The sequence below is a fragment of the Kribbella sp. NPDC005582 genome, from assembly GCF_040605415.1.
Taxonomy (GTDB): Bacteria; Actinomycetota; Actinomycetes; order Propionibacteriales; family Kribbellaceae; genus Kribbella.
Window position 1 is genome coordinate 566399 of record NZ_JBEXCU010000005.1, and the last position, 53694, is coordinate 620092.

A 53694-nucleotide genomic window follows, 5' to 3' on the forward strand; every position below is an offset into this window, starting at 1 on the left:
GCGCGCCTGCGCCGAGCTCAGGCGAAGCGGAACCGCCCGCCCGACTAGCACGCCCCTGACAGCTTGCTGATGCTCACAGTCCCGTGGCCGGAATGAGCGCGCCGCGGAGCCAGTGCTCCAGCTGATCATGGTGATGCGGGTGACCTTGGATGCCGGAGGCACCTAACGGGACGACCCACGCGCTGGCGGAGCGGTCGGCGAGGTCCCAGGCGTAGCGGGCTGCGGAGGCTCGGAGGCAGAGGTCGGTGACGCCGGGGAGGCTGGAGGTGGACCAGACGCAGTGGTGGTCGCCGGAGAGGGCCAGGTCGATGGGGTCCTCGGCGGGGGTGAAGAGCGGGGTGCGGAGGGGGTGGAGAGGGGAGAGTTGGTGGGTTTCGCCCCAGGGTGGGCGGGGTTTGGCGGTCGCTACGTCTTCCAGGGCGGCGTGGAGGATGGGGGCGACATCGAGGTCGGCGGACTCGAGGAGGTTCTCGAGGGCGAAGGAGACGTGGGCGACGACGTCCAGGTACGGCGCGAAGATCGCGGGACAGTCGGGGTTCTCGAGGATGGAGAAGCGGTCGGCGAGGCGGGCGATGGCGGCCTTGCGGAGGGCGGCGTACGTCGACGCGGTGGTGCTGGTGGCGTCCATCCGGCGGTCCCAGGCCAGGAGTTCGGTGCGGACGGCAACGGCTTCGGCGGAGAGACCTGTTGAGGGGAGCCGGTCGAGGATGCCGGCGGCGGAACCGAGGTAGGTGTCGGTGTGGATGGTCGGCATGTCGTCGACCGACCAGTCGGAGCGCTCGGCCAATAGGTCGTGGATGCGCACCGACCGGTGTGGTGCGGCGAACTCGATGCCGAGCGGCGCGGCGATCTCGCGCGCGTTCGCCATCGCGACCGGGCCGGTGACGGCTTCTCGTGGCATCGGATGCCAGCCGTCCCAGGCGAAGGCGGCGTCCCAGGCCGGTACGACGCGCCACGAGTTCGCCTTGTGGCGTTGCGGGACCACGCCCGCGACCCGGTGCAGCAAGCCGCCGGCAACATCCGCGGCGAAGACGACGTTGACGGGTTCGACCCAGTCTTCCAATGCGGCGTCGACCTCTGCGACGGTAGTTGCCTGGAGCAACCGAGGCATCGCCTCGAAGCCGAGGCGTTTGAGGACACGCGGCGGGTAGCGCAGGCTGAGGGTCTGGCCGGCGTGGTCGACGATGATCGGGCCGCGCTCGGTCTCGATCACCTCGATCGACACCGGGTCCGCGCCGGCCACCTCGACGACCTCGGTGTGCCGCGAGGCCGGCGCCCAGCCCGACGGGCCGAGCGCTTCGACCGACGATTCGGTGCGTCGGAGCTGCTCGGCGTACAGGTCCTGGTAGTCGGCCATGGCGTTGGTGATCGCCCACGCGACCTTGCCGGTGTGACCGAAGTGCGCGAGGCCGGGGATGCCGGGCACGGCCAGCCCGAGGACGTCGTACGACGGGCACTCGAGCCGGATCTGCTGGTAGACCCCGGGGTGCTCGATATAGCGGTGCGGATCACCGGCGATGATCGCCTGGCCTGTCGAGGTGGCCGAGCCTGGGATCAGCCAGCCGTTGCTGCCTGCGGTGTTGGGGCCTTCGGAGGTGAACAGTCCGATGTATTCGTCACCGAGCCGCTGTGCGACGTGCGTGCGCCACAGCTTGCTCGGGAAGCCAGCGAACAGCAGGTGGACCGCGAGCCACACCCCGAGCGGCGTCCATGGTTCCCACGCGCCAGGCGTCAGCCCGGTTTGTGTGAACTCCGGCGCCTTGGCTGACGGCAGCACGGAGTTCACCCCGTCGACGTACGCCGTCACCCAGGCGCGGGTGTCGTCGTCGAGCGCGTCGAAGCACTGCTGAGCGGTGTCGGCGAGCCGGGCCTGACGCGCGAGAACGTCCCACGGCAGCGCGTCCGGACCGAGGAAGGAGGCGGTCGTGCCGTTCAGCCGATGCCGCGCGAATTCGAGCTGCCAGGCGCGGTCGTGCGCGGCGTTCGCGCCCTGGAGGTGAACGAGGGTGAGCGGATCACCGGCCTGCAGGTGGGGAACGCCGTACGCGTCGCGGAAAACCTGAGGATTCACCAGCCCAACCTAAACTAACGTGCCCTGGGTGATCACCCGCCTTAATCTGACCGATCCTGCCCTCGCCGAACGGGTACTGGAGATTCAGCACGCCGCGTACGCCGTCGAGGCCGCGTTGATCGGGTTCGACGGGATCCCGCCGTTGCAGGAGGATCTGGCCGGGCTGATGGCGTCGACCGAGCACTGGCTCGGCCGGTACGACGGCGAAACCCTCGTCGGCGCGGTCGCCTACGAAATCGAACCGGGTGTGGTCGAGATCAGCCGGTTGATCGTGGACCCGGCCTATGCGCGCCGCGGTCACGGCCGGGCTCTGCTCGACCACCTGGAGGAGCTCGAGCCGCGGCCGATCAGCCGCGTCTCGACCGGCAGTCTCAACACGCCTGCCGTCAACCTCTACACCTCGCGCGGCTATCGAGTGCGGTCCCGGATCGAGGTGGCTCCCGGTGTCGAGATCACCCAGTTCGAACGGCCTTAGTAGCTCTGCAGTTCGAGCAGTGTGCCGTTGGGTGCGCGCAGGTGCGCGGTGCGCAGGTTCGGCCCCCACTGTGGGCGGTCCTGCGGTGGCGTGAGGACGGTCGCGCCGAGCTTCTCCAGAACGGCGGTCGCGTCGTCGACGGAGTCCACCTTGAAGACCAGCATCGAGCCGTCCTGGGCGTCCGCCTCGGCCGGGAGCGTCGCCGTACCGATGGTTTGGGCGATGTTGTCGCGGCCGAACAGGACCAGCCCGGTCTGTCCTTCGAGGTCCCAGTTCGCGTACTGCGCCTCGGGGATCACCTTGACCGGCTCGACGGCGAAGAGCTCCCGCAGCGCGGCCGTGTAGAAGTCGGCGGCCGCCGCGAAGTCACGGACCAGCAGCCGGGGGTAGAGCGCGTCCATCCGACATCCTCAATTAGTTGGGAACTACCAACGATTGGGTCAAGCCTACAATAGCCCGATGGAGACACTGGCCGGGACGACCACCTTCGTGCTGCACAAGGTCGCGGTGGCGAGCCGCCGTGCGATCGCCGCCCGGCTGGCCGAGCGGCCGGGTCTGACGTTGTGGGAGTACGCCGCGCTGGCCGAACTGACGGATCAGGGCGCGGTGGCGCAGAACGTGCTGGCGGCCGGGCTCGGAATCGACACCAGCGACATGGTCCGCCTGATGGACGAACTGATCGCCAAGGAGTTGGTGGCTCGGGATCGCGACCCGGCCGACCGTCGCCGCTATCGGATCGGTCTGACCGCGAAGGGGCGCCGGGCGGTGGTGACCGCGCGGAAGGTGATCGCCGAAGTCGAGCAGGTCACGCTGCAGCCGCTGTCGGCGACCGAGCGGGCCACACTTCTGGCGCTGGCGGCGAAAGTCCACTCTGTTAATAACTAACCACTGTCTGTATCGTCCTCGGTGAAAACCTACATTTCCCCTGGTTCGCCCCACTGGAGGATGAGATGGTCCGACGCGTTGTCGTTGGTTTCCTGGCCGTGGCAGTCGCCGGTCTGGCGCTGCTGGCCCCGACCACTGAATCGCGAGCCGACGAGCTCGTCGGCCCGACCGCGGCCCAGCTGAAGGCGCGCGCCGGCGGCTGTGAGACCCAGCTGTCGAACGGTAAGTACGCGCACGATTCCGGCGGGACGCGGTCGGTCGCGGTCTGCCGCTCCGGCGATGCCGTGCACTGGACCGCCGACTTCGACGTCGACTGCGACGGCCAACGCACCGCGCAGTGCAACGAGAACACCGATCCTTCGTTCCAGCCGAACACCTCGTGGAACCAGTCCGACGGCCGGCCGCTCAATTCGGCCGGGTTGCCGTTCATCGTCGTACCGTTGTCGAGCTCGATCTGGAACTACGCCTCGGCCGGGATCGGTGGTGCGACCGTGGCCGCGGTCGTCTACGGGGACAAGGTCGCGTACGCCGTCGTCGGCGACCAGGGTCCGACCGGGATCATCGGCGAAGGCTCGTACAAGCTCGCGCAGCAGTTGGGCATCAACCCGAACCCGTCGTCAGGTGGCGTCTCGGGCGCGGTGGTCACGTACATCCTGTTCCCCGGTGTCACCTCCGTGCCGATCGAGAACCAGACCGATGCCATCACAAAGGGTGAAGCGGCGGCGACGTCGTTCGTGAACAGCACTCAGACCTGCGCGTCCACCAATCTGGACTTCACGGCGTACCCGGCGTTGCAAGAAGGCGCGACCGGCGGTGCGGTGCGCGCGGCCCAGTGCCTGCTGGGTGGGACGAACGAACCCAGCGGAACCTTCGACGCCGCCACAACCACCGCGGTCAAAGCCTTCCAGACCCGAGTCGGTCTTTCAGCGGACGGCCTGATCGGTGCCAAGACCTGGACCGCCCTGCTGTCCGCCGGCGACCAAGCAACGATCCGCAACGGCTCCACCGGTACGTCGGTCCGCCGACTCCAGCGTTCCTTGACCGCGGCCCTCGGCCGCACGGTGATCATCGACGGTCAATTCGGCCCAGCCACCGAAACCGCCGCCGAGGACTACCAGCGCACCAGGTCCCTGATCGTCGACGGAGTAGTAGGCCCAGTCACCTGGACCGCCCTCCAAGCCGGCAAATAACCCACCCCCGCACCCGCCCCTGCTCCGGCAATTTGAACGGATAACCCCGCAAGTTGCCCCTTCTCCCCCCTGTATATGAGGGGAGAAGGGGCAACACCAACGGATATCCGTTCAAATGCCCCGCGCGGCGGGCGGCGGGGCGGCTAGCGGTCGGTGAGGGGGCGGCGGAGGGCGGTGGGGGTGAGGGCGGGGGACTGCCAGGCGCCGTTGGAGTCGTAGATGTCGGTACCGGGCGGGACGATCTCGTCGATGCGGTCGAGGGTGCTGTCGTCGAGGGTGAGGTCGGCGGCCTTGAGGAGGCCGTCGAGCTGCTCCATGGTGCGCGGACCGTTGATGACCGCGGTGACCGCCGGGTGGGTGGTGACGAAGGCGAGAGCGAGCTCGGGCAGGGACAGGCCGTTGTCCGAGGCAACTTCGATCAGCTGCTCGACCGCGTCGTACTTGGCGGCGTTGACCGGCAGGGACGGGTCGAAGCGGTGCGGCGCGAGGGCGGCACGACCGGTGGTGAGGTCGATCGGCTGGTCCTTGCGGAGCTTGCCGGTCAGGAAGCCCCAGGCCAGCGGGCTCCAGGTCAGCACACCCATGTTGAGGCGGCGAGCGGTCGGCAGGACCGAGCGCTCGATGCCCCGGCTCAGCATCGAGTACGGCGGCTGCTCGGTGCGGAACTTGCCGTACCCACGCCGCTCGGAGACGTGGTACGCCTCGACGATCTCCTCGGCCGGGAAGGTCGACGTACCGAAGGCGCGGATCTTGCCCTGGCTGACCAGGTCGGTGAGCGCCCAGAGCGTCTCCTCGATCTCGGTCGTGTGGTCCGGGCGGTGGATCTGGTAGAGGTCGATCCAGTCGGTGTCGAGCCTTCGCAGGCTGTTCTCGACCTCCTGGACGATCCAGCGGCGCGAGTTGCCGCGCCGGTTGCGGGTGTTCTCGTCGTCCAGCGGGAAGTGCACCTTGGTGGCCAGGACGACGTCGTCGCGGCGGCCCTTCAGTGCCTTGCCGACGATCACCTCGGACTCACCGGCGGAGTACATGTCCGCGGTGTCGACGAAGTTGATGCCCTGGTCCAGGGCGGCGTGGACGATCCGGACGCAGTCGTCGTGGTCGGGGTTGCCGACCGCGCCGAACATCATCGTGCCAAGAGCTTGGGTGCTGACTTCGATGCCGGTAGCACCGAGGGTTCGATAGCGCATGGAACGGAGGCTAGGAGCTAGAGCGTTGTCTAGGTCAAGTCGTCCGTAAAGTGGGGAAGTGGATTATTCAGAGCTGTGGGACCCGAAGCCCGGATGGCTGAACACCGCTTCGTACGGACTGCCGCCGCGACCGGGGTGGGAGGCGTTGCAGGCCGCGCTCGCGGACTGGCGGGTCGGCGCGACCACCTGGGAGCCGTGGGACGAGTCGACCACCCGTTCCCGGGAGGCGTTCGCGCGACTGCTGGGCGCTGACTCGACGGACGTGTTCGTCGGCAGCACTGTTTCCGCCGCCCTCGCGCCGGTCGCTGCCGCCTTGCCGGACGGCGCTCGGGTGCTGACCGATGAGGTCGAGTTCACCTCGAACGTCTTCCCGTGGAAGGTGCACGAGGATCGTGGGGTCGAGGTGATCGCGGTCCCGGGGTCGGAGTTGGTTGCTGCGATCCGGCCGGGGATCGACGTCGTCGCGGTCAGCGCGGTCCAGTCGTCGACTGGCGCCGTACTGGATCTTGCCGCAGTAGTTGCTGCCAGCAAGGAGATTGACGCGTTGGTGGTGATCGACGCCAGCCAGGGCATGGGCTGGTTGCCGCTCAGCATCGAAGGTGTCGACGTGCTCGTGGCGCACACCTACAAGTGGCTGATGTCGCCACGCGGCGCCACGCTCGGCTACATGTCGCGACGGTTGCAAGAGCGCTGCCGCCCATCCGCCGCCGGCTGGTACGCCGGTGCCGACGTGCACTCGTCGTACTACGGGAACCGGATGGCGCTGGCCGAGGGGGCGCGCAAGTTCGACCAGTCGCCGGCGTGGTTCTGCTTCGTCGGGGCCGCCCCGGCGCTCGAGCTGGTCGAGCAGATCGGCGTCGAGACGATCAACCGGCACAACCTCGAGCTCGCCAACGAGTTCCGCGACGGCCTCGGGTTGCCGCCGTCGAACTCGGCGATCGTGAGCACGAATCTGCCCGGCGCCGATGCGGCCTTCGCCGCCGCCGGGATCCGGGCAGCGGTCCGCGACGGCAAACTGCGGGCGTCGTTCCACATCTACTCGACCCGAGACGACGTCCAGCAGGCGCTCGCCGCTCTCAAGCCATTGACCTAGAGCCGGGTCTAGGCTGGGCATCATGGGGCTGAGTATCGGACAGGTGGCGGAGCGGACCGGGCTGAGCGTGCACGCGCTGCGGTTCTACGAGCGAGAAGGACTGCTGGCCGACCCGGTACGCCGGGAGTCGAACGGTCGGCGCGTCTACAGCGAGGACGACGTCGACTGGCTGGCGATGTGCATCAAGTTCCGCTCGTCGGGGATGCCGCTGGACACCATTCGCCGCTACACCGACCTGGTTCGCCAAGGCCCCGGTAACGAGCAGGACCGCCTCGACCTGCTCCGCGGTCACCAGGAGTACGTCGCCGCTCAGATCGAAGAGCTGCAGGAGTCGCTGCGGGTCATCACGCACAAGGTGTCGATCTACGAGGAGCATGTGGCCGCAGGCACCGCCAGCTGCCTGTGGGCGCCTCCCGAGGAGCAGTCGGACAGCGCCGCGTCCTAGCGGCTGATAGCCGATGGCTATCAGGTCATAGGCAGCATTGCTTTGACCCCGCTCCCGGGACACGGGATGTTGTATACATGACCAGTGAGGTAGTGGCCGCCGCCTCCGTCCCGGCTCCCGGGCGCGCTCAGCGCGTGCGGGCGATTGCGACCGAGCTGCGCGGGCTCCGGGGCGCCCTGATGCCGATCCTGCACGCCGTCTGCGAAGAACTCGGGTACGTCGACCAGCCCGACGTACCCGTGATCGCCGACGTACTGAATCTGTCGGTGGCCGAGGTGCACGGCGTGGTCACCTTCTACAAGGACTTCCGGCGGGCTCCAGCCGGGCGGACCGTGGTGGCGATCTGTCAGGCCGAGGCCTGCCGGTCGGTCGGTGCCGTCGGGTTGGCCGAGCATGCGAAGCGCACCATCGGCTGCGGGTTCGGGGAGACCACGTACGACGGGCGGATCACGCTCGACGAGGTGTTCTGCTTCGGCAACTGTGCGCTCGGGCCGGCGGTCCAGGTCGGTGAGCGGCTGCATGGTCGAGTGACGCCGGCGCGGCTCGACGCCTTGCTCGGAGACGCGCGATGAGCGGCGACGCGGGAGCCGAGGCGCCCCCCGTCCGCGACTCGGCGGATGCGACGCGCGTTCGGGTGTTTGTGTCGCGGGATTCGGCGGCGCGGTCGGTTGGTGCGGATGAGGTCGCGGAGCGGCTCGCGGCCAGTGGCCGACCCATCGAAATCGTGCGGAACGGGTCGCGCGGAATGTTGTGGCTGGAGCCGCTGGTCGAGGTCGAGACCGCGGCCGGGCGGATCGGCTACGGGCCGGTCGCTCCGGAGGACGTCGACGGGCTGGTTGCGGGCGGCATGCTCGACGGCTCGCGTGAGCTCGAGGCCTGTCTGGGCGCCGTCGAGGCCTTGCCGTGGATGCGGCAGCAGCAGCGACTCACCTTCGCCCGGGTTGGTGTGACCGATCCGCTCTCCGTCGGCGACTACACGTCGTACGGCGGTCTCCGGGGGCTGCGCCAAGCCTTGGCGATGACCCCGGCCGAGGTCGTGGAGACCGTGGTCGAGTCCGGTCTCCGCGGCCGCGGGGGTGCCGGCTTCCCGACCGGCATCAAGTGGCGGACGGTGCTTGGTGCCGAGTCCGATCTCAAGTTCGTCTGTTGCAACGCGGACGAAGGTGACTCGGGGACGTTCGCGGACCGGATGCTGATCGAGGGCGATCCGTTCACGCTGATCGAGGGAATGACGATCGCGGCGTACGCCGTGGGGGCGTCGGAAGGGTATGTCTACCTGCGCTCCGAATACCCGGACGCGATTGCGACGCTCAGGGCCGCGATCGAGCTCGCCCGGACCGAGGGGTGGCTGGGGGCCGATGTCCTCGGCTCCGGGTTCGAGTTCGATCTGCACGTCCGGGTCGGCGCGGGTGCGTACATCTGCGGTGAGGAGACCTCGATGCTGGAAAGCCTCGAGGGCAAGCGTGGGATGGTCCGCGCCAAGCCGCCGATCCCTGCCCTGGAAGGGCTTTTCGGTCTGCCGACCGTGGTCAACAACGTGTTGTCACTGGCAACGGTTCCGACGATTCTGGCCGACGGCGCGGCAGCCTACGCGGCGTACGGGACTGGTCGATCGCTGGGGACTTCGGTCTTCCAGCTGGGTGGGAATATCGCTCGCGGCGGGATTGTCGAGACGGCCTTCGGGATCACGCTCGGCGAGCTGGTCAACGAGTTCGGCGGCGGTACGGCGTCCGGTCGGCCGATCCGCGCCGTACAGGTCGGTGGGCCGCTGGGTGCGTATCTGCCGGTCGAGCAGTTCGACCTGCCGATGGACTACGAAGCGTTCGCGGCCGCCGGGGCGATGGTCGGGCACGGCGGGATCGTGGTCTTCGACGACACCGTGGACATGGCCGCGATGGCCCGGTTCGCCTTCGAGTTCTGCGCGGCCGAGTCGTGCGGCAAGTGCACGCCGTGCCGGGTCGGCGCGGTCCGCGGCGTCGAGACGATCGACCGGATCGTTGCCGGAGACAACCGTGAGAAGAACCTCGTCGTCCTCGACGACCTGTGCGACCTGATGACCGACGGCTCGCTCTGCGCGATGGGTGGGCTCACGCCGCTGCCGGTACGCAGCGCCGTCCGCCACTTCGGAAAGGACTTCGGCTCATGAGTTTGCTCAAGGAACCTGACTTCGGTACGCCGGCCCGCGCGGGCGAGGCGACCGTGGAGCTGCTGGTGGACGGAGTTGCCGTCCAGGTCCCGCCCGGTACGTCGGTGATGCGGGCGGCCAAGCACGCGGGGATCGACGTACCGAAGCTGTGTGCGACGGACAACCTGGAGGCGTTCGGGTCGTGCCGGCTGTGTGTGGTCGAGATCGATGGGGTGCGCGGTACGCCGGCCTCCTGTACGACGCCCGTCGCGCCAGGGATGGTCGTCCGGACGCAGAACGAGAAGCTCGGGAAGCTCCGGCGCGGGGTGATGGAGCTCTACATCTCCGATCACCCGCTGGACTGTCTGACCTGCTCGGCCAACGGCGACTGCGAGCTGCAGGACATGGCCGGCGTCACTGGTCTGCGCGAAGTGCGCTATGGATCCGGGGTCGATGTGGGTGCGAATCACATGGACGCGCCGACCGATTCCTCCAACCCGTACTTCGATTTCGAGGCGTCCAAGTGCATCGCCTGCTCGCGGTGTGTGCGCGCGTGTGACGAGGTGCAGGGCACCTTCGCGTTGACGATCGAGGGCCGCGGGTTCGACTCGAAGGTCGCGGCCGGCGCTGGTGGGTCGTTCTTCGAATCCGATTGTGTGTCGTGTGGTGCGTGCGTGCAGGCGTGCCCGACGGCGACGCTGCAGGAGAAGTCGGTGATCGAGCTGGGGATGCCGACGCGTTCGGTGATCACCACGTGCGCGTACTGCGGGGTCGGGTGCTCGTTCAAGGCCGAGTTGCGGGGTGACGAGCTGGTCCGGATGGTGCCGTACAAGAACGGTGGCGCCAACGAGGGGCACTCGTGTGTGAAGGGCCGGTTCGCCTTCGGGTATGCGAGTCATCCGGATCGCGTGCTGGAGCCGATGGTTCGGGACTCGATCGCTGATGAGTGGCGGAAGGTCTCATGGGACGAGGCGATCTCCTTCACCGCAAGGCGGTTGCGGGAGATTCAGACGCAGTACGGGCAGGGCTCGATCGGTGCGATCACGTCGTCGCGGACGACGAACGAAGAGGTGTACACCGTTCAGAAGCTGGTGCGAGCGGTCTTCGGGAACAACAACGTCGACACGTGTGCTCGCGTTTGTCACTCACCAACGGGGTACGGGCTGAAGCAGACCTTCGGCGAATCGGCCGGTACGCAGGACTTCAAGTCGGTCGACGAGGCCGATGTGATCCTGGTGATCGGAGCGAACCCGACGGACGCGCACCCGGTCTTCGGGTCGCGGATGAAGCAGCGGATCCGGCAGGGCGCTCGGTTGATCGTGATCGATCCGCGGAAGACCGATCTGGTGCGGTCGCCGCATATCGAGGCTGCGCATCATCTTGCGCTTGCCCCGGGCACCAATGTCGCGATGATCAATGCGCTGGCGCACGTGGTGGTGACGGAGGGGCTGGTCGATCGGGAGTTCGTCGCAGCTCGCTGCGAGGACTTCGAGGCGTGGGAAGCCTTCATCGCGGATCCTGTGCACAGTCCGGAGGCGGTCGCTGAGATCACCGGCGTACGGGCGTCTGAGGTGCGGGCGGCGGCTCGGCTGTATGCGACGGGCGGGAACGGCGCGATCTACTACGGACTCGGCGTCACCGAGCACAGCCAGGGCTCCACGATGGTGATGGGCATGGCCAATCTCGCGATGGCGACCGGCAACATCGGTCGGCGCGGGGTCGGCGTGAATCCGCTGCGTGGGCAGAACAACGTGCAGGGGTCGTGCGACATGGGGTCGTTCCCGCACGAGTTGCCGGGCTATCGGCACGTGTCGGACGACGGCGTACGCGAGGTGTACGAGAAGCTCTGGGGTACGCCGCTGCTGAACGAACCGGGACTGCGGATCCCGAACATGTTCGACTCGGCGATCGACGGATCGTTCAAGGCGTTGTTCGTGCAGGGTGAGGACATCGCGCAGTCGGATCCGAACACACAACATGTCTTTGCAGCGCTGGGTGCGTTGGAGTTGCTGGTCGTACAGGACCTGTTCGTCAACGAGACGGCGAAGTTCGCGCACGTTTTGTTGCCCGGGACATCGTTCCTGGAGAAGGACGGGACGTTCACGAACGCCGAGCGGCGGATCAACCGGGTGCGGCCGGTGATGGCGCCGCAGACCGGCAAGCAGGAGTGGGAGATCGTCTGCGAGATCGCACAGGCGATGGGCTACCCGATGCACTACAACTCGGCGGCCGAGATCATGGCCGAGATCGCGTTGACGACACCGACGTTCATGGGGGTGTCGTTCGAGCGGCTGGACCGGGTCGGGTCGATCCAGTGGCCGTGCAATGTCGAGCACCCGGACGGTACGCCGATCATGCACGAATCGGAGTTCACGCGCGGCAAGGGGCGGTTCATGGAGACCGTTTATGTGCCGACGTCCGAGCGGTCGACGCGGAAATATCCGTTGATTCTGACGACCGGGCGGATCTTGTCGCAGTACAACGTCGGTGCGCAGACCCGGCGTACGGCGAATGTCGCGTGGCACCCGGAGGACATTCTGGACCTGCATCCGCATGACGCCGAGGTGCGGGGGATCGAGGACGGCGACACGGTCGCGTTGTCGAGCCGGGTCGGCCGGACCACCTTGCGGGCGAGGCTTTCCGACCGGATGCCGGTGGGGGTTTGCTACACGACGTTCCATCATCCGGTGACCGGGGCGAACGTGATCACGACCGACAACTCGGACTGGGCGACGAACTGTCCGGAGTACAAGGTGACCGCGGTGCAGGTTGATCTGCTGCCTACTTCGGTCGCCGAGGCTCGGGAACCGGTAGCTGCCGGTGATGCGCGATGAGCCGCGCCACCGTGCCGCCGTACGTGCGACTGGCGAACGAGATCGCTGCACAGTTCGCGCATCGGCCTCCCGCTGACGCGGCTGTTGCCATTGCCAATCATTTGAGGGTGACGTGGGATCCGCGGATGAAGCGAGCGTTGATCGATCACGTCGAGGCCGGCGCTGAGGATCTGGACCCCGCGGCGGCGCTGGCCGCCCGGCAATTGAAACCATGAGCCAGCCGAACGACCTCCCTCGACGCGACCACGCGACCTGGGACACGGCGCGCCGCCTCGCGCACCTGGTGGGCCGACCTCGGTCCGCCGTCTCCCGCGCGCTCGCCGACGCGGTCGGCTGCATGCTCGCCAGCCCGCTGGTGGCTCCCACCGCGGTGCCGCCGGTGGACCGCTCAGCCATGGACGGGTACGCCGTCCGCGGGGCTGGGCCGTGGCGCGTCGTCGGTCACATCGCGGTCGACTGTGCTGCCGCGGTTGAGCTTGCCGACGGTCACGCCTGCAGCATCACCACGGGTGCCGCGGTGCCCGCCGGCGCGACAAGCGTCGTACGAGACGAAGACATCGAGTTGGATGGCTCGTGGGTCCGCGGACCGGCCGAGCCTGGCCGGCACATCCGTCGAGCAGGCGAAGAATGCCAAGCAGGCGAGACAGTCCTTCCAGCCGGCATCGTCGTAAACGCTCCCGTCCTAGGCCTCGCCGCCTCCCTAGGCCTCAATCGCCTCACCGTCATCCCGCAACCAGTAGTGGCCGCCCTCATCACCGGCGACGAGTTGGTCCACCAAGGCCCCTCCACCCCCGGCCGAGTCCGAGACGCCATCGGCCCCATGCTCCCCACCCCCATCACCCAAGCCGGCGCAACCCCCGGCCCCATCCTCCACCTCCCCGACACCCGAACAGCCCTCCTAGAAGCCCTCAGCACACCCCAACACCAGCCCCCCACCCCTCGAGACGAGCACTCCCCACCCGCACCCCGGGACCAGCACTCCACACCTCCCCACCCCGCCTCCAACTCAGCTGACCTGATCTTGGTGTCGGGTTCCTCGGCGGCTGGGCCGGCTGATCATCTGCGGGCCGTGTTGCGGGAGGTTGGCGCCGAGCTCGTGGTGGATGGAGTGGAGTGCCGGCCAGGCCATCCGCAGGCGGTGGCTCGGTTGGGAGATGGCCGCGTGGTGGTGGGGTTGCCGGGCAACCCGTTGGCGGCGTTGAGTGCGTTCTTGACGGTGGGGGTGGCTGCGATCCTTGGGCTTAGGGGGCTGCCGTTGCCCGCGCTGCCGATCGCGTCGATTCCGGGTGGGGTGGCGTGCCATCCGCACAGCACGCGGCTGGTGCCGGTGCGCGTGACGCCGCAGGGCGCCGTACCGGTGGGGCATGGAGGATCGGCAATGTTGCGGGGTGCCGCTGGGGCGGATGCGTTGGCGGTGGTGGATCCGGGGCCGGCTGAGGCGATTGCGGCGCGGTTGTTGCCGCTGGATCCGGGGGTGCGGCCGTGGGGCGGCTGATCGCGCGACGGCCGGTGGTTCGGTTCGGGCCGAACGGCGAACGCAGCCGCCCGGACTCACTCGCCGTCGAGGAACCGCTCGAACTGCGCGTCGACGGCAAAGCGCTTGCCGTCACGATGCGCACGCCCGGCCACGATGTCGAGCTCGCACACGGCTTCTTGCACACCGAGGGCGTGATCGGCAGCGTCGAGGACATCCGAGATGCCCGGTACTGCGATTCGCGCGACGACGAAGGCCGCAACACGTACAACGTGCTCGATGTCGGCCTGGCCCCCGGCGTACCGGCTCCCGTCACCGGGGTCGAGCGCAACTTCTACACGACGTCGTCCTGCGGGGTCTGCGGCAAGGCATCCCTCGATGCAGTTCGCTTGAAAACAAGGCATTCCCCGGCCGACGACGACGTCCAGATCCGGTACGACGTACTGGCGAAGCTCCCCGACGTACTCCGCACGAGGCAGCAGGTCTTCGACCGCACCGGCGGCCTCCACGCCGCCGGCCTCTTCACCCCGACCGGCGAACTGCTCGTCGTACGCGAGGACGTCGGCCGCCACAACGCCGTCGACAAAGTCGTCGGCTGGGCCGTACTCAACAACAGGATCCCGGCGCGCGGCCTGATCCTGATCGTCTCCGGCCGAGCCTCCTTCGAGCTCGCCCAGAAAGCCGTCATGGCCGGCATCCCCGTCCTGGGCGCCGTCTCCGCCCCCAGCTCCCTAGCGGTCGACCTGGCGCACGAATCCGGCCTCACCCTCGCCGGATTCATCCGCAACAACTCCCTCAACGCCTACACCCACCCCACCCGCATCACCCCGTAGCCGCCTTAGAACACACAACGGGAACGGATATCCGGTCGCGTGGCTACGAGCTAGCGGCGAGGGAGCCGCCCCAGTTGTCGGTGGCTTGGCGGGCTTCGGCGTCGACGAAGAAGCGGTGTTCGAGGGAACCGTCGGCGATCCGGTAGAACGCGTGGTGGGCGTCGGCGGTGGACAGGCCGATCGGGTCGTCGGTGACCACGCCGAGGGCGCCCCAGTTGTCGGCCTCGGGCGGGTCGATGGTGGGGGACCAGTAGAAGTGGACGAGGTCGCCGTTCTCCTTGCGGGCAAGGACATGCTGCTGATTCTTGTGCGCGAACGCATGTGGGTTGCCGACGAACGGTCCACCGGTCCAGATGTCGCCGAGCACCGAGGTACCGTCGAGGAAGCGGTGCTGCAGCTGCCCCTCAGCGTTCCGGAAGAACACATGCGCCTGTACGCCGGTACTGAACCCAGTCACGTCCGAGGTCACACCCGCAGTGACGCCCCAGTTGTCAAAACCCGGATTGCCACCGGGAACCCAGTACCAGTGCTTGAGCTCCCCGTTCGGTCCACGACCGAAGATGTGCTGTTCGTCCTTGTGCACAAAGGCATGAGGGTTCCCGACGAACGGTCCACCGGCCCACACGCCGGTCGTGATCTGATCGGTGCCCTGGTCCCAGAACTTGTGCTCCAGATTCCCGTCGGGGTTGCGGTAGAACAGGTGCTGCTGGTTCTTGTAGGCGAACCCGGTCGGGTTCGACAGCACGCGCCCCTCGGTGCCCCAGGTGTCGAGCACCGGCGCGCCGGTGCCGGCCTGCCACCAGTGCCGCATGGTGTTGTCCTTGCCGCGGGCAAACACATGCTGCTGGCCGTTGTGGACATAGCCGATCGGCTTCCCGGCGAGGTTACTCGAACCCCAGTCCTGCACGACCTTGTCCGTCCCCGGCGACCACATCAGGTTCACCAACGTGCCGCCGGTACCGACCGCCGTCACGTGCTGCTGGTCGAGATACCGGTACGCCTGGCCACCCGCGCCGCCACCACCGGCAAGCCGCTGGGCGATCTCCGCGCGCAACGCGTCCAGGTCGATGAACGACGGGTCGATCTTGCCCGTCGTACTCGTCTCCCGGTGCCCGCGGACGTAGCTGGCGTCCCGCCCGAGTTGCCGCAGTACGGCGACAGTCGCCGTCACCGAGGCGTCGTACTGAGCAGGGGTCATGTGCTGGTTGACGCCGTCGTAGTCGATCTCCCAGCCGACCAGCATGGTGTTGCCGTCTCCGGCCGGGATCGGACCGCTGGCCCTGGCCGCGCCCGCGTGGTTCGCGCGGTTGGCGGAGATGATGTGGAACACGCCGTTGTAGTCGACCAGCGCGTGGCACAGCGGCCCTTGCAGGTCGGAGCGCCCGTTGATGCAGATGTTCAATGCCGGCGCCGGGTTGCTGGCACTGGATCGAGCCGCGGTGTGGTGCCAGAGCACGCCGATCGGGTTGAACGACCCGGAGACTCCCCGAGCCTTCCAGTTGCCCTCCTCGACGACCTGTACGCCGGCCGCCCGCAGCACGTCCGCGAGCCAGGTGATGCTCGCCATCAGCGGAGCACCATCGGGTCGGCCGCGATCAGATCGGCCAGGCACTCAGGCTTCTTCTTCAGCGCCTGAGCGGGAGCGGCCGAGAGCCCTACCTGCGCGGCCAGCGCCACGGCCGGGATACTCAGCAGAATTCTGCGGCGGGACAACCTGGGCGGGGTCATGATGCCTCCAACGATGAAGATCGGTGCAGACATGGGACCAGCCGCGGCTACCCCGCAGCAATCAATGCAATGTGGGTGGAATGGCCTTCACCGAGCGTCAGGCCAGGCGACGGGACCGTAGATGGCGTGCGGCTGATCCTCGGCGTAGGCCCAGTAGCGGTCACCGTACGACCAGTGCCACCACTCGGTCGGGTAGTTGACGAAGCCGGCCGAGGTCAGGACGTCGGCGAGGAGTTCACGGTTGGTGCGGGCTTCGCGGCTGATATTCGCCGCGGCGAAGAAGCACGCTCCGTCACTCTGCTCGGGTGTCGCATCGATCGGCGTACCGAGATCGAGTGGACCACTCGCTCCCACCAGAGTCAGGTCGACGGCGGCACCGGCCACATGCGGCGCGACCTCGACCGGCGAGACGAACCGGCTCGCCAAGACGTGGATCTCAGCCTCGGAAAGGTCCGGATTGAGCGTGCGCAGCTCCGCGGAGTAGCCGTCGAAATACTTGCGCTGCAAGTCGAGCGGCCGCAGCCCCTCGACCACGTGCAGCCGGATCCCGGTAGGAAGAAAGGTGTTCGCGAGCACGAGCCGGTCCGCGACACCCTCGCGCGAATAGGCCAGACCAGGCGTGTCGATCCCCCGCGTGGCGAGCTCGATGAGCGGCTCTCCGTTGTCGACGGCCTCGATCCGGGTGATCCGCTCGTCGCTCAGCAGCACCGTCACGACTTGGCCACCGCGGTCTCGATCAGCACCCCGACGACATCGGCGTACGAGTAGCCGGCCGCTGCCCACATCCGCGGGAACTGCGAGGCCGGGGTGAAGCCGGGGAGCGTGTTGATCTCGTTGACGACGGGCTTGCCGTCCGCGGGGACGAAGAAGTCGACCCGGGCCAGGCCCTGGCAGCCGAGCACCTCGAAGACCTCGAGCGCGGTCCGGTTCAGCAGCTCGGCGAGCTCCGGGTCCAGCGGCGCCGGTACGACGAACTGGGTCGCGCTCTCGGCGTCGTACTTGGCGGTCGCGTTGAAGAACGGCTGCGCGGGGTCGCTGTGGATCTCCAGCGGCGGGCCGACCTCGACCCGGCCGTCGGGGAACTGCAGCACGGCGAGGTCGATCTCGCGGCCGACCATCTCCTTCTCGACCAGGACCTGCGGGTCGAGCTCGGCCGCGGCGGCGATCGCGTCGGCCAGCGAGGCCAGATCGGTCGCCCGGCCGACGCCGAAGCTGGAGCCGCCGTTGGCGGGCTTCACGAAGACCGGGAACTCGACATCGGCCTCCTTCAACTTCTGTACGGCGGCCTCGGTGTCGCTGGTCTCCGCACCGAACAGCCGGACGCCCGGGGTGACCGGGATGCCGTGCGCGCGCAGCACCGCCTTGGTCAGGTGCTTGTCGAGGCCGACCGCGCTGGCGGTGACGCCACTGCCGACGTACGGGACCTTCAGTTGGTCGAGGAAGCCCTGCAGGCGGCCGTCCTCGCCGTACTCACCGTGCAAACCGATCAGTACGACGTCGACGGAGCGGAGCAGGTCGATCGACTCATGGAGACCGTCGGCCCAGTCGCCCTGCTGGTCGATGACGAGCGGAACCGCGGTGTGACCGAGCTCGGTCACCGCGTCGGCGATTCCCTTGCCGCTGGCCAGGGACACGTGGTGTTCGGGGCTGGCGCCGCCCATCACGACCGCGACCTTCATCGAGTTGCCTCCTCGTAACGACGGGGCACCCGAACTCCGATGCCACAGTAGATTTCGTGCGGGATGGTTCCGGCCCAGTCCGCCCAGTCCTTGGCGGTCGGTTCACCGTGTGAGCCGTCTCCGAAGATCGTCACCGGCTCGCCCGGGTCGACCGCCAGGTCACCGGCGTCGACGACGAACTGGTCCATCGCGATCCGCCCGACGATCGGCATCCGGAGCCCGCGGCACAGCACACTAGCCTGCCCGGCCGCGACCCGCGGAATCCCGTCGGCGTAGCCCAGCGGCACCAGTAGCACGGTGCTGGACCGCTCGGCGACGAATTCATGTCCGTACGAAACGCCCTCGCCGGCGCCGATCCGGCGGACCTGGGCGGCCTTGCTCATCAGCCGCATCGCCGGGCGCAGGCCGATCCCGGTCTCGTCGATGCCGTACAGCCCGGCGCCGATCCGGATCACGTCGCAGTCGGGCGCGTCGAGGGTGATCGCACCGGCCGAATTGGCCAGGTGCAGCACGCTCGGGTTCAGTCCTGCGCGCCGGGCCAGCACCACCCCGGTCCGGAGCAGCTGCAACTGCTTCCGGCTCTGGACGGCGTCGGGATCGTCGCCGTGCGACAGATGCGACCAGATTCCCCGGACGGCGAGCGTCCCGAGCGCCTCATGGTGCGCCGCGGCCCGGGTCAGTTCGATCCACTGGTCGGGGGTGCTGCCGGCCCGGTGCAGACCGGTATCGAGCTTCAGATGCACGTTCTTGACGGCCGGGATCGAGGCGACCCGCTGCAACTCGGCGACCGTGGAGATGCTGACATCGACATCCATGTCACCGAGCAGCATCAGCTCGGCGGCGTCGTACAGCCAGGTCAGGATCGGGGCGGTCAGGCCGGCCGCCCGCAGCTGCAGCGCCTCGTCAGCGCGCGCGACTCCCAGCCAGGTGGCGCCCGCCTCCAGCGCGGCCCGCGCCACCGGTACGGCGCCGTGCCCGAACGCGTCGGCCTTGACCACGGCCATCACGTCCTGCGGGGTCAGCCGCCGGAACGTCCGCACGTTGTCCCGGATCGCCGAGAGGTCGACGACGGCCTCGGACAGGCCGGCCAAACCGGTAGGCGCCGGACGCTGCCGGGTCTGGACCAAGTTCATGTTCCTCATTGTTGTAGCTGGCAACCATCAGTTCATCGGATCGCAGAAGGATGTTGCGGAGATCTGACGTACGACCTCAGTAGGACGCCCGGCGACCGCATTTAGTTGACTCGACACTACCTTTCGCTACCGAGCGTGAGATTGGGTGGCTGTGCGCAGCTGCCGGATACTGGGCGGCATGGAGCCCACCGAGCACCTCCAGGCGTCGCTCACCGCGGCCGTCGCGCTGGCGAACGTCTTCGGTGCGCCTCAGCGTCAGGGCCGCCCGGCCGCGCCGCCGGACGCCGAGGCCGTCCGCGACGTGCTGCGGCTCACAACCAACCGAACCGTCCCGATCGAAGTTCATGACTACGAGACGGGCGCGCGGCAGTTGTATGACGCGCTGAGCCTGCTTCCCGACCTCGACAAAGCGGTCGAGGTCGTCAACGACCTGCTGCGCCGCACCCAGGCGGCCCCGCAACTCACCCGGGAGCCCGGCCAGCTGTGGCATCTGCATTTCGCCGCGCCGGGTGCTTCGGTCGCGACCGGCTGGCTCGCCGAGTTCGCTACCGCGGTGGCGATGCTGCTCGGCAGCCACGACTCGGAACGCCTACGGCGCTGCGCGGCCGAGCGGTGTGACGATCTGTTCCTGGACTCGACCCGGAACCGCACGCAGCGGTTCTGCTCAACGGCCTGCCAGAACCGCACCAAGGTCGCCGCGCACCGCGCGCGCACTGCCTGAGGCGGTCACCATGGTTGCTTCCGGCAACCACCCGAGCGAACGGTAGAGGTGCACTCCGACCTCGGTCGCCATCAGGAACCCGGCGGTGGCGCCGCGTTCGGCGGCTTGTCCGGCCAGAGCCCCCATGATCACGCTGCCGAGGCCGCGCCGCCGGTGGTCAGGATCGGTCGCGATGTCGTGCATGACCGCGTCGCCACCAACGACGGCAGCCATCCCGTGGGCTGCAACGCTACCGTCGGTGGTGAGAAGTTGGGCGTACTCCAGCGGTCCTTCGCTGCGCAGCGCGAGGCGGTACGGCGTAGGTGTCGCCGGCCGCGGGTGGTCACGCAGTGCGATCGACATCAGCACCTTCTGCTCCGCGAACGGCTGCAGCCCCGCGGTGACAAGTCGCTCGGCCACAGCATCGCCGTACGGCGTGGTGACGGTCAGCCACGTGGTCTCGGTGACGACAGGGGCCAGCCGGTCGATGAGCGCGGCGTTGTCCGTGAACAGTTCGCGCTCGCGGCCGGGCAGGTTGAGCTGCGCGAGCAGAACGTCGTCGTACTCGATCGGCTGGTCCAGGCCACGACACAGCCGCCATCCGGCGATCCACCGCCTCACGGTTTCCATGACGACGAGTGTAACTGTTTATTTCGAGTTAGTCAGTTACCAAGGACGAAGGTCTGGATCGCGATCACCGCACCGCCGCGGGCCCACTCGGTGAAGTCGGCCGGCTGCAGCACCATCGGCAGCTCGACACCGGAGGGGTGCCGGTCGGCGTGCAGACCGGTCAGCAGGTCGGTCCGGGCGACCTCGGCGAGCCGAACGCCCTCGCCGCCGAGGACGACCAGCTGCGGCATGGTGAAGTTCGTCGCCGCGGCGATCAGCTTCCCGAGGGCGTAGCCGGCCTCGGCGACGATCGGTTCGGCCGTCGGATCTCCCTTCGCGGCCAGATCGAGGCACTCCTCGTAGTCGATCGATCGCCCGAGCGCGGCGCCGACGCGGGTGGTGATCGAGCTGACGGTGAGCAGGCTGAGCGCACAGCCGCGATGCCCGCGGTCGCAGAGCGGACCGTTGGGGATCAGCGGATGGTGGCCGATCAGGCCGATGCTGGTGTCCGGGCTCTCGATGGTCCGGTTGTGGATGACCAGGCCGTAGCCGACGCCGGCGCCGATCGTGATCAGCACGAACCGGTCCGTGCCGCGGCCGGCGCCGAACCAGTGCGTCGCCTCGGTCAGCGCGACCAGGTCGTTCGCCACCACAACCGGCGTACTGGTTGCGGCGGCGAGCAGCTCGCCGAGCGGTACGTCGACCCAGTCCAGGTAGGGCCCCCAGCGAACTTCCCTGCCATCAGCGACGCGGCCGCCGATCGTGACGCCGAGCCCGGTGATCGGCCGTTCGCTCTGAGCGGCGAGATCGTCGGTCATCTCGAGGATCAGATCGACCACCACCGACGGTGTGTGGTCCGTCAGCGGCCGTTCCAGGCTCGCGATCACCTCGGCCCGCAACGTCGTCAGTACGCCGATCGCCCGGTCACCGGTGAGTTTCACGCCGACGAAGTGATGGGCCGCAGGGTCGAGATCGAGTGGCTGCGACGGCCGTCCGACCCGCGCATCGGTCGGCCCGGCCGAGACCTCGACCAGCAGGCCGGACTCGACCATCGGCTTGGTCAGCCGGGTCAGGCTCCCTGGCGACAGTCCAACTCGCCGGGACAGTTCGGCGCGCGACAGCGGTCCGTCCAGCAGGATCTCCAACGCGACCTGCCGGGACGGCCCCGCCAACGGCTGCCAGTTCCCCATCCCGACAGCCTAATCCTGCGCCGGTAGCGCGTCAGTGCGGCAGTTTGCGGGTGTCGATGAGCTGCTGGGCGACGTCGCGGAGCTTGGTGTTGGTGTCCTGCGAGTAGCGCTTGAGGATCGCGAACGCGCGGTCGCCGTCGACGTCGAAGCGCTCCATCAGGATGCCCATCGCCTGACCGACCAGTTTGCGGGCGTCGACCGCCTGCGCCATCGTCTCCTCGTGCCGCGCCGAGGCCAGGGCCACCGAGGCGTGCCGGGCCAGGATGTGCGCAATCGCCTCGTCGTCCTCGCTGAAGGCGTCCGGAGTCGGGCTGTAGAGACCGAGGACGCCGACCGTCTGCCGCGACGAATCACCGGTCGCCAGCGGTACGTCGAGCACGCTGCGGACCCCCAGTGCGGCGACCTTGGCGGTCCATTCCGGCCAGCGGCCTTCGGTCTCGGTGTCCCGGATCAGCACCGTGCTCCGGTCCCGCAGGGCGGTCACCAGCGGACCTACTTCAGTGCGCAGCTGCAGGTTGTAGACATCGGCGACGACCGGGTCGGTCACCGCGGCCACCTCCGGACTGCCACCACGCGTGTACAGAGCGACACCGGCGTAGCTACAACTCAGTGCCTGCAAGGCGAACTGGACGACGGCGTCGATCGTCTCCTCGACACCGGGAGCATCATGCAGCTCGATCGCGAGCCGTGCGAACGCATCCGCCGAGGTGGCAGTGAGCTCTTGCTCAGTCAACGGGCTACTCCACTCGCTCGGTTCACCGGAGCCCGGGTCTCGGGGCGTCCGCAGGAGACATCATGCAGCCTTCTACCCAGTTTTCGGCACTAGGGTTACCTCATGGCGGACTTCCCGGCGCTGTCGAACGGCCGGACGAATTGGCGGCGGGAGTTCGCGGCTCCGATGCGTAGCTTCCTGCGCACCGAAGCGGGCAGCTCCGGAGTGCTCGCGGCGGCGATTCTGGTCGCCCTGCTCTGGGCGAATCTCGCCCCGGACTCGTACGACGGCTTCTGGCGAACCGACCTCTCGTTCGAGCTCGGTCACCATGGGTTCGGGCTGGATCTGCGGGAGTGGATCAACAGCGGTCTGATGACGCTGTTCTTCCTGGTCGTCGGGCTGGAGGCGCGGCGCGAGTTCGACCTCGGCGACCTGCGGGACCGCAGCCGGTTCGTGCTGCCGGTGATCGCGGGCATCTCCGGGATGGCCGCGCCGGTGCTGATCTACCTTGCCTTCAACCTCGGCACGGACACCGCGCACGGCTGGGGTGTGGCGATGTCCACGGACACCGCGCTGGCGCTCGGGCTGCTCGCACTGGTTGGCCGCGGGGTCCCGGATCGTGTCCGGGTCTTCCTGCTGACGGTGTTCGTGGTCGACGATCTGCTGGCGTTGGTCGTGATCGCGGTCGTCTACAGCGAGAACATCGAGCTGATGCCGCTGCTGATCGCGGTGATCGCCTTCGCCGTCGTCCTCGCCCTCGCGTTGCTCCGGGTCCGCAAACCCTGGGTGTACGTCGTTCTCGGCGTGATCACGTGGGCCGCGCTGCTCACGAGTGGCGTCGACCCGGTCGTGGCCGGGCTGGCGATCGGCCTGACCGCACCGGCGTACTCGCCAGGGCGGGAGGAGCTCGAGCAGGCGAGCGGGTTGTTCCGGGTCTTCCGCGAGCAGCCGACCCCGGAGCTCGCGCGGTCGGCGACCGTCGGTCTGACCGCGACGATCTCGCCGAACGAGCGGCTGCAGTTCCTCTACCATCCCTGGACCAGCTACCTGATCGTTCCGCTGTTCGGCCTCGCCAACGCCGGTGTCACCATCGACGCGGAGTTCCTCGGCCGAGCCATCACCTCGCCGGTCACGCTCGGCATCCTGATCGGCTACGTGGTCGGCAAGCCGGTCGCGGTCACGCTGGTCTCCTGGCTGCTCGACCGCTTCTCCGGCGGCCGGTACGGACCGCAGGTCGGCTGGGCCGCCGTCGCCGGCAGCGGCACGATCGCCGGCATCGGCTTCACCGTCTCCTTGCTGATAGCAACGATCGCGTTCGACGGGCCGGCGCTGGCGGAGGCGAAGCTCGGCCTGCTCCTGGCGGTGGTCGTGTCGGCCGCGGTGACCTGGGCGGTCTTCCGCTCGGTCCATCTGCTCAGTCCGCCGAAGAAGGCGCTCGCGCTTCTCGGCCGCGCCGAGGAGCTGGTCGACCTCGCCGATCCGGTCGACCCCGAGATCGATCACGTCCGTGGTCCCGAGACCGCCTCGGTGACGCTCGTCGAGTACGGCGACTTCGAGTGCCCGTACTGCGGGATCGCGGAGGCCGCCGTACGGGATCTGTTGCAGGACGACGATCTGCGGTACGTGTGGCGGCATCTGCCGTTGTCGGATGTGCATCCGCGAGCGCAGATCGCGGCCGAGGTGGCCGAGGCCGCGCACGAGCAGGGGGCATTCTGGGAGATGCACGATCTGCTGCTCGCCAATCAGGAGAACCTGCAGCCCAAGGACCTGATGTCGTACGCCGAGCAGCTCGGCCTCGACAACCAGCGGCTCCATGACGACGTGAAGCGGCATGTCGCCGCGGCCAGGGTCGCGCGGGACGTCGAGTCGGCCGACCTGAGCGGCGTCTCCGGGACGCCGACGTTCTTCATCAACGGCCAGCGGCACTACGGTGCGTACGACGTCGAGACGCTGAAGACCGCGATCAAGGTGGCGCGAGCCCGGGCCCGAATCAACGCTGGCTGAATCTTGTCGCACTAGGTCATTTCTGCCACTGTTGCGCCGATCGAGGTTCGCTCAGGCTGAGCACATGACCGAACAGACCGCAGCCGTTGCCCACTTCGCCGGCCGACTCGCCTTCGAGACCGACGTATCCGATGTCGCCGCCGAGATCGGCGCCGGTACGACGGGCTGGGTGCTGATCGACAGTCGCAGTCAGGAGAGCTGGGATCAGGGACACGTCCCGGCCGCCGTCCATCTGCCGACGCGCGAGATCGCGGCGCGCGCGGCGGACGTCGTACCGGCTGGGGTGCGGGTGGTGACGTACTGCTGGGGGCCTGGCTGCAACGGTGCGACCCGAGCGGCGCTGGAGTTCGCCAAGCTGGGCTACTCGGTCAAGGAGATGATCGGCGGCTTCGAGTACTGGGCGCGGGAGGGTCTGCCGGTCGAGACCGCCGCCGGGATCGAGCGTCGGGAGTCTGACCCGCTGACCGCTCCGCGAGGCATCGCCTGCGCCTGCTAGACCTTGGTGAGCACTGCAGGGGCGATGTTCTGGTTGAGGTGGAAGAGGTTCTCCGGGTCGTACTTCGCCTTGAGTTCGGCCAGCCGGGCGAGCTTGGCCGGCGGGAAGGCGCGGTGGATGGCCTCACCGTTCAACGTGTTCACGTAGGCACCTTGGGCGTACGGCGTCAGGGTGGCGGCGTACTCGCGGACCTGGCGGATCCGGGCCTCGTCCTCGGCGGCGTCCTCCCAGCGAGTGGACGTCACGAACTCGAACTGGGTGTCGCGGTGGCTGAAGGCGGCCGCCTCGTCCGGGGTGTCGGCGATCGCGCCGCCGTACGCCTGCAGGCTCGCCGAGACGCCCGGCGTGTTGATCAGCGCCTTGATCGCCTCGTCGGGCAACGACTTGAAGTAGTGGCCCTTCCAGTAGCGGCGGTACCGGTGGCCCTGCACGCTGTCGTCCCTGCTCTGCAAGGTCAGATAGGGCATCGCCTCGACACTCTCGTGGACCACCGGGCCGAGGGCGCGGAACGCGGGCAGTAGCTCCTCTCCGAGCGGTCCGACCCAGACATAGCCGAGCGTGACGCCGTTCGGCGTGATCGAGGCGGTGAAGGTCGCCTCGCGCGGGGCGGTCCGGTTCAGTTCCCGCCAACCACGCAAGGCGTCGTACGCCGCCTCGACCGGATAGGTGAACTCGGCAACCAATGTGCGGGTGCCGATCTCGTGCAGCCGGAACTCGAACGACGTGACGACACCGAAGTTGCCACCGCCACCGCGCAGGCCCCAGAACAGGTCGGCGTTCTCGTCGGCGGTGGCGCGGACGACCTCGCCGTTCGCGGTCACCACTTCGTACGCCGTCACGTTGTCGCAGGCGAGCCCGAAGCGGCGGGCCAGCCAGCCCATCCCGCCGCCCAGCGTGAGTCCGCCGACCCCGGTGTGCGAGACGTTGCCCGCGGTCGTCGCCAGGCCGTACCGCTGGGCGGCCCGGTCCAGCTCGCCGAGCAGCGCGCCGCCCTGGACGATCGCGGTTTGGCGTTCGAGGTCGATCTCGACCGCGCCCATCGGGGTCAGGTCGATCATCAGTCCGCCGTCGGGGACGGCCAGGCCGGCGATGTTGTGGCCGCCGCAGCGAATGCCGAGCTCGAGGCCCGAGCTGCGGGCGAGCAGGACCGCCTCCACCACGTCGGCGGTCGTCGTACAGCGGGCGATCACGGCGGGCCGGCGGTCGATCATGGCGTTCCAGACCGTGCGGGCGTCGTCGTACCGGGGCTCTCCGGGGTGCAGGAAGGTCGTCATGTCTTCCACCCTGACAGCGCGGCGGTACTCCGATAAGGTCCAGTTTCGTGAGCCGAATCAGGACCAGTTCCGGAGAACTGCTGATCGAGCTCCAGCGCTCCGGCGGCGCCCCGCTGCATCAGCAGCTGGAGAGTGGGATCCGGGACCGGATCCGGGAGGGCAGGCTGCGGGCCGGCGCGGTGATGCCGTCGACCCGCTCGTTCGCCGAGGATCTGGGGTTGTCGCGGGGCGTGGTGGTCGAGGCCTATCAACAGCTTGTGGCCGAGGGGTATCTGGTCAGCCGGCCCGGCGGGTACACCGAGGTCGCGGAGGTGGCCGCGATCGAGCCGCCCGGTACGGCGTCGCCGTCCGAGGCGGTGGCGCGGATCGACTTCCGCTACAGCCGGCCGGACGTGTCGCAGTTCCCCCGAGCGGCGTGGCTGCGGTCGATCCGCCGGGTGCTGAACGAAACGCCGTACCGGAGTTTGGCCTATATCGACGGCCGCGGCACGATCGAGCTGCGGACAGCGTTGGCGGACTACCTCAACCGAGTCCGCGGTACGGCGGCGCGGCCGGAGCACATGCTGATCTGCAACGGGTTCGCGCAGGGCTCGCGGTTGTTGCTGCAAGTCCTTGCTGCGCAGGGATATCGCTGTATCGCGGTCGAGGATCCGTCGGACGACGATCTGCGCCGAGTGGCCGCGGCCGCCGGGCTGGAGACGGTCGGCGTACCGGTTCTTGAGGGTGGCGTTGATGTTGAGGCGCTGGAGCGGTCCGGGGCGGACGTCGTACTGGTGACGGCGGCGCATCAGTTCCCGACAGGTGTGGTCACGTCGGCGGAGACTCGGGCGGCGTTGCTTGCCTGGGCGACGCGGCGGGACGGTCTGGTGATCGAGGACGACTACGACGCCGAGTTCCGGTACGACCGGGAGCCGATCGGCGCGATGCAGGGGCTGATGCCGGACCGGGTCGCGTACGCCGGGACAGCGAGCAAGACGTTGGCGCCGGGGCTGCGGTTGGGGTGGATGATCCTGCCGCCGCGGCTGGTCGAACCGATGGCGCAGGCGAAGCTGATGGACGACCGCGGGTCGCCCGTGCTCGATCAGCTGGCGTTCGCGGACTTTGTTGCCCACGGTGAGTTCGATCGGCATCTGCGCCGGATGCGGCCGCGGTACCGGTTGCTGCGGGACACGTTGGTGGAGCGGCTGGCCTTGCGGCTCCCTGAGCTCGTGCCGACCGGCATCTCGGCCGGGCTGCATGTGATGGCGTTGCTGCCGGAGGGGTTGACCGAGGATGCGGTCCAGGCCGCCGCACTTCAGCGCGGTCTTGGTGTCTATGGGCTGGGGCCGTACTGGGTGACCTCGCCGGGGCCGGCCGGGCTGGTCTTCGGATATGGCGGCCTGACGGTGAACACGGTGGTCGAGGGGATCGACCTGCTGGCGGCGGCGATCCACTCGGTAGATGAATAAATATGCATTCCTTTGCAAATTGATTCGGGCTGATCTAGGCTCAGGCGGGTGATGACTACCGCGAAGATCGACCACTTGATGAACCAGTGCTGGCGTGCCGAACAGAGCACCGAACTGGACGGCTGGCTGGTCCGGCGAGCGGCCGGCGTGACCATGCGAGCGAACTCGGTGCTCCCGGCTGCGGCGCCGAGTGATCTCGGAAAAGCCTTGGATTACGTGGAAACGCTGTACCAGGCGCACGGGATCACGCCGTGCTTCCAGATCAGTCCGGCCGCTCAGCCGACCGATCTCGACGACCAGTTGGCCGCTCGCGGTTACCAGCTGGACAGCCCGACGCTGGTGCAGTCCGCCGCCATCGCGGACGTCCTGAGCGCGCTGCCGGCTCCGACGGTCACGATGAATATTTCTCCGGTCGCCGACGCCGCCTGGACGGAATTCTGGTGGCGCACCGACCCCCACGGCGCTCCCTCCGAACAAGTCGTCGCGCGGCAGATCCTCGACCGCAGCCCCGCCCTCCATGCCCGGGTGCTGGTCGGCGGCGAGATCGTCGCGGTCGGCCGGCTCGCGCTCGCCGATGACTGGTCCGGTCTCTACTGCATTGCCACCGACCCGGCGTACCGCCGCCAAGGTCTGGCGCAGGCCGTCATTCACGGCTTGTTGCGTGAGGCAACGAAACGCGGTGTCGGGCACGTGTTCCTCTCGGTCCTGGCCGACAACGCCCCGGCCCTGGCCCTCTACAACCGCCTCGGCTTCACGCCCGTCTCCCGCTACCACTACCGGGTCCGCGCTCTGCCTCCAGCAGAAGAATCCGTGGTCTGAACCTCCGTCCGGCAAGACTTGTGGCGTGCTGACTCTCGACGATCACCAGACTGGTCTGCTGCGCCGCGGCGAAAGCGGTCCGCCGGTTGTGCTTCTGCATTCACTCGGCGGCGACAAGCGCATGTGGGAGCCGGTGCTGGATCGATTGGCCAACGGTCGCAGGGTTTTCGCCTACGATCTGCGCGGTCACGGTGAGGCTTCCGGAGCGCCGCATCCGCAGCGACTGACGGATCTGGCGCGCGACCTGTTCGGCGTACTGGATGCGTTGGAGCTTGAGACTGCGCACGTCGTCGGTCTCTCGTACGGCGGCGGGATCGCGCAGACCGCAGCAGTCGAAGCACCGCAGCGGTTCGCCTCGCTGGCCTTGCTGGCGACCACGGATCGTCCGTTCCCGGAGGTCTTCGAGCACCGTGCAGCCGCAGCCGAGGCAGGCGGGATGGAGGCCCAGGTCGAGGAGTCGCTCGCGCGCTGGTTCACGCCGGCGGCCTTGGCCGCCGAGACCGCGGGCGTCCGGTTCGCACGCGACGGGGTGCGGGCGATGGACCCCGCGGCCTGGGCGGCGGCTTGGCGGGCGATGAAGCAGCTCGACGTCCAGGGGAAGCTCGGCTCGTTCAGCGCGCCGACCCTGGTGGTCGCCGGTGGAGCGGACGTCCCAGGGTCGGCCGACGTACTGCGGTCGCTGGCGGACGGTATCCCCGGCGGACAGTTCGTCGAGTTGCCCGGCGTACCGCATCTGCAGACGCTGGAGCGGCCCGAGCTGGTCGCCGGCGCGTTGGATGCGTTCTTGCCTACAGCGTGAGCTTCTCCAGGTGATCCAGTACGACGAAGCGGGCGCCGGAGCGTTCTGCGGAAGTGCGTAGCGGGGTCAGGTCGGTCCACGGGACACCGGGCGCGGTGAGCGGCTTGTCGAAGTCGTCCCAGTGGGTCGCGATGACGGTCGGGACCGGCTTGATGGTCTGGAGCAGGCGGTCGGTGACGCCGGGTTCGCCGCCGGGCGCGGCCAGTACGACGTCCACCTGCAGATCGCGGAGGGCGATCGGGTCGAAGTTCGCCGTACTGAGGCTGAGGATGCGCAGGCCGCCGATCGTGATCACGTAGGCGAGCGTGCCGCCTTCGACGAGGTCCTCGATCACGCGCGGACGCGGCGGGACGGAGTCCTGGTGATAGCCGGGGTAGGCGTAGGTGTGCCGCTTGCCGCCGCAGGAGTGCAGCGACGGGAAGACCTCGATCGTGAAGCCGTCGAAGACCAGGTGCTCACCGCCGCGGACCGCCGAGAGCAGGTCGGCCTGGGTGCGCATCGCCTTCAGTAGGTTGACGTGCGTCTGGGTGCCGAGGACGGTCGCCTGGGTGCGCGCGGCGACATACGGTACGTCGGACATGTGGTCGTAGTGGCCGTGATGAACCAGGATCGCGTCGGCCTTGCCGAGGTGCTTGTCGACGACCGCCTTGTCGATGACCAGCTTGGTCTTCGGGTCGGCGCCTTCGGGTGTGAACGTGCCGGTGTGGAACCGGGTCAGCCACGGGTCGGTGAGGACGATGTGCTCACCGCACCGAATCTGCCAGGCGTGATTGCCGAACCAGGTCAGCTCCACCGACTCGCGGCTGGCCGGTGGCTTGCTGCTGGTTTGCGCGGCGGCCTTCCCGCCGATCACTCCGGCGGCACCAACCGCGGCCACGCCCGCCAGCATTCCTCGTCGCGTCACCTTCACTGCGTCTCCTCTCGCTGTTCCGTCGGTTGCAGTCAAGGCGAGGCCGTTGGGGTGTGTCGAATATGCTTTCGGGCATGAGGCGAGTGGCTGGGGATATCACCGCAGGTCAGCAGGGTCATGCTGACTGAACGACACCTCCAGATCTTCATCGCGCTCGCCGAGGAACAACACTTCGGCGACGCCGCGCGGGTCGTCGGCATCACCCAGCCACCGCTGTCCCAGGGCCTGCGCCGCCTGGAGGCCCTGGTCGGCGCCAAGCTCTTCGAGCGAGGCTCCACGGGTGTCGAACTCACCCCCGCCGGTGCGGCGTTGCTGCCCTTCGCCCGCCGAGCCCTCACCTCGATCGAAGAACTCCATCAGGCCGCCGTCCTGCGCGATCCCGAAGGCCCGGAGATCCGCCTCGGCCTGGCCCCTGAGGTCCCTCCAGCCGCCGGTGCCGCGTTGGCCGCCGCCTGCGGCGCAGCCGTGCCCGGCAGCCGCGTGACAGTCGTCTCCGCGCCGACCAGCGCCCTGGTCAGCCAGGTCTCCTCGGGGCGCCTGACGCTGGCCGCCGTCCTCCACCCGACCGTCCTGGACGGACTGGAGGCGGGCCCAGTCCAACTCCTTCCAACCTGGGCGCTCGCCCCGTCCGGACTATTGGGCAAGGCCGCGCCGACATCCCCGTCCGGGCGGCGCGGCCAGGCTGCTCCCCAGCTCCCCGCAGATCCACTCACCGCGGCCTCCCCTCACCTCAGGGGTGCCCGGGCGGCTGATCCTTCCGTGGAGCTCAAGCTTTTGCGCGGCTTGCCGGTGGCGGTTCGGCCTCGGGCGGAGGCCCCGGCGGCTCGTGATCTGTTCCTCGACACGCTCGCGTTGCATCGGCCGGACGGTGGGACGGTGGTGGTGACGGACGAGCGAGCCGGGCTCGCGATGGTGGCGGCCGGGCAGGCGATCCTGATGACCGCCGACCCGACACTGGCGGCACCAGGCGTCGACCGACACCGCCTGACCGGCGATCCACTGCCGACGCGAATCCGCTTGGTGTGGTCCCACTCGCGTACGCCGTTCGCCGAGCCGGTCGAGACGATCGCGCAGCTGACCGACGCGCTGGTGACGCCTTGAACGCCCGGATCCGCGCGGTCTTCGAGGACGCCGGCGTACGCGGCTGGCTGCATGCGGTCGCGCTCGACGCACCGGACTCGACGGTCGACCTCGACGCGGACACCGTCGTACCGATGGCTTCGGTGTACAAACTTCCCTTGCTGGTTGGGTTCTGCCGCCTGATCGACGACGGCGAACTCGACCCGCGCCAGCGGCTCACCCTCGACCCGGCGACCCGCACCCCCGGCCCGACAGGCCTGTCCCTCCTGGCCGACCCAGTGACGATGTCCCTCCGCGACCTCGCGGTCTCGATGATGACCGTCTCGGACAACGCCGCCGCCGACGCGCTGCTCGACGTCGTCGGTCTCGACCGCCTCGCCGAGCTGCTCCGTTCCTTCGACCTGCAACAAACCTGGGTACGCCGGGGGACCGCGGCCCACCTGCACGACCTACAACGCCGTACCGGGCTGGACGATCCGGACGCCGCCCTAGCCGCACTCGCCGACAACAACCGCACCACGCCAGCCGGCGTCTACGAAGCGGCCAACGCCTCCGCGACCACGCCTTCGGACATGACGCTGCTACTCCGCCGGCTCTGGTCCGGCGACCTGCTCTCCGTGGCCCAAACAGACTTCGTGAAGGCGACCATGCACCGGCAGACCTTCCAGCACCGCCTAGCCTCCGGCTTCCCACATGACAGCATCAAGGTCGCCGGCAAGACCGGCACCTTCGGCGCGCTCCGGCACGAAGTAGGCGTCGTCACGCTTCCTGCCGGCGACGCCTACGCGGTCGCCGTCTTCACCCTCGCCGCCCGCGCCGACTCCCGCCAACCGCGCGTCGACGCCACGATCGGCCTCGCCGCGCAGTTGGCGGTCAATCTCCTCAGATAACGGCGTACGCCTCGACCTCGATCAACGCCTCCGGCCGGAACAACCCCACCACCTGTACGGCGGTGCTCGCAGGCGGCTTCGTCGTGTCGATGTACTCGTCGCGAACCGTACGCAGCGCCGGCAGCCCGGCCATATCGGTCAGGAAGCAACCCAGCTTCACAACATCCGCCCAAGTAGCCCCGGCCGCCTTCAACGCCGCGTCCAGATTCGCGAACACCTGCCGCGTCTGGGCCTCGAAGTCACCCTCGCCGACAAGCTTGCCATCAGCATCGAGTGCCACCTGACCAGCGATCGCGACCCATTGTCCCGCGCTAGTCACCACGTGGCTGTAACCGTTGCCCGGAGCAACACCTTCTGACTGCGGATACTCCAAGTTACTCACTCAATCTCCAGAGGTTGAGGTCGGCAGACCGGTTGTAGGGGACGAGGCCAGGGCTGAGTGCCAGCGGCGGGGGACTCGACCGGCCAGGCGGGCATTGCGGCCGGCGCTCACCGCGTCGCGCATCGCGGCCGCCATCAGGGCCGGCTTCTCCGCACGCGTGACCGGCGTTGCCAGCATCACCGCGGCGCAGCCCAGCTCCATCGCCAGTGCGGCATCGCTCGCCGTACCGATGCCGGCATCGACGATGACCGGCACGTTCGCCGCCTCGGCGATCAGCGCGATGTTGTGTGGGTTGCGAATGCCGAGTGCCGATCCGATCGGCGCGGCCAACGGCATCACGGCCGCGCACCCTGCCTGCTCGAGGCGGCGGGCCAGGATCGGGTCGTCGTTCGTGTAGGGCAGCACGGTGAAGCCATCGGCGACCAGCGTCTCGACGGCGTCCAGCAACTCGAACGGGTCGGGCAGCAACAAGTGGTCGTCGGCAACCACCTCGACCTTGATCAGGTCGGTCCCCAAGGCCTCGCGCGCCAACCGCGCGGTCAGCACGGCCTCGGCTGCGGTGTGACAACCGGCAGTGTTCGGCAGGATCTCGATGCCGTGCCGCTTCAGTACGTCGAGCACCGAGCCCTCGTGCCCGGTCCCCAGCCGCCGCATCGCGACCGTGGTCAACTGGGTGCCGGAGGCAACCAACGCCTCCTCCATCACTTCCAGGTTGGCCGAACCGCCGGTGCCCATGATGAGTCGCGACGAGTACGTGCGCCCGCCCAGCTCGAAGGGGTCGTCCATCTCAGCCTCCCTGGACCGCGCCGACGATCTCGACCCGGTCACCTGCCGTCAGAATCGTGCCGGCCCACTCGTCCCGGGTCAGCACGCTCTGGTTCACCGCGACCGCGATCCCGGTCTGCCGATCCGACATCACCCGAACCAGCTCCGCGACAGACATGCCTGGTGCGCTACTGGTCGCCGTACCGTTGACCCACACGGCGTGCTCGTCTGCTGACTCGTCGTACATGCGTTGTCCTCCCTACGCCGGAATTACCCGATTCAGGTTCAGCGGTCGGCGACGCCTGCTCTGTCGCCCTCTCAGCCCACTCCGGTGCGAGCTCCCGCGGTGTCTTCGACTTTAGTTCCCTGTCAGCAAAGAGGCCAACTCAGTCGGGCTGTAGAGCACCTGCTTGCCGGCTCGCTGTGGCTCCACCAGACCGGTACGGCGAAGCAGTTGCAGGTGCTGACTGACTGCGGACGGCGTGACCTGGAGCTCCGCGGCCACATCGGTGGTGGTGCGCGGATGGGTGAGAAGCTGCAGGATGCGGGCGCGCGCCGTACCGATGAGTTGGGCGAGGTCTTGCGGGGTGGGCGGTGCGATGACCGTCCACAGGTTGGCCTGACCGCGGGGCGGGTAGCCGAGGATTGGGTCGGCGCCGGGGTCGTACGGGATCACCGCATGCGGGCCGAACAAGGTCGGCTGCAGGACGAGGCCGCGGCCGTCGACCTTCTCCACGCGACTGACCGCGCTCACCTTGTCGACCTTCAACAGGCCTTGGCTGTAAGAGATCGCGGGTCCCAGCTCGTTGAGCATCGCGCCGGTGCCCTGCTGGGTGAGGACATGACCGCGGTACGTGATGTCGGCCGTGAGGATCGTCCGCATGCGATTCCAGTACGGCGCCATGACCGTCTGCCAGTAGTCGGCGAGTGCTGTGGTGACTCGTTTCGGCGTGAGGCCAGTTGGGACCTCGCCGTTGACTGCCGTCAGTTGTCTGATGAACGTGTGTTGATCGACGGCGGCTATGAGCTCCAGCTCGTCGGCGAACTGCGTGAGCGGCGAGGTCGGTCGCGGCGTGAGGAAGTCAGGGCTGCCCATCGTGTCGTTGACGAGGTGGCTGAGCACGCTCCAGTCGAGGTCCTCGAGCAGCGGCTGCACCGCGCGGACCCAGGGCAGTTGCAGCGGGAAGCGGCCCGGATCGCGCAACGCCCGCAACGACAAGACAGTCTCCGCCGCGGGCGATAGGGCGAACCGGACTTCCTCCAGATCCCTGGACGTCAGTTCGTAGGTCAGCACGGCCTCATTACACCGCGCTGGTCGTGTCTACTCGCAGCCGATCCCGTCGTTGTCGGCGTCGAGGCGGTAGATGTCGGATCCGATGACATTGACCGGGCCGGCGACGTACTCGGGTCCGTTGCCGCTGCCGCCCGAACAGTCGACGTCACTCGCGATCGGCACGCAGCCGCTGTAGTTCGGGTCGCATCCCGAACTCGACTCCTCCTCGACCTTGGTCCCCACGACGGTCACCTGCGACCGCGGCGGCTTGGCGACCTCCTGCTTCACGAGCTTCTTTGCGGTCTGCTTGCCGCCGACGTACGTGACCTCGTAGGTCAGCTTCCGCGTGCCGTTCACCCCCGGCGTCCGCACCGACCGCTCACCCTTCGGCAGCTCGCTGTCGGTGACCGTCTTCTTCTTGAACGGAATCACGCCGTACTCGACGACCCGCTTCGTCACCGCCGCCGGCTTCGGTACGACGGCCTTCGGCGTAGCCGGCGCTTCGGCGGTCGGAGTCGGCGTCTCGGCTGGCGCCGTCACCGTCTTCGTGATTATCCGCCCACCGGCGACGGCGGCCGGTTCGGTGGATTCCGCCGTACCGCACCCGACTCCGAAGCCGAGCACGGCGACAACCAGCAACGCAGCACGAACACACACCACAGTTCCCCCCAAACCCGCCGCCGGTTCCCCCCGCGGCAGGATTGTCAGCGCCTGGACCACCCAGGCGAAGACAACTACATAACACCCCGATCGATCGCTGGACCAGACCTGAACGCCGTACTTCTCAGGTCGCCGCCGCGCCGACCCCCGCCAGCGCCGCGAACACGACCCCGACCACCAGCCCGACACTCCCGAGCGCGATCAACGGCCCCGCACTGATCGGCGGCTCCGGCACCCGCTGGCGAAACACCGCGAACAACCGCTCCTCCGCCGGCCGGACCTCCCGCAACAACACCGCCGAAGGATGCGACCGCGCACTGAAACTCTCCAGCGCCTCCACAGCAGCCCGCGCAGCCTCCACCGCAGCCCGCACCACCGCCACAATCACCCCACCCGACGCAACCGTCACCACCCCGATCAACGCCGCCGTGGTCTGCGCCATCCCCACCTCAGCCGCCTCCGCAGCCGGCGTCAGCGCCTTCCGCAACGCCTGAAACGACCACAACCCGAAAAACCCCAGCACCCCCGCCGCAATCCCCACCACAGCAACCACCGTCGTCAACGGATTCTGCGCCTTCACCGCCGCCGCGAACGCCCGCGCATCCGTCGCCAGATCCCCAGCCCCCCGAGCCAGCCCCTCATAGTTGGCCAATGCCTCGGCCCGAGCCCGCAACTTCACCCCGATCACGATCCGATCGGCCAGCCCCATCGACGAAGCCTGCTCGACAATCTCCTTCCAAGCAGTCACCACCTCGTCATGAGCCCCCGCGATAGCGTCCCGCTCCACAACCCCCATACCGCCCCCTCACCCCAGCCCCCCGGCGCGCGAGTAGTACTCCCCGACTCCCGACAGTACGCCTCCCCCCACCCCAGAAACACCCCCTCAACCCCACATCTGCCACACTGGTCCCCAACCCCTCACCACCGGGGCCTCTAGCTCAATTGGCAGAGCAGCGGACTTTTAATCCGCGGGTTGTGGGTTCGAGTCCCACGGGGCCTACCAAAACCGCAGGTCAGAGCCACCATGGCCACCAGCACCAGGCTCTCAGCCCACATCTTTGCCATGCTTTTGGCTGTCCGAGCCCTCCTGGCGGTCCGCCTGGCCGAACACGGCATCCATGGCCTTGGCCGCTCCCGGGTTCTTGATCTTGCGCCCGAGGTAGCCGTCCTGAGTCATCGAGACCCGGCTGTGCCCAAGCTGGTCAGCGATCTGCCGAGCGGACTGTCCGTCGCCGTCCAGGATCGTGGCGAGGGTCTTCCGGAAGTTGTGCGACTTGACCCATTCCAGGGACTCGACCTCAGCCCGGACCTTGCGAAAGATCTTGAGGGTGTTGTTGGGATCGCGATACCCGCCGATGGAGTCCGGGAACACCGGCCAGTCGAGCTGAACTCCTGCATCGTGCCGCTTGGTCAGCATGTCCAAAACCCGCTGGGGAAGGGGCAGGGTGCGCTCTCCGGCCGACGATTTGGTTGGTCGACGAAGCAGTCCTTGGCCACTGATCCTGCCGACGGTCCATTCGATTTCCACCGCAGCGGCCGCTAGGTCGACCTCTGCCCAGGTGAGTGCTAGAGCTTCGCCGATCCGAACGCCTGTGCCGAGCATGAAGAGGCTGAGAGCTGGGATGTCTTTCGACTTGGCGTACTCATTCGCGTCGACCGCATTGAGCCACAGGTCAACCTCCTCAATGGTGAGCGACCGTGCGAGCTTCTTCTTCCTGGGTTGCTCGATTCGGCGGATTTCACGAACAGGGTTGGCGTCGAGGGGACCGCTCCGGACAGCCAGTCCCATCACTCCGGAGACGACACTCCGGCAAAGCTTGGCCGTTGGTACGCCAACGTCAGACTTGATCCGCCGAATGAAGACATCCACCCGCGCAGTGGTCACTTCCGCCAGACGGAGTTCACCCAAGGCTGGGCGGACGTGCTTCTCCAGGATTGACCTGTAGATCTGGATCGTGCCGGGAGAGCGAGAGCCATCTCTTACAAGCTCCTCGATCTCTTCAACCCATTCGTCAGCGATCTCGCTGAACCGATGTGTCGTCGTCCAAGTGCCGGCCTTTCCCATCTTCGCGCGTTCACGCAGCGCCGTCCGAAGATTCGATATCGCGGCACCCTTGGTCTTGCCTCGCCGTTCGACCGGTACGACCGCGCCGTTGAAGTCGCGGAACTTGGCCATGGCGCGATAGGACACACGACCCTTGGAGTCGGTGACAGCGTGGGTTCTGATCTTGCCCCAGGTCCCGATGGGCAATCGTTGCTGCGCCATCTCAGGCAGCCCCTTCCAGCGACTTCAGCCAGGCGTAGACGTTGTCGCGCTGGTAGCGGACGTAGCGGCCGATCCGAACACCCTTCGGGCCATAGCCAGTCGTTCGCCACCGGTACAGGGTCGGCACCGGAACACCGAGGAAGTCAGACAGGTCCTCGATGCTCCACAGCCGATCATCTCGATGCTGCGGTACAGACATTGCACTCCTCCTTTGACAGTTACGTGTCAGTCCTCGTTGCTCTCGGCAATCAGTTCCTTGATGAGTCGTCGATGCTCGCGGGTTTTGGCGGCTGCGGTGTTGGCTAGGAGTGCGTCGCCGATGGTCTTCCAGCCGGTGCCTGCGTAGGAGAAGTTGCCGACGATGAGTGTGGTTTCGGTGTCGTCGGTGTGGTCTTTGGCGCGGTGGCGGTCGCGTCGCCAGTTAGCGCGCGCTTCCCGTAGCGCCTTGAGGGTGGTGGAGTACTGACGGCTCTTGGTGGAGAAGTGGCCGCCGAAGCCGAGCATGTGTGCCCAGCGTTGGAGCCTGCGGTAGGACAGGCGTCCGGAGTTCTTGGCGGCTTCGGTTTCGTCGAGGTCGGAGCCGTCGCGTCCGATTCGCCAGCAGGCGTCGACCAATCGGCCGGCGTGGGTGTGCAGGGTGGCGTAGCGACGGACGCTGGCGGCGGTGAGCCTGGCGGATGAGTGTCCGGTGGCTTCGGCGCCTTTGGTCGCGTACTTGGCGAGGTATCCGGCGACGGCAGTTTCGGTGATGGCTCCGTCAACGGTCTGCCGGACGGGGCGGAGGTCGAGTTGGGTGCCCCATTCGATGAGCCAGCCGTCGGGCTGGTCGGGGTGCGGCAGCGACCGGAACCGGGTGACTTCGGCGGCGCGGCGGACGGCGTCGGCGAGCATGGTGTAGGTGGCTGCGCAGGCGGGCGGCTCAACGAGTGCGGGATCGAGTGGGTTGACGCCGTCGAGGCGCATGAGGGCGTGGAAGTGGGCGACGCCTCGGGCTTGCATTTCGGCGACCTTGCCGTAGGAGAGCTTGACCGATGCCCCGTGCTTTTTGGCTTCGCTGCGGAGGATGTCTTTGGCGCGGTCCATGGTGCGTCGCCAGAGTTCGCCGGACAGGGCGTTCCAGACGACTTGGTGGTCGTGGTCGTAGCAGTCCAGGCACAGCGGGGTGCCGAGGATGCGTTCGCCTTCGGCGTGGGTTTGGTGGCAGCGCAGGTCGCGGCCGTGGGGGCACAGGTCGGGTTCGCGGCGTGGTCGGCAGGGCCGGTGGCGCAGGCTGCCGCCTTGGCCTCGGATGGTGCGGGTGCCGTGGACGGGTCCGAAGGTGGGGGCGGTGAAGGTGACGAACGCTGAGGGGTGCTGGGTGACGGTGGTGGGGATGCCTTTGCCGCCTGCGAGGCCTGCGAGGACGAGTTGGTAGGTGTCGCCTCGGTAGGTTTCGGCGCAGGAGGGGCAGACGGCGGCGCGGCGGTTGCCGCAGGCCTTGTAGATGACGCCGCCGGGCATGTCGTCGGTGTGGCGAGTGGAGATGATGCGGCCGGTGCGTTCGGACACGATGTGGGACTCGCCGCGGAGCCGCACAGGGCGTTGACAGCCGCCTGCCGACGCGGTGTGGTCGAGCCAGGCGTTGTAGTCGGCGGCGGTTGCTGCGCGCTGTAGAGCGGTCTCCAGGGCGTTTGCGGGGCTGTTGCTGTTGGCACTGCCGGGGATGAATTCGCGGTCGGAGTGGGGTTCGTAGGTGGCGAGGACTTCGACGCCTCCGAGGAGGCCGCTCAGGACGTCGATGGCGTTGTCGGTGTCGTTGGTGCTGCGGGTCATGGTGGCCTCCTTCCGAGGTGTCGAGGGCTTGCGTTGAAGGGGCCGGTGTTTGGCCGGCCTTTGGCAAGGTGGGTTAGAAGATGGGGGTGAGGGGTGCGGGTTCGGGGGTGCCGAACAGGTAGTAGCCGCAACCGATGCAGTAGCGGCCGATGACCTCGAACGGCTCGGGGTTGCTGGCGGGATTGATGCGGACGACCAGCGCGTAGGGGTCGCCTTGCTCGAGGACGGAGGGGCACCAGTCGTGGTCGCCGTAGTGTTCGGCAGTGACCCAGTCGCACTGGAAGTCGTGATCGGCGATGTCGCGGTAGGCCATGATGTTGGCGTAGGCGTTGATGTCCACTGGCGTGCTGGTCATGGTGTTCTCCGTCCGTTGTGGTGATGGGTTTGCACTGGTGCTGTTCGGTGTTCGCCCTTCCCTCCGGGACCCCGTGGATTCCGGAGAGGAGAGCCAGCAACGAACCGTGTAGTTATTCGTCGGGTTCGAAGTTGGAGTCGCAGACGCTGCAGGTGATCTCGCCTTCTGCGAGAACTGCTTTGGCGACGCGGATACGCCGGGGGCACTGGCATGCGCAGGCCACGGCGTTGTTGTTGTTCTTCTTGGCTCCGCCCCCGACTGCTTCGGGGTGGCGGTAGGCGATGAGCGCCTTCTTCAGTTCGGCGATGACGCTCTTGTAGGTGGTCGTGGTCTCAGTCCGCAGGGTGCACTTGGACCAGCCGTGGCTGGGATCTTTGGTACCGGTGTCGAGACCTAGCTCTGATGCGAGCTGAGCGAACTTCTGGTTGTGCCAGCGTCCTTGTCGGCTGGTGTCTTGGATCTCACGGGTGTTCGCGAGAGCGTGGGTGGCTTCGTGCAACAAGGTGGTGAAGACCTCTTCGGCGGTTCGCCTGAGTCCTTCGCCGGAGATGAGGACTTCGGCCAGGCGTTGTTCGCCGTGTTGCCAGCGGCTGGCGGCGAAGTGGCCGTACTTGGCTTGTTTGGTGGAGGTTCCGGAGCCGACGATGATCACGACGGCCGGGATCTCTTGGTGGTTGGCGCGGATGGCTGTCCAGGCTCCTTCGAGGGCTGAGACGAGTTCCGCGGTGGTGTACTCGGTTTGACGCTTACGTGTCAGCCGAGCTTTTGGTGACCCGGTGCGCGTCTTCGCGCTCGTCTTCTTGGTGGCCCGTTTGATGGTGACCGAGACGGCCGGGTGACTGCCGCCGGTGGACAGTTCCTTGAGCTTGTTGCGTACGGCAATCAGCGAGGTGTAGCCGTGTGCTCTGCCACCTTCAGCAGCGCGGACCTGATCCATTTGCTTCTGGACTGCGGTGTGGGCGGCGGCCGGGGTGCCGCTGTAGACGGCGGTGGTCTTGGTGACCTCCCAGCCGGTGATGCCGGACAGTGCAGCGGTGTTGTGGTTGGTCAGCCCGGTGAGCTTGGTCGTGGTCGCGGGCTTCGCAACGACCGGTTCCGGATTGGCCGGCTCTTCGATGAGAGTGAGTCGTCCGGGGACCTGGACGACAGGAGCGAGGTCGAGGCTCATCGGGCCGCCGCCTGGTGCTCGTGGCTCGGGTTGACGGGGCAGTAGTCGTAGGTGCCACCCTCGTCGCCGGATAGGACGTCCACCCACCCGTAGATCCCGTTGTGCGGGGTGCCGGATAGCAGTTCCCGGCTGAGTTGTGCATCGCAGTGCAGGCAGATCCTGATGATGTTCACCATTGCTCGCCTCTTTCGTGTGCTTGGGTTTTGGCGCAGATGAGGTGACAGGGGCGTCCTGTGTAGGGGTCACGCATGAAGGCGTTGTGTCCGCAGATCGCACAGGGCCAGGGATCGCCGACTGTCGTATGTGCCCAGTCCTCTGCTCGCTGTGAGCGGTGGGTCTTCTTGGACGGGGTCTTCTTCTTGACCGGCTCGGAGGCCGGGATAGCGGGGGTCTCAGTGAGGTCTGTCGCGATGGCTTGTTGGCCTTGACAGTTACGTGTCACGCGGCGTTTCGGTGCCGCGCGCATTAGTCGTCGATCCAGGTCGAGAAGAACGAGGCGACGTGCTCACGCAGGTCGAATGCTTCGTTGTAGATCATGAGTGCGTTGCTCGCCTGGCCGATCTGCTCGTCGCTTCCCTCGAATGGCAGCGACAGGGTGTGAGCACGAAGGTCGTTGACGAGTTCCCGCATCGCTCGGTCGACCGTTTCGCGGTGCTTGCGAAGGATGACCTGACGGTCGTCGTGTGACTTGGTCATGGCTGGTCCTCCGTCCATTCGGCGGGGATGTAGACCGCGTCTTGACTGCGCGTCATGTCTTCGGCGATGTGCTCGACCTGGTGGTCTTCGAGGAGTTGCCGGGCTTCATAGAGCGCGTCGATGAGTTGGCTGAGTGCGGTGACTGAGCCTGTGATGAGTTCGACATCGAGCGGCATGCCGCCCAGATCAATCGCTACCAGTGGGTTTTTGCCGTTGCAGGCAAGGTTGATGCCGGTGACGGCGTGGTCAGTGAACTCGTAGCCGATGTAGGCGCGGTCGTTGCGTTCGCCACTGGATTCGTCGTAGTAGGTCATGACGACACCGCCTGGCGGGTGACGTAGGCGGGTTGCCAGTTGCCGTTGTGGGCCCAGCGGGTTCGGCCGGCCGACCAGCAGACACCGCAGCGGTGCGGCTGATCAGGTGCGTAGACGAACGCTCCGCAGTCGTGGAGCCAGCCGGGATTGCCGGTAGTGTCGCGGACGCGAGTCATGGCGTCGGCGGGGATGGGTTTGATGGTGATCATGGGGGTCATGCCGCCTTCCGGAGGTGTGCTGCGCGGCGGACGATCTGGTTGACGTGGGCGTCTTCGAGGAACGCCGTCTTGAGGCGTCGCGGGAATCCGCCTTCAGCGCGGAGAAGTCCGACTCCGAGGGCTTCGGGTTCGATATCGACGGCCGTGTGACCTTGGGATGCCCAGCCGGTGCCGAGGATGATGTCGGAGCTTGAGTCGGTGGCGCACCGGAACGCGAGCCGGTAGCCGAACAGGTCCCGTAGTGAGGTGGGGACGATGTCAGCGCTGGGGCGCTGGGTTGATGCGACCGTGATGATGCCCGCTGCGCGGCCACGAGCGACGATGTCCCGAACCAGGGTGCGGAACTCTTCTTGCTGTTCTTTGGTGCCTGCGGTGACGGTGAAGTAGGCCAGCTCGTCGATGCACAGGAGCTTGGCCCGGAAACCGTCGCCAGGAACGATCTTCTTGCCGCCGGTGCGGGCAAGGTGCAGGTATCTCTCATCGAGATCCGCCTGTAGTTCACGCAGGATCCGAAGTGCTTTGCGCATGTCGTTGCCGACGAACTCTGCCGCGACCGGTGCATAGGGAAGGAGTTCGACGATCTTGCCGTCAATCAGGATGAGATCGACGTCAGTGCAGAGTGCGGCATGGGCGACGATATTGCCTTGGGCAACGGACTTGCCCGCGCCGGGTTCTCCGCCGATGAGGATATTGCGGTACATGAGCGTGACGCGCACAGCTCGGCCGCGTGCGTCGAGACCCAGGTAGCACGGGTCGTAGATGGACAGCGCACCTCGTGGTGCGGGGGTGACCCCCGGCGTGCGCCGGGGGAACACCTGCTTGGGTCTGAAGCTAGACATAGTCGGACACGTCTTCTCCGTTGGCTCCCAAGATCACCGTTTGCTGGTCGTCGACCGTCGCGGTGTACTTGGTTTTCGATGTCTTGGTGCGGGTCTCACCGGTGCCGGTTTTGGCCGGCCTTTGCGTGGTGGACTCGTCAGGGACGGTGTCGGGCGTGAGGAACGCCATGACCGCGTCGTCTGCGACCGCCTGTTCGGGCATGTCGCTGGTGTCGTTCAGCAGTGGGGACACGATGTGTGTCTTCGACAGCGGGTCGCGCCGGTTGATCTCGATACGGACCACGGCCGCGTTGCGCTTGGAGCGTTCGATGACTGCCTTGCGTGCCCAGCACGCCGAGGCGATGGTTTCGGCCTTGTTGTCGAGGTCTTCCATCGACAGACCGGGGCGCATCCACAGCCAGACGACCTGGCCGGTTTTCGTGGACAGGCAGGCGAAGATGAACGGCAGGTTCCCCGAGTAGTTCAGGGTCCGCATCTCGACCAGACAGGCCCGGACACGGTGCCGGGTGACGACACACCAGACCCGGTTCACGACGAACCGGCGCGCGGGGTTGTCGGTGACGATCCAGCCCAGGACCAAGATGATCAGGACCAGGTTGAACCAGGGTTCGTTGGCCTCGAAGTAGGCCACGATCTCGCCTCCATGGGCGAGAGTGATGTAGGCGGCGGTGGCCAGAACGAACAGTTCCCAGCGCCAGCGCCAGACCGCGAGGAGGAACTTGACCGGTGCCGACTGATTCGGCCGGGTGATGGTCTCGATGGTTCCGGTAGCGGTAGAACCGCGGCTGCCTCGACGTGTCGAGCGCGTGCGGGTAGATTTAGGCATGACAAGACCTCCCGATCAGGGGGTTGAGTCAGGACAGACACCAAGCCGGGACAGGTTTCCTAGGCCGAAGGCCCGACTTGGCGTCTCGTATCCAGGGAGCGGCCCTTTCGAGGGCCGTTCTTGGGTTCTAGCTCTTGATCAGCGGCGTTGACACGTAAGCGTCAGCCGAGGTGGTTCCGCTCGAAGCGGACTTCCAGACCGCGTACGCGTAGTCGCGTGCGGCGTACAGATCACGACGCCGGTTCTCGGCATCGCGGTACATCTCCAGTAGCTGCCAGAACGCGTCGGACGCGTAGACGGCGTGCACCTCGCGGTGGTCAGCGACGACCGGTTCAGCAACCTGAAGGCTGCGTGCGAGAGCGGTTTCGAGGTACGTGAGTACCATCTCGATTTCGATGACTTCGTTGCACTTGGCCACATACTCGGACCGTGCTTGATTCGCGGTGACGGCTCGATGTTCCATCGGTTGCGACATGACTACCCCTTGCTGAGCAGTGCACGGATCACGGGACGAGTGGAGAACTACTTCGCAGCAGAACCCGACGCGGCGTTAAGGGTCTTCGCCTTGTACGCAACACCGTTCCGCCCATTGGTGGCCCACGGCATGGCAACCAGCTCAACCGGCACGACGACGGAGCCAACGTTGATCTTCGGCATGGCATTGCCCGTCAAAGTCACGTTGATCACCTCGCCGCCCGTCTCGTCGAGCGCCATCACCTGAACCGACCAGAGCAGCTCGTTGGTGTCCCGGTCAGCCTTCTGCCGGCCGTTCTGGTCCTTCTTCTCCTCCACAGCCTTCGTGACCGTGAACGTCTTGCCCGTGGTGTCGATGTTCAGCTTCATGAGGAATCGCCCTCCAAGGCGTGAGAGGCACCCAATTGGTGCCGCTGATCGAGCGAGCTAGCCTCGCTAGTCAGCTTTAATGTCGCCTAAGCTACCTAACCTGGCTAGTCAGGTCAAGAGTTCCGAACAGATTTCCCCTAGGCTGGCTAGCCAGGCGGTACCATGGTTGACATGGAGCTAGACCCCAACGACCCGCGTCCGCCGTACAAGCAGGTAGCAAACACACTGCGTGCGGCCATCCTTACGCACCGGTACAACGCGGGGGAGAAGCTTCCATCGCAGAGCGAGCTGGCGAATCAGTACGGCGTCGCTCGGATGACCATCCAACAAGCTCTGCGCCTGCTGCGGGATGAGGGATTGATCGTGTCCCGGGCGGGCAGCGGGGTCTATGTCCGTGACAGAGCTGACCAGGCTGTTGGGCTCCGCCCCTCCATCGAGAGTGCCTTCGAGCACTCGCGTGTGACCATCGACTTCGCAGGCCTTACCGGCGAAACGCTGCTCGGTGCGCTCGAGGAGCCTGTCGACCGGATCCGGCGCGGGCGTCTCACGCCTGAGTCCATCAGCATCCGGCTGCTGATCCCCGACATGTCGCAGCCGATGGCAGTTCCGTCTCGTGCGGGACGCAAGCCGGGAGACGACCCGGCTGTACGTGGCCGCGTAGCGCAGATCGCCCATCGATCGGCCGGCCAAATCATCGAAGCCATCGAGGAGCTCAGCAAGATTGGCCTTGTCCAGAAGACGAGTGTCGAGTGCCGAGTTGTGAACCTCCCGATGATGTTCAAGATGTACCTCCTCAATGAGGAAGAGGTCTTCTTCGGCTTCTATCCCGTGGTCGAACGGGATGTATCCATCGATGGGAAGAACGTGCCCATCTTCGATGCCGTAGGTAAGGACACCGTGCTCTTTCATCACTCAGTAACCGATGACGACCGAGCTACCGCCTCCCAGTACGTCGACCAAGCGCGCATGTGGTTCGACAGTGTCTGGAGCACCATCAGCCGGACTCACACGCCGTGACCGGCGAATCCCCTGCATCTGTCCTTCGCTCAACCCAAGCCGTTCTCCTGGACTTCGACGGCCCAGTCTGTTCGGTCTTCGCGGGCTACCCAGCGCCACAGATAGCAGAAGAACTTCGGGCACTTATCCGCGATGCGGTTGGAGAACTGCCCCAGGAGATCTCTGAAGCCAACGGCCCCCATGAGGTTCTCGCAGCCTCAGCGCATCTCGGACAGCCCCTCTGGCGGCAGGTAGAGGAGGCACTTCAAGCGGGCGAGGTTAAGGCTGTGGAGAGTGCCACAGCGACGCCAGGTATCTCTCACTTCATGCGTGCATGCGAAGCCGCGAATCGACCTGTCGCAATCGTCAGCAACAACTGCGAGGCATCAATTCGCTCGTACCTCGAACGCCTGGGGCTCAGTGACCAGGTCCGCCATATTGAGGCACGTGACCCGGTTGATCCAGGCCGAATGAAGCCCAGCCCCTACCTCGTCGTCCGCGCGGTGCGGGCCCTGAAGGTGAAACCCGGTGAAGCCGTGCTCATCGGAGACCAGGTAAGCGACATTGTGGCCGCTGCTGCCGCCGGAACCCGCAGCCTCGGATACGCAAATAAGCCAGGTAAGGATGCTGAGCTTAACGCTGCCGGTGCCGACGCGGTCATCGACCAGATGCGCGATGCGCTTGTAGTGCTCGGTCTAGACGCTTAGTCGCTGCTGTCCTGGTTAGCCTCGATGAGTTCCCGCGAGGTGATGGACTCAACAAACCAGTAAATATCGGCAGATTTGTCGTCGCCTGGGCCACCGCTCATGATCCGATTTGGCTGTTCGTCGGCGGTCGGACCTGGGAGTGTCAAGCCGTCCGGCGATGGATGCTTCAGTAGCGATCGACGGTAGGAGGTTGCCGTTAGCCACATGCCTGCGTCATTGCGCAGAGGGCCTAGACGGGCGTTGTGTTCTAGTGAGCCCCGTTCATGCGGCCAGTACGGCTCTTCATACGAAACGACCAGATCAAGGTCAGCAGCCGCTTCAGGCTCCAAGATCGAGCTGAGCTTCCTCCCGGATTGACCTGCCCCGATCTCCGGGAGTGGGCCGCGGTTCAAGGCTGCCTGTCGGAATTCTTCGCGTTGCAAATCCCAGACCCAGCGGATGCGAGCGACCAAGAATGCACCAGGGGCGATCGCCTGGCCATCAAATTCATGTCCCCGCGGTCCAACCTTGTGATACATGAAGTGAGATCGGCGCGTCGCCTTCTCAACGGCGTCTTCGGCAACCTTCACGTGGAAGCGATGCCTATCCGGAAACCTGCGGTTAGGGCCGTGGGCAGAGAGATGCAGGCCCCCGGGGACTCCCACCGGCTCAAGGTAGAAGTCGGTCCGCTTGGTTGTTAGCCGCCAGATGTTGCCGAGTGCGTAGGAGTCGCCAGCCGTGAACGCGACCATTATCTGGCGGACTTCCTGCATTTCGCTGGACTCGTTCTTCCCCTGCCGTGTCGCCATCTCGTATCCCTCGCAACCTGATCGTCCGCTTGCGGACCTCCCGTTCCGGACACCATGTCGCACGTCCGAGTCCCTGACAAGTTTCTCTACGTCTTCAAGACGGGCCCCCTCGGGGCCCGAATGCGCGCCGCCACCGAAGGTCGGGCCGCCTGCCCGCCACTGCGCTAGCGCTCCGTTCTGGGCGCGTCCCTTGGCCTGGCGCGCACGTGCAGCAGGGTGCCGGGTCAAAGACGGCAGAACTCGCTATCCGCTACTCGGCACCCTGTGATCTGGTGCTGTCAGAAAAGGCCGGCCATCCGCCGTCCGCGGATCCTGTCGTCAGCCCGTCTCCGGTTGGCTCCCGCATCGCCCCGCTAGCAACAATGGGAGGGACGGTCCGGCGCAGCACGCGTCAAGAGCGCCTTCGGCGTCGCGAGCGATCGAGCAAGCTCGACCCTTGACCCGCACCACACCGAACCTAAGGTCGGCAGCTATCGGGGCGATGCGACACCCCTGCCCGGCGTGCCCGTTGACACGTACGCGTCAATCGCGAGTGACGCCTTCAGGCGTCAGACGGGAGACTGCGCAGCGCGCGGATTCACACATTAGGATCCGGACGTTCGCTGATCCTCATCCTTCAATTGGCGATAAAAACCTCGATCAGGTGCGGCATCGCCGATGACGGGACTTTGCCTACAGACCCATGAGTCACGGGAAATCTCTTCGCACACTCGCAAGCGTTGACATATGACGCGAACGGAAAGTCTGGACTGACGGATTTTCCGAAGTGCCCATGCTTAGCGAGAAGCGCGGCTAAGGAGTCGGCATCATGGTCCTTGTTCTTCGAGAACTCAAAGTGCCAAAGGAGCCACAGTTCGAAGCATGGGTTCGTCACCACAACGGAAACGCCCCCTCTCCTGGCCTCTCGAAGACACTCCTCAAGTGTGGTGTGTTGATCAACATCTACAACAATCCATACATCGTCAAAGGGGTCAATTGAAATCGCCTGATCGCGTATCTCTTCGGCTTCCCGGAGAACGCCCAGCGGATCCCGCCCGACGCCGCAAGTCTGCGGTACGTGGACCGTGATTCCAGTGCTCTTAAGGTATTGCACTAGTCCTTCGATGTACTGAACCTCTGTCTTAACCCCCTCGGTCACCACCAGAACCCTCTCACGTTCACGAAGATTTCGGCTCGTTCTGGTGATCCCCCTCGACCGCGCCCCCATCAGTTCTCGATCTCCGCGGGAGCATCATCGTGCCAGATCCCAGCGAGGAAAGTCGGGGCGACTGACGGAATTGCTCCGTAACGGCCGTGCAGGTATCGGCGTGCGAAATTCTGTTCGCTCCGAAGTGAGAAATCTGCAACGCTGTATAGTTTGCTCGCGCCGTCGCGACCCTTCTCGACCAACCAAATATCCTGTGCCTTCAGCGGGTTAGCTGCCGATGGGGACATGAAGTACGTATCGTGTGTAGTGAAGACGATCTGAGCACCCATGCGATTGATCTCGAGATTCTCAAACATCTGAATCAATACCTGCGCCAGTTGTGGATGCAGGCTTGAGTCGATCTCGTCAATCCACAGTACGCCGCCTCGCCGAATAATGCTGAGAGCAGGCGCCGCCAATGAAAGCCAGGTTAGCGTCCCGGTACTTTGTCTATTACTGGGAAGCGGGTACAAATTTCCATCAACCCCGGTATGGTTGAAGACCAGCGCACGGGCCAACTGCTCTGATATCTGCTGCAGCTCATCTTCGCTCATCTCTGAGATTGCATCTTGGTGATAAGTTCCGCCAGGCCCCTTGGTGATAATTGAATCTGCGTCGTCGGATGTGTCTCCATCCTGGCGCCGGGAGGCGACCTCCGTGCGAACGATACTCAAGATCGCTTGGAAGACTCGCTGGAACCCCTTTGGCATTTCTTCGGTAGCTACCTCAGCACTCATAATGCCAATGTCCGCAACCTTTAACATCAACAGAAGATCGGAAATCTCCAGAGCGCCCTCGGCGACATCTGCAGTAACGCGCCTCAGGCGTTCCTGTCGGTTGGCGTCACCGAATTCAGCGATCTCCATACCCTCAACTATTGCGTCATAGATACGCTTCAATTGGGGGTTCTTCGAAACGGCCCCCCGGGATAGCGTAAGTTCGCGTTGACCGGTCAGGCGATCTATCATCACTTCGCCGCCCTTGAGGGCGCGGCCGAACTTTAAATCTTCGCCGTCGATACCACGCTCAAATAGGATGCGCTTCCGGCCTGTGGGGTACGAATACAGCCACTCCTCTTTTATTTCAGATGTTGAGAAAGTGAAGCCATATTGGTATCTAACTTCCTCTAGAACAAAATCCAGCATATATGTGGATGGTCGAAATCTTGAATTTTCGTCCAAGAGGAATGGTCGTTGAGGAAGACGCTTGTTTTCAGACCATCGAGTTGCAGAATGTTGGATGACACTACGCATGAATTGAAGGCCGTCTAGCAGCGCAGACTTTCCGGACGCATTAGGTCCGTATATGGCCGCTACTCGACGTGTGTAGTCAACCCAGGATCTTCCGTCCGGCGGAGTGGCCGTCTTGAGCGACTCATCGACGAGGCTGATAGACGCTTCGTCCCGGAAGCTCTGGTGGTTCTCCAGAGTGAAGCGAAGGATCTGCATGCCTCCATGATGCACCTTCAGGTCAAATCTGGTCGATACTCGACGAAAGAGCAATCGAAACGTCATCCTCTCAGCGCTCAGAAGAGGTCCCCGTCAGGCCCACCTACGTGCCGTACCCCTCTGCGTTCGGAAGGCAAGACATCTGATCCACCCACGTCCACGGACTTGCCCCATCTGTTCGCGCGCCGGCGTGCGGGGCGGCGAGGCAAGCCACCACTTTCACCACCTTCTTGAGCGCGAAGTGTTGCAAGACATCGACATCTGATGACAGTTACTCAGTGTGATAATGCCAGCTTAGCCCGCAGGACTGACGCGTGATGAGCGTTAGTGCACGATGTGGATTGGCAATCCGCGGGTTGTGGGTTCGAGTCCCACGGGGCCTACCAAGGACACCGCAGTACAAGGACACCGCCTCCGGCGGCGACTCTCCCTTTGGCGCCTCCGGCGCGCGCCCACCGCGGTCTCCCCTACCCCTGGTTGGCGGCCAACGGGCAGGCACTCACCCTCACCAGACTCGTCAGGCGAACTGTCCCCTGAACGAGCGTTCAGGGGACAACCTCGCCGCCAAGACGCGCTCGCGCCCAGGATCGCCTGCTAACAGCCGAAGGGCAGGGCTACTTGGCCTCAATGGCTCGCGCGGCGCTGATCTGACGAAACGACTCGATCTCATTCCTGAGGTCAACTGCCTCGCCCGACAATCGCAGGTGCGGCGCGGTAAGCGCCCGTTGTACGCGTGCAACGCTATCCAAAATTCCGGCAATCCGTCGCTCCGGTGGTAGTTCAAGAACCGGCCGCAATGCCTCGGCCGCGCCCGCAATCTCGCCTAACATGACTCGTGCCAGGGCTAGTTCGGACCTCGCCCCAGCTTCGGTCGCGTAGCTTCCGGGTGTGCCTTCAAAGAAGCTAACCGCTTGCAGCGCTTCGCTCTCCGCCTCAACACTGGCATTTTCTAAGGAAACGAGCGCACCCGCCGTATAGTAGATCTGCCGGACCTCAGAAAAGTCGAACAGGCCCCCGATGTCGTCCAGATCGTCGGGCACCATCGACTCGCGAGCTTGACGGGCGCGTGCGATTGCTTCACGGGTTTCTGCTTCGCCTTGGACAGCCGCTGCTGCGCGGGCCTTGAGTGACCAAGCCCAGGCCCTTGTCGAGCCGCGCGAACTGCGTGTTATCGAGACTGCGGAATCGGCGAAGTCGAGGGCGCGGCGGATGCTTCCAGTTCGATAGGAGATAAGACTCATCTCGTTGCGTGCCCATGCCTGGAGCGGCGTATGTTCTGCCGCGTCAGCGCATACGTAGACGGTTCGACACAATGATAATGCCTGATGAGAGCGGCCGAGATCTTGCATGACTCGAGAGAGCATCGCAGTCGTCATGGCCGCGCCGACGAAGAGCTCACGCGCATCCCGCACACGATGTCCTCCGCGCTCAATCGCGGAAAATATGGCCTCTTGCAACTCGACCAACCCACCGATCGCCTCTGCGGCCGGCAAGGCTTCGCCGGTTGTGGCTATATGTGCCACGTCGTCCCTGAGAAGTTCGAGCGCCTCGCCACGAATCCCGTCGGTCTCAATTCTGCGTGCAAATTCGCTAGCTCGTTTAGTTGCCATGACAACCTGAGCCTCGATTCTACTTATCGTTGTAACTCCGCGATTTGCTTCCGCTGAAACGTCGATGGCGGGTAACTGCGAATCAGGGATGGGGGTCGCGAGAAGTTCAGCCATCGAGAATCCCCAGAATTGATGGGCGACTCGACGCTGGGCGGCTCGTGGCCACGTCGTCTCACCTGCTAGCCACCGTCGAAGCGTTCTAATGCTGAGTACCGCATCCTCGTGCATTAGACGCGCGCAGGCATTGTAGTCCCTGACTATTTCCTCATGCGTGCGTTCGCCTTGTGAAACCAAAATGGCCAGGAGATTTCGGCTACCTCCCACGTCCACCTCCCTGTCGAGTTACAGCGTATGCCTGGCTGGGCGGCGATGTCAGTAGACCAACGGGACCGGCAGTCAGATGACAGCGCAACGGCATTGAGCTGCCACGGCGACAGCGGAGCGGCGGCGGATCGACATTTCGTTGTCTTCGCAAGGCATACACAGTTTAGATCTAGGTAGCCCGCGAGACCGGCCGGAGGAGATTCGCATGGAGCTCCTTGCTCAACTGCTCAGCATCACCGTAGCTACGCTTGAGATAATTAAACTGATGCTTGACTCATCCATGATGAAGCGGCGAAGTCAGCGGGTTCGCGCCAAGGTACGTGCCGCGGTGACTCGTCTCCGGTCACTTGGCGAGCGGATCCGTCGCGCCGGCTGACACGCTCACCGGCTGGTCGGTTCTCCATGGATGTCTGGTCGAGGAAACCGAAACTAGCGACGAATGGGGCACCTTCGAGCCGTAACCAGCGAACTCTGCTGATTGGATGCGATCCCGGCGCGGAGGCGTAATCACCGTCTCAGGCCAACACAGAGGGCCTCTGAGCACCTTTTCACCACCGTTCCGAGCGAAACGATGCGGGACGGCTACTAACTGCCGCGATGATGGTGGGTAAGGATCCCAGATCGGAAGTAACTTCCGACGAGTAGCGCGCCCGACATGAACCCGGTCTCACAATCCGCGGGCGATGGGTTCGAGTCCCACGAGGCCTGCAATCCCGAGGTCGTCCTGACCGAGCGAGCACTGGAACGTGCAAACGGCTAGGCCCCAGAGTCAGATGTCCTTCCCGGCTCCGACGAGTTTGGCTCCCTCGCGGATCTTGGGTGTTCTCGGTGTCCGAGAACATGCCGGAGGCTTGGAGGGCGCGGAGGATCTCTGGTAGCGATCGGGCCCAGGCCGAGGCGTCTACGCCGATCGCCTGAACGTACTGGCCGTCGGGGCCGGGCCGTTGGCAGTTGGGGATCGCACCGGTTAGGCCGCGTTTCGCGTTGCCGGCGCTGTCCATGAGTTGTGCGATCTCGGACTTGTCAGCAGGTCGCACGGGTCACACCGCGAGATGGTCACATGTGCGGTGTCGAAGCGGTAGCGCTGTAGGAGGCTGGATCGCGGATTAAGGTGGCGGCTCTGGTCGGCGTCCGTCGGCTGAATCTGCCGAGAGAAGCTCGCTATGACTGATGCTCCTAACGACGGTGGCGGCGCTGAGGAGGATGCCGACCGGGTTGCTGTCGAGCGGGACCGGACAGAGTTGCGGGAGTTCGTCAGAGGGCTGAGCCCGGGCGACGTCAAGTCAGGTGACTGGTTCTCGAAGCTCGTCGCGCATGCGTTGAGTTCCTATACCAAGAAGGTCGACTGGCAGTACTTTCAGGAGAAGTACGACGGGGTGCCTGCGGACGGCATCGTCGAGCAGCGGATCACGATGGCTTCGCGGTTTGCCGCGCTCGAAGGTGGGCTGTCTGCCGGGGCCTACTCGGCGGCTGTCGCTGCCACCATCGGCACTGCTGGTGGAGCCTCGCCTCTGACCTTGCCTGCGGCTGGGGTGACGTTCCTGGTTGACCTGGCCTACATCACCCAGCTTCAGCTGCGGTTGGCGTATGACATCTCGGCGCTCTATCGGATTCCGCTCGACCTGGATGATCCTGATGACCTGTGGAAGCTCATTCGCGTGGCCTTCACTATCAAGGGTGGAGAGCTGGCGCGGGAGGGTGTCACCAAGTCGGTCCCGTTCTTCGTGCGACCGTTGATCAAGCAGTTCTACTCCAAGGATGTTCTGAAGGCGGCGAGGGCGCTTCCTGTCGTAGGGAAGTACCTGTTGCAGCGCAACGTCATCAAGGTCGGCATTCCCCTGGTCGGAATCCCTCTCACTGTCGTGTTGAACCGCTACACGACGCTGGTCGCGGGTCGGCATGCGCGTGCTGTCTTTCGGAACGAGGCTCGCTTGATCGAGTTGGCCGAGAGGCTGAGTGGGTCCAGCCGGTATCCGCAGTTGATGTTGTGGATTGCGTGGCTGGTCATCATGGCGGACAGCAAGATCAGCGATGACGAGGCGGGACTGCCCCCGGTTCGGTTGACTCCTGATCTGTGAGGACTTGGGTCCTTGCTGGAAGGATGTCTGTCATGCCGAAAGCTTTTCCTGAGGAGT

Annotated in this window: 59 protein-coding genes, 1 tRNA gene and 1 riboswitch (1 of these 61 running past the window's edge); of the genes, 24 read left to right on the forward strand and 36 right to left on the reverse strand. The window is 66.2% G+C overall.

Annotated elements, in window-relative coordinates:
* Positions 1 to 48 carry the final stretch of a hypothetical protein gene (locus ABZS29_RS29015; RefSeq protein WP_355466496.1) on the forward strand. 8727 nt of this gene lie to the left of the window's left edge, so 48 of the gene's 8775 nt are visible here — the last part of the coding sequence; its start codon lies off the left edge, out of view; its stop codon occupies positions 46 to 48.
* A gap of 25 nt (positions 49 to 73) precedes the next feature.
* Here the strand turns inward: ABZS29_RS29015 and ABZS29_RS29020 are convergent, their stop codons facing one another.
* The gene (locus ABZS29_RS29020) at positions 74 to 2071 is read right to left on the reverse strand and encodes a penicillin acylase family protein (protein WP_355466498.1); all 1998 of its coding nucleotides are present in this window, start codon (positions 2069 to 2071) and stop codon (positions 74 to 76) included.
* A 28-nt stretch (positions 2072 to 2099) separates the two neighbouring features.
* Between ABZS29_RS29020 and ABZS29_RS29025 the strand changes: the two genes are divergently transcribed.
* Positions 2100 to 2546 (forward strand): GNAT family N-acetyltransferase, encoded by a 447-nt coding sequence (locus ABZS29_RS29025; protein ID WP_355466500.1) that lies wholly within the window; start codon positions 2100 to 2102, stop codon positions 2544 to 2546.
* Here the strand turns inward: ABZS29_RS29025 and ABZS29_RS29030 are convergent.
* Positions 2543 to 2947, reverse strand: a complete 405-nt coding sequence (locus ABZS29_RS29030; RefSeq protein WP_355466502.1) for a VOC family protein — start codon at positions 2945 to 2947, stop codon at positions 2543 to 2545. The genes ABZS29_RS29025 and ABZS29_RS29030 overlap by 4 nt on opposite strands.
* A gap of 58 nt (positions 2948 to 3005) precedes the next feature.
* Between ABZS29_RS29030 and ABZS29_RS29035 the strand changes: the two genes are divergently transcribed.
* Together ABZS29_RS29035 and ABZS29_RS29040 are read left to right on the forward strand one after the other, a co-directional pair.
* Positions 3006 to 3431 (forward strand): MarR family winged helix-turn-helix transcriptional regulator, encoded by a 426-nt coding sequence (locus ABZS29_RS29035; RefSeq protein WP_355466503.1) that lies wholly within the window; start codon positions 3006 to 3008, stop codon positions 3429 to 3431.
* 65 nt (positions 3432 to 3496) lie between these two features.
* A complete protein-coding gene (locus ABZS29_RS29040) occupies positions 3497 to 4621 on the forward strand; it encodes a peptidoglycan-binding protein (RefSeq protein ID WP_355466505.1) in 1125 nt (374 codons plus the stop codon).
* Between the two features lie 143 nt (positions 4622 to 4764).
* Here the strand turns inward: ABZS29_RS29040 and ABZS29_RS29045 are convergent, their stop codons facing one another.
* Complete coding sequence (locus ABZS29_RS29045) at positions 4765 to 5808, reverse strand: aldo/keto reductase (protein WP_355466507.1); 1044 nt, start codon at positions 5806 to 5808, stop codon at positions 4765 to 4767.
* 58 nt (positions 5809 to 5866) lie between these two features.
* Here ABZS29_RS29045 and ABZS29_RS29050 point away from each other — a divergent pair, with 58 nt between their 5' ends.
* The 8 genes from ABZS29_RS29050 (at position 5867) to fdhD (ending at position 14612) form a co-directional block, all read left to right on the forward strand.
* Entirely contained in the window at positions 5867 to 6901 is a 1035-nt protein-coding gene (locus ABZS29_RS29050; protein WP_355466509.1) for an aminotransferase class V-fold PLP-dependent enzyme, read from the forward strand.
* Between the two features lie 22 nt (positions 6902 to 6923).
* Complete coding sequence (locus tag ABZS29_RS29055) at positions 6924 to 7346, forward strand: MerR family transcriptional regulator (RefSeq protein ID WP_355466511.1); 423 nt, start codon at positions 6924 to 6926, stop codon at positions 7344 to 7346.
* A 77-nt stretch (positions 7347 to 7423) separates the two neighbouring features.
* The gene (locus ABZS29_RS29060; protein ID WP_355466513.1) at positions 7424 to 7918 is read left to right on the forward strand and encodes an NAD(P)H-dependent oxidoreductase subunit E; all 495 of its coding nucleotides are present in this window, start codon (positions 7424 to 7426) and stop codon (positions 7916 to 7918) included.
* The gene (locus ABZS29_RS29065) at positions 7915 to 9492 is read left to right on the forward strand and encodes an NADH-ubiquinone oxidoreductase-F iron-sulfur binding region domain-containing protein (RefSeq protein ID WP_355466515.1); all 1578 of its coding nucleotides are present in this window, start codon (positions 7915 to 7917) and stop codon (positions 9490 to 9492) included. The genes ABZS29_RS29060 and ABZS29_RS29065 overlap by 4 nt, the downstream gene beginning before the upstream one ends.
* Complete coding sequence (gene fdhF, locus ABZS29_RS29070; protein ID WP_355466516.1) at positions 9489 to 12305, forward strand: formate dehydrogenase subunit alpha; 2817 nt, start codon at positions 9489 to 9491, stop codon at positions 12303 to 12305. Before ABZS29_RS29065 ends, fdhF begins: the two co-directional genes overlap by 4 nt.
* Positions 12302 to 12520 carry a formate dehydrogenase subunit delta gene (locus tag ABZS29_RS29075; protein WP_355466518.1) on the forward strand — a complete coding sequence of 73 codons (219 nt, stop codon included), beginning with the start codon at positions 12302 to 12304 and terminating at the stop codon, positions 12518 to 12520. Before fdhF ends, ABZS29_RS29075 begins: the two co-directional genes overlap by 4 nt.
* A complete protein-coding gene (locus ABZS29_RS29080; protein WP_355466520.1) occupies positions 12517 to 13800 on the forward strand; it encodes a molybdopterin molybdotransferase MoeA in 1284 nt (427 codons plus the stop codon). The genes ABZS29_RS29075 and ABZS29_RS29080 overlap by 4 nt, the downstream gene beginning before the upstream one ends.
* The gene (gene fdhD, locus ABZS29_RS29085) at positions 13788 to 14612 is read left to right on the forward strand and encodes a formate dehydrogenase accessory sulfurtransferase FdhD (RefSeq protein WP_355466522.1); all 825 of its coding nucleotides are present in this window, start codon (positions 13788 to 13790) and stop codon (positions 14610 to 14612) included. Before ABZS29_RS29080 ends, fdhD begins: the two co-directional genes overlap by 13 nt.
* Positions 14613 to 14655: 43 nt before the next feature.
* Here fdhD and ABZS29_RS29090 read toward each other — a convergent pair whose 3' ends face one another.
* The 5 genes from ABZS29_RS29090 to alr are packed head-to-tail and all read right to left on the reverse strand — an operon-like array spanning position 14656 to position 19152.
* Positions 14656 to 16179, reverse strand: coding sequence for an N-acetylmuramoyl-L-alanine amidase (locus ABZS29_RS29090; protein ID WP_355466524.1), 1524 nt, complete (start codon positions 16177 to 16179; stop codon positions 14656 to 14658).
* On the reverse strand, positions 16179 to 16373 hold the full coding sequence (locus ABZS29_RS29095; protein WP_355466526.1) for a hypothetical protein: 195 nt from the start codon (positions 16371 to 16373) through the stop codon (positions 16179 to 16181). The genes ABZS29_RS29090 and ABZS29_RS29095 overlap by 1 nt, the downstream gene beginning before the upstream one ends.
* A 54-nt stretch (positions 16374 to 16427) precedes the next feature.
* A complete protein-coding gene (locus ABZS29_RS29100) occupies positions 16428 to 17054 on the reverse strand; it encodes a M15 family metallopeptidase (protein WP_355466528.1) in 627 nt (208 codons plus the stop codon).
* Positions 17051 to 18019, reverse strand: coding sequence for a D-alanine--D-alanine ligase family protein (locus ABZS29_RS29105; RefSeq protein ID WP_355466529.1), 969 nt, complete (start codon positions 18017 to 18019; stop codon positions 17051 to 17053). Before ABZS29_RS29105 ends, ABZS29_RS29100 begins: the two co-directional genes overlap by 4 nt.
* Positions 18016 to 19152: an alanine racemase gene (alr, locus tag ABZS29_RS29110; protein WP_355466530.1), complete on the reverse strand. Its 1137-nt coding sequence runs from the start codon at positions 19150 to 19152 to the stop codon at positions 18016 to 18018. The genes ABZS29_RS29105 and alr overlap by 4 nt, the downstream gene beginning before the upstream one ends.
* A gap of 178 nt (positions 19153 to 19330) precedes the next feature.
* On the opposite strand from alr, the gene ABZS29_RS29115 reads away from it, so the two are divergent.
* A complete protein-coding gene (locus ABZS29_RS29115; protein ID WP_355466532.1) occupies positions 19331 to 19873 on the forward strand; it encodes a CGNR zinc finger domain-containing protein in 543 nt (180 codons plus the stop codon).
* On the opposite strand, the gene ABZS29_RS29120 is transcribed toward ABZS29_RS29115, so the two are convergent.
* From ABZS29_RS29120 to ABZS29_RS29130, 3 genes are read right to left on the reverse strand one after another with little or no spacing between them, the layout of a single operon-like run.
* Positions 19817 to 20482 carry a GNAT family N-acetyltransferase gene (locus tag ABZS29_RS29120; protein WP_355466534.1) on the reverse strand — a complete coding sequence of 222 codons (666 nt, stop codon included), beginning with the start codon at positions 20480 to 20482 and terminating at the stop codon, positions 19817 to 19819. The genes ABZS29_RS29115 and ABZS29_RS29120 overlap by 57 nt on opposite strands.
* Positions 20483 to 20514: 32 nt before the next feature.
* On the reverse strand, positions 20515 to 21651 hold the full coding sequence (locus ABZS29_RS29125; protein ID WP_355466535.1) for an ROK family transcriptional regulator: 1137 nt from the start codon (positions 21649 to 21651) through the stop codon (positions 20515 to 20517).
* Between the two features lie 31 nt (positions 21652 to 21682).
* Positions 21683 to 22384, reverse strand: a complete 702-nt coding sequence (locus tag ABZS29_RS29130; protein ID WP_355466537.1) for a GAF and ANTAR domain-containing protein — start codon at positions 22382 to 22384, stop codon at positions 21683 to 21685.
* 102 nt (positions 22385 to 22486) lie between these two features.
* Here ABZS29_RS29130 and nhaA point away from each other — a divergent pair, with 102 nt between their 5' ends.
* Complete coding sequence (gene nhaA, locus ABZS29_RS29135) at positions 22487 to 24367, forward strand: Na+/H+ antiporter NhaA (RefSeq protein WP_355466539.1); 1881 nt, start codon at positions 22487 to 22489, stop codon at positions 24365 to 24367.
* Between the two features lie 64 nt (positions 24368 to 24431).
* Positions 24432 to 24863, forward strand: a complete 432-nt coding sequence (locus ABZS29_RS29140; RefSeq protein ID WP_355466540.1) for a rhodanese-like domain-containing protein — start codon at positions 24432 to 24434, stop codon at positions 24861 to 24863.
* Here ABZS29_RS29140 and ABZS29_RS29145 read toward each other — a convergent pair.
* A complete protein-coding gene (locus ABZS29_RS29145; protein ID WP_355466542.1) occupies positions 24860 to 26137 on the reverse strand; it encodes an FAD-binding oxidoreductase in 1278 nt (425 codons plus the stop codon). The two genes, ABZS29_RS29140 and ABZS29_RS29145, sit on opposite strands and share 4 nt — an antisense overlap.
* Before the next feature lie 47 nt (positions 26138 to 26184).
* Here ABZS29_RS29145 and ABZS29_RS29150 point away from each other — a divergent pair, with 47 nt between their 5' ends.
* The 3 genes from ABZS29_RS29150 to ABZS29_RS29160 are packed head-to-tail and all read left to right on the forward strand — an operon-like array spanning position 26185 to position 29203.
* Positions 26185 to 27585, forward strand: a complete 1401-nt coding sequence (locus ABZS29_RS29150) for a PLP-dependent aminotransferase family protein (RefSeq protein ID WP_355466544.1) — start codon at positions 26185 to 26187, stop codon at positions 27583 to 27585.
* Positions 27586 to 27636: 51 nt separating this feature from the next.
* A complete protein-coding gene (locus ABZS29_RS29155) occupies positions 27637 to 28404 on the forward strand; it encodes a GNAT family N-acetyltransferase (RefSeq protein WP_355466546.1) in 768 nt (255 codons plus the stop codon).
* A gap of 25 nt (positions 28405 to 28429) precedes the next feature.
* Positions 28430 to 29203: an alpha/beta fold hydrolase gene (locus tag ABZS29_RS29160; protein ID WP_355466548.1), complete on the forward strand. Its 774-nt coding sequence runs from the start codon at positions 28430 to 28432 to the stop codon at positions 29201 to 29203.
* On the opposite strand, the gene ABZS29_RS29165 is transcribed toward ABZS29_RS29160, so the two are convergent.
* The gene (locus ABZS29_RS29165) at positions 29193 to 30107 is read right to left on the reverse strand and encodes an MBL fold metallo-hydrolase (RefSeq protein WP_355466550.1); all 915 of its coding nucleotides are present in this window, start codon (positions 30105 to 30107) and stop codon (positions 29193 to 29195) included. The genes ABZS29_RS29160 and ABZS29_RS29165 overlap by 11 nt on opposite strands.
* Positions 30108 to 30230: 123 nt before the next feature.
* Between ABZS29_RS29165 and ABZS29_RS29170 the strand changes: the two genes are divergently transcribed.
* Positions 30231 to 31214: a LysR family transcriptional regulator gene (locus tag ABZS29_RS29170; protein ID WP_355466552.1), complete on the forward strand. Its 984-nt coding sequence runs from the start codon at positions 30231 to 30233 to the stop codon at positions 31212 to 31214.
* Positions 31211 to 32083: a serine hydrolase gene (locus tag ABZS29_RS29175; RefSeq protein WP_355466553.1), complete on the forward strand. Its 873-nt coding sequence runs from the start codon at positions 31211 to 31213 to the stop codon at positions 32081 to 32083. Before ABZS29_RS29170 ends, ABZS29_RS29175 begins: the two co-directional genes overlap by 4 nt.
* Here the strand turns inward: ABZS29_RS29175 and ABZS29_RS29180 are convergent.
* From ABZS29_RS29180 to ABZS29_RS29205, 6 genes are all read right to left on the reverse strand, one after another.
* Complete coding sequence (locus ABZS29_RS29180) at positions 32076 to 32465, reverse strand: RidA family protein (protein ID WP_355466555.1); 390 nt, start codon at positions 32463 to 32465, stop codon at positions 32076 to 32078. The two genes, ABZS29_RS29175 and ABZS29_RS29180, sit on opposite strands and share 8 nt — an antisense overlap.
* Entirely contained in the window at positions 32466 to 33251 is a 786-nt protein-coding gene (locus tag ABZS29_RS29185; RefSeq protein WP_355466557.1) for a thiazole synthase, read from the reverse strand.
* 1 nt (position 33252) lies between these two features.
* A complete protein-coding gene (gene thiS / locus ABZS29_RS29190) occupies positions 33253 to 33477 on the reverse strand; it encodes a sulfur carrier protein ThiS (RefSeq protein WP_355466559.1) in 225 nt (74 codons plus the stop codon).
* Positions 33470 to 33585, reverse strand: a riboswitch (TPP riboswitch). Its footprint overlaps the gene before it by 8 nt.
* A 3-nt stretch (positions 33586 to 33588) precedes the next feature.
* Positions 33589 to 34524 carry a DUF5937 family protein gene (locus ABZS29_RS29195; protein ID WP_355466561.1) on the reverse strand — a complete coding sequence of 312 codons (936 nt, stop codon included), beginning with the start codon at positions 34522 to 34524 and terminating at the stop codon, positions 33589 to 33591.
* A 27-nt stretch (positions 34525 to 34551) separates the two neighbouring features.
* Positions 34552 to 35160 carry a G5 domain-containing protein gene (locus tag ABZS29_RS29200; protein WP_355466563.1) on the reverse strand — a complete coding sequence of 203 codons (609 nt, stop codon included), beginning with the start codon at positions 35158 to 35160 and terminating at the stop codon, positions 34552 to 34554.
* A 127-nt stretch (positions 35161 to 35287) separates the two neighbouring features.
* Positions 35288 to 35959: a hypothetical protein gene (locus ABZS29_RS29205; RefSeq protein WP_355466564.1), complete on the reverse strand. Its 672-nt coding sequence runs from the start codon at positions 35957 to 35959 to the stop codon at positions 35288 to 35290.
* Between the two features lie 131 nt (positions 35960 to 36090).
* Between ABZS29_RS29205 and ABZS29_RS29210 the strand changes: the two genes are divergently transcribed.
* Positions 36091 to 36166 (forward strand) — tRNA-Lys (locus ABZS29_RS29210).
* 42 nt (positions 36167 to 36208) lie between these two features.
* Here the strand turns inward: ABZS29_RS29210 and ABZS29_RS29215 are convergent.
* The 13 genes from ABZS29_RS29215 to ABZS29_RS29275 all read right to left on the reverse strand — a co-directional run bounded on the left by ABZS29_RS29215 (position 36209) and on the right by ABZS29_RS29275 (position 44500).
* The gene (locus tag ABZS29_RS29215) at positions 36209 to 37429 is read right to left on the reverse strand and encodes a tyrosine-type recombinase/integrase (RefSeq protein WP_355466566.1); all 1221 of its coding nucleotides are present in this window, start codon (positions 37427 to 37429) and stop codon (positions 36209 to 36211) included.
* A gap of 1 nt (position 37430) precedes the next feature.
* A complete protein-coding gene (locus ABZS29_RS29220; RefSeq protein WP_355466568.1) occupies positions 37431 to 37628 on the reverse strand; it encodes a helix-turn-helix domain-containing protein in 198 nt (65 codons plus the stop codon).
* 26 nt (positions 37629 to 37654) lie between these two features.
* Positions 37655 to 39241: a replication initiator gene (locus ABZS29_RS29225; protein ID WP_355466569.1), complete on the reverse strand. Its 1587-nt coding sequence runs from the start codon at positions 39239 to 39241 to the stop codon at positions 37655 to 37657.
* A 73-nt stretch (positions 39242 to 39314) separates the two neighbouring features.
* The gene (locus ABZS29_RS29230; protein ID WP_355466571.1) at positions 39315 to 39596 is read right to left on the reverse strand and encodes a hypothetical protein; all 282 of its coding nucleotides are present in this window, start codon (positions 39594 to 39596) and stop codon (positions 39315 to 39317) included.
* Positions 39597 to 39708: 112 nt separating this feature from the next.
* Positions 39709 to 40764 (reverse strand): hypothetical protein, encoded by a 1056-nt coding sequence (locus ABZS29_RS29235; protein WP_355466573.1) that lies wholly within the window; start codon positions 40762 to 40764, stop codon positions 39709 to 39711.
* Positions 40761 to 40940: a hypothetical protein gene (locus tag ABZS29_RS29240; protein WP_355466575.1), complete on the reverse strand. Its 180-nt coding sequence runs from the start codon at positions 40938 to 40940 to the stop codon at positions 40761 to 40763. The genes ABZS29_RS29235 and ABZS29_RS29240 overlap by 4 nt, the downstream gene beginning before the upstream one ends.
* Positions 40941 to 41229: 289 nt before the next feature.
* Complete coding sequence (locus ABZS29_RS29245; protein ID WP_355466577.1) at positions 41230 to 41460, reverse strand: hypothetical protein; 231 nt, start codon at positions 41458 to 41460, stop codon at positions 41230 to 41232.
* Entirely contained in the window at positions 41457 to 41774 is a 318-nt protein-coding gene (locus tag ABZS29_RS29250; RefSeq protein WP_355466579.1) for a hypothetical protein, read from the reverse strand. The genes ABZS29_RS29245 and ABZS29_RS29250 overlap by 4 nt, the downstream gene beginning before the upstream one ends.
* Positions 41771 to 41992: a hypothetical protein gene (locus ABZS29_RS29255; protein ID WP_355466581.1), complete on the reverse strand. Its 222-nt coding sequence runs from the start codon at positions 41990 to 41992 to the stop codon at positions 41771 to 41773. The genes ABZS29_RS29250 and ABZS29_RS29255 overlap by 4 nt, the downstream gene beginning before the upstream one ends.
* Positions 41989 to 42831, reverse strand: coding sequence for an FtsK/SpoIIIE domain-containing protein (locus ABZS29_RS29260; RefSeq protein ID WP_355466583.1), 843 nt, complete (start codon positions 42829 to 42831; stop codon positions 41989 to 41991). Before ABZS29_RS29260 ends, ABZS29_RS29255 begins: the two co-directional genes overlap by 4 nt.
* Entirely contained in the window at positions 42824 to 43657 is an 834-nt protein-coding gene (locus tag ABZS29_RS29265; RefSeq protein ID WP_355466585.1) for a hypothetical protein, read from the reverse strand. Before ABZS29_RS29265 ends, ABZS29_RS29260 begins: the two co-directional genes overlap by 8 nt.
* Before the next feature lie 127 nt (positions 43658 to 43784).
* A complete protein-coding gene (locus ABZS29_RS29270) occupies positions 43785 to 44042 on the reverse strand; it encodes a hypothetical protein (RefSeq protein WP_355466587.1) in 258 nt (85 codons plus the stop codon).
* A gap of 137 nt (positions 44043 to 44179) precedes the next feature.
* The gene (locus ABZS29_RS29275) at positions 44180 to 44500 is read right to left on the reverse strand and encodes a hypothetical protein (protein WP_355466589.1); all 321 of its coding nucleotides are present in this window, start codon (positions 44498 to 44500) and stop codon (positions 44180 to 44182) included.
* A gap of 171 nt (positions 44501 to 44671) precedes the next feature.
* Here ABZS29_RS29275 and ABZS29_RS29280 point away from each other — a divergent pair, with 171 nt between their 5' ends.
* Together ABZS29_RS29280 and ABZS29_RS29285 are read left to right on the forward strand one after the other, a co-directional pair.
* Positions 44672 to 45517, forward strand: a complete 846-nt coding sequence (locus tag ABZS29_RS29280) for a GntR family transcriptional regulator (RefSeq protein WP_355466591.1) — start codon at positions 44672 to 44674, stop codon at positions 45515 to 45517.
* Positions 45514 to 46203 carry an HAD family hydrolase gene (locus ABZS29_RS29285; RefSeq protein WP_355466593.1) on the forward strand — a complete coding sequence of 230 codons (690 nt, stop codon included), beginning with the start codon at positions 45514 to 45516 and terminating at the stop codon, positions 46201 to 46203. Before ABZS29_RS29280 ends, ABZS29_RS29285 begins: the two co-directional genes overlap by 4 nt.
* Here ABZS29_RS29285 and ABZS29_RS29290 read toward each other — a convergent pair.
* The 4 genes from ABZS29_RS29290 to ABZS29_RS29305 all read right to left on the reverse strand — a co-directional run bounded on the left by ABZS29_RS29290 (position 46200) and on the right by ABZS29_RS29305 (position 51349).
* Positions 46200 to 46991 carry a hypothetical protein gene (locus ABZS29_RS29290; protein WP_355466594.1) on the reverse strand — a complete coding sequence of 264 codons (792 nt, stop codon included), beginning with the start codon at positions 46989 to 46991 and terminating at the stop codon, positions 46200 to 46202. The genes ABZS29_RS29285 and ABZS29_RS29290 overlap by 4 nt on opposite strands.
* Before the next feature lie 616 nt (positions 46992 to 47607).
* Complete coding sequence (locus ABZS29_RS29295) at positions 47608 to 48129, reverse strand: RloB family protein (protein ID WP_355466596.1); 522 nt, start codon at positions 48127 to 48129, stop codon at positions 47608 to 47610.
* Between the two features lie 68 nt (positions 48130 to 48197).
* Positions 48198 to 49625, reverse strand: a complete 1428-nt coding sequence (locus ABZS29_RS29300; RefSeq protein ID WP_355466598.1) for an AAA family ATPase — start codon at positions 49623 to 49625, stop codon at positions 48198 to 48200.
* Between the two features lie 614 nt (positions 49626 to 50239).
* Entirely contained in the window at positions 50240 to 51349 is a 1110-nt protein-coding gene (locus ABZS29_RS29305) for a hypothetical protein (protein ID WP_355466600.1), read from the reverse strand.
* A gap of 1373 nt (positions 51350 to 52722) precedes the next feature.
* Between ABZS29_RS29305 and ABZS29_RS29310 the strand changes: the two genes are divergently transcribed.
* On the forward strand, positions 52723 to 53637 hold the full coding sequence (locus tag ABZS29_RS29310; RefSeq protein WP_355466601.1) for a hypothetical protein: 915 nt from the start codon (positions 52723 to 52725) through the stop codon (positions 53635 to 53637).
* Positions 53638 to 53694 lie beyond the last annotated feature (57 nt).

Excerpts from the sequence above, each read along its gene's own strand:
- nhaA (WP_355466539.1), top strand. The coding sequence starts at position 22,487 with ATGGCGGACTTCCCGGCGCTGTCGAACGGCCGGACGAATTGGCGGCGG.
- ABZS29_RS29065 (WP_355466515.1), top strand. The coding sequence starts at position 7,915 with ATGAGCGGCGACGCGGGAGCCGAGGCGCCCCCCGTCCGCGACTCGGCG.
- alr (WP_355466530.1), bottom strand. The coding sequence starts at position 19,152 with ATGAACTTGGTCCAGACCCGGCAGCGTCCGGCGCCTACCGGTTTGGCC.
- ABZS29_RS29145 (WP_355466542.1), bottom strand. The coding sequence starts at position 26,137 with ATGACGACCTTCCTGCACCCCGGAGAGCCCCGGTACGACGACGCCCGC.
- ABZS29_RS29040 (WP_355466505.1), top strand. The coding sequence starts at position 3,497 with ATGGTCCGACGCGTTGTCGTTGGTTTCCTGGCCGTGGCAGTCGCCGGT.
- ABZS29_RS29245 (WP_355466577.1), bottom strand. The coding sequence starts at position 41,460 with ATGACCAAGTCACACGACGACCGTCAGGTCATCCTTCGCAAGCACCGC.
- ABZS29_RS29155 (WP_355466546.1), top strand. The coding sequence starts at position 27,637 with ATGACTACCGCGAAGATCGACCACTTGATGAACCAGTGCTGGCGTGCC.
- ABZS29_RS29220 (WP_355466568.1), bottom strand. The coding sequence starts at position 37,628 with ATGTCTGTACCGCAGCATCGAGATGATCGGCTGTGGAGCATCGAGGAC.
- ABZS29_RS29080 (WP_355466520.1), top strand. The coding sequence starts at position 12,517 with ATGAGCCAGCCGAACGACCTCCCTCGACGCGACCACGCGACCTGGGAC.
- ABZS29_RS29095 (WP_355466526.1), bottom strand. The coding sequence starts at position 16,373 with ATGTCTGCACCGATCTTCATCGTTGGAGGCATCATGACCCCGCCCAGG.
- ABZS29_RS29055 (WP_355466511.1), top strand. The coding sequence starts at position 6,924 with ATGGGGCTGAGTATCGGACAGGTGGCGGAGCGGACCGGGCTGAGCGTG.
- ABZS29_RS29290 (WP_355466594.1), bottom strand. The coding sequence starts at position 46,991 with ATGGCGACACGGCAGGGGAAGAACGAGTCCAGCGAAATGCAGGAAGTC.
- ABZS29_RS29140 (WP_355466540.1), top strand. The coding sequence starts at position 24,432 with ATGACCGAACAGACCGCAGCCGTTGCCCACTTCGCCGGCCGACTCGCC.
- ABZS29_RS29185 (WP_355466557.1), bottom strand. The coding sequence starts at position 33,251 with ATGGACGACCCCTTCGAGCTGGGCGGGCGCACGTACTCGTCGCGACTC.
- fdhF (WP_355466516.1), top strand. The coding sequence starts at position 9,489 with ATGAGTTTGCTCAAGGAACCTGACTTCGGTACGCCGGCCCGCGCGGGC.
- ABZS29_RS29310 (WP_355466601.1), top strand. The coding sequence starts at position 52,723 with ATGACTGATGCTCCTAACGACGGTGGCGGCGCTGAGGAGGATGCCGAC.
- ABZS29_RS29235 (WP_355466573.1), bottom strand. The coding sequence starts at position 40,764 with ATGAGCCTCGACCTCGCTCCTGTCGTCCAGGTCCCCGGACGACTCACT.
- ABZS29_RS29265 (WP_355466585.1), bottom strand. The coding sequence starts at position 43,657 with ATGCCTAAATCTACCCGCACGCGCTCGACACGTCGAGGCAGCCGCGGT.
- ABZS29_RS29225 (WP_355466569.1), bottom strand. The coding sequence starts at position 39,241 with ATGACCCGCAGCACCAACGACACCGACAACGCCATCGACGTCCTGAGC.
- ABZS29_RS29105 (WP_355466529.1), bottom strand. The coding sequence starts at position 18,019 with ATGAAGGTCGCGGTCGTGATGGGCGGCGCCAGCCCCGAACACCACGTG.
- ABZS29_RS29035 (WP_355466503.1), top strand. The coding sequence starts at position 3,006 with ATGGAGACACTGGCCGGGACGACCACCTTCGTGCTGCACAAGGTCGCG.
- ABZS29_RS29060 (WP_355466513.1), top strand. The coding sequence starts at position 7,424 with ATGACCAGTGAGGTAGTGGCCGCCGCCTCCGTCCCGGCTCCCGGGCGC.
- thiS (WP_355466559.1), bottom strand. The coding sequence starts at position 33,477 with ATGTACGACGAGTCAGCAGACGAGCACGCCGTGTGGGTCAACGGTACG.
- ABZS29_RS29270 (WP_355466587.1), bottom strand. The coding sequence starts at position 44,042 with ATGGTACTCACGTACCTCGAAACCGCTCTCGCACGCAGCCTTCAGGTT.
- ABZS29_RS29170 (WP_355466552.1), top strand. The coding sequence starts at position 30,231 with ATGCTGACTGAACGACACCTCCAGATCTTCATCGCGCTCGCCGAGGAA.
- ABZS29_RS29030 (WP_355466502.1), bottom strand. The coding sequence starts at position 2,947 with ATGGACGCGCTCTACCCCCGGCTGCTGGTCCGTGACTTCGCGGCGGCC.
- ABZS29_RS29255 (WP_355466581.1), bottom strand. The coding sequence starts at position 41,992 with ATGACCCCCATGATCACCATCAAACCCATCCCCGCCGACGCCATGACT.
- ABZS29_RS29230 (WP_355466571.1), bottom strand. The coding sequence starts at position 39,596 with ATGACCAGCACGCCAGTGGACATCAACGCCTACGCCAACATCATGGCC.
- ABZS29_RS29305 (WP_355466600.1), bottom strand. The coding sequence starts at position 51,349 with ATGGCTGAACTTCTCGCGACCCCCATCCCTGATTCGCAGTTACCCGCC.
- ABZS29_RS29090 (WP_355466524.1), bottom strand. The coding sequence starts at position 16,179 with ATGGCGAGCATCACCTGGCTCGCGGACGTGCTGCGGGCGGCCGGCGTA.
- ABZS29_RS29215 (WP_355466566.1), bottom strand. The coding sequence starts at position 37,429 with ATGGCGCAGCAACGATTGCCCATCGGGACCTGGGGCAAGATCAGAACC.
- ABZS29_RS29045 (WP_355466507.1), bottom strand. The coding sequence starts at position 5,808 with ATGCGCTATCGAACCCTCGGTGCTACCGGCATCGAAGTCAGCACCCAA.
- ABZS29_RS29115 (WP_355466532.1), top strand. The coding sequence starts at position 19,331 with ATGGAGCCCACCGAGCACCTCCAGGCGTCGCTCACCGCGGCCGTCGCG.
- ABZS29_RS29240 (WP_355466575.1), bottom strand. The coding sequence starts at position 40,940 with ATGGTGAACATCATCAGGATCTGCCTGCACTGCGATGCACAACTCAGC.
- ABZS29_RS29120 (WP_355466534.1), bottom strand. The coding sequence starts at position 20,482 with ATGGAAACCGTGAGGCGGTGGATCGCCGGATGGCGGCTGTGTCGTGGC.
- ABZS29_RS29205 (WP_355466564.1), bottom strand. The coding sequence starts at position 35,959 with ATGGGGGTTGTGGAGCGGGACGCTATCGCGGGGGCTCATGACGAGGTG.
- ABZS29_RS29275 (WP_355466589.1), bottom strand. The coding sequence starts at position 44,500 with ATGAAGCTGAACATCGACACCACGGGCAAGACGTTCACGGTCACGAAG.
- ABZS29_RS29260 (WP_355466583.1), bottom strand. The coding sequence starts at position 42,831 with ATGTCTAGCTTCAGACCCAAGCAGGTGTTCCCCCGGCGCACGCCGGGG.
- ABZS29_RS29280 (WP_355466591.1), top strand. The coding sequence starts at position 44,672 with ATGGAGCTAGACCCCAACGACCCGCGTCCGCCGTACAAGCAGGTAGCA.
- ABZS29_RS29125 (WP_355466535.1), bottom strand. The coding sequence starts at position 21,651 with ATGGGGAACTGGCAGCCGTTGGCGGGGCCGTCCCGGCAGGTCGCGTTG.
- ABZS29_RS29250 (WP_355466579.1), bottom strand. The coding sequence starts at position 41,774 with ATGACCTACTACGACGAATCCAGTGGCGAACGCAACGACCGCGCCTAC.
- ABZS29_RS29075 (WP_355466518.1), top strand. The coding sequence starts at position 12,302 with ATGAGCCGCGCCACCGTGCCGCCGTACGTGCGACTGGCGAACGAGATC.
- ABZS29_RS29300 (WP_355466598.1), bottom strand. The coding sequence starts at position 49,625 with ATGCAGATCCTTCGCTTCACTCTGGAGAACCACCAGAGCTTCCGGGAC.